Origin of the sequence: Peribacillus phoenicis (assembly GCF_047238085.1) — a bacterium.
GTDB lineage: Bacteria > Bacillota > Bacilli > Bacillales > DSM-1321 > Peribacillus.
Window position 1 is genome coordinate 57,672 of record NZ_JBDFMF010000004.1, and the last position, 57,671, is coordinate 115,342.

Below are 57,671 nucleotides of genomic sequence, written 5' to 3' on the forward strand. Positions count from 1 at the left end.
TTCTGCTATTGCTTCTATCTTTTCAATGACCCTTTCGTCTTGGAGGGAAACCATTAATGACTCAATAAAACCATCATCCAATTCTCTATTCATCTCTTCACTCCTTTCAAAGTGTTAACCAAACCTACTCGCTCTGTATATGTATGAAAAGGTTTTTTTGCCCATAGAAAAATCTCCTCCCAGATAGACTGTTAGGAGAATACAACCATAACTTATATTCCAAGAAAGCAGTAGTGAGATTACTTATTTTCAAAAATGCGTATATACCGTATTAATGAAGTATTGATAATATGATGCTTACTATCACTTTTCACAATAAAATACTCACAGTGCTCCATCCTTTTCAAGACGTCTTGTAAAACATCCTCTTTTTTACTGCTCAATCCTTTTTTTATTTTCTCCCACTTAACATCAGCGTCAAGAGTATAACAAACGTTGAATTCCTTTAACAGGTTAATCTTCCCCTTAAATGCTTTAGTTTCTTTATCTGTTTTATTGTTAATATCTAATCCGAATTCATATTTTTCCTCAATCCGATATACTACCTTATGAGTACCACTTAATAATATTCGGTATGATCATATTGTTTAAGTGGGTTGAATAACTAGGGAAACCGCCTGCTTACTGGATAAGAAAAGGCCTCCCATCAATAAACTGTGGGAGGCCTTCACCTTTAAAGACATTTTATGAATCCTTGTTAAACCCTTATATTAACGGATTTAAGCGATGGTTACATCCTTCGCCCATTCATCTAAAAAGGACTATATATCATTATTCCGCAAGAGTTCGACTAGATAATTTTAAATCGATATGATTAAGAAGAGGACAAACGCGAACAAAAAAAGCCCTTCTCGTTTGAGATGGCCTCTAGTTATGCTGTTTCAGCGCAATCACTTAACTTTGTTGCTAGTGGGTTCTTGATTGTTCGCATACATGTTTGTATGGGAGCTTAAACAAATTATCCATAACAGCAGTAACACAATCCTCGCAATAATAATTGACGAAATCTCTACCTTCTTCAAAAAGTGGTGTCATCGTATCTATGTCAGCCCATTTAAAACAGTAAATACACATTTGCCTCATGATATATCACTCCTTTTTCATGCAGAACTAATTGGTAATAAATCAAAAGAAGAATATGTGCTACCTGTCGACATCATTCATGAAACGATACTCTTTCTTCGTAAAGAACTCCGACCATTAATAAAGGCACAGCAGGGGAATAAAACGCTATCATTTATATACCACTTCACCTGAGTATTAAACCTCCCCCAGAAACATTATTCGTTGCCGTCAATCTTTTCACCTAGATTTTTTCACTTTTGGTAGAATTTCTCCCAGGATTCAAATTTGCGTTTACTCCGTTTGCTGATTGGAAATAACATAATAAATCATGGCTGTTTTCGCATACTTTGTTGCTATTTACCAAGTAGTGCGGTGTGGTTGATTTCCCCTCCAGATGCTCGCTTTCCGCGGGGCGGGCGGTGAGCCTCCTCGGCGTAAACGCCTGTGGGGTCTCACCTGTCCCGCTGCTCCCGCAGGAGTCTCGCACTTCCGCTCCAATCAACCTTAAATAGTTTCGTTTTAAAAACAACAATCTTTATGAAAAGAGCCTAAATCATTTAACTATAACAGAGTAGGAGTGATATTTTTGAAAAGACATTCCAAAAAAATCAAACATAAAGCAAAAACTACTTTGAATAAAATAAAGACTAATATTAAGGAAATATTATTTGATACCGCAGACATTCCAGCAACATCTGTACAGCAATTGGCTGATTTTATACAACATCACCCTGATACAAAAGTCACCAAGAAACAAATGCTTGGAATTTCCTATGCCTTCTATAGTTTAGAAACAGAAGGGTATTATTATTATTTAGAAACCAACAAATCCAAAATTTTGCAAATGGATGGGTATTATGAGAATAAAAAAATGGTATCTTATCGATCATATAGGGATTATTATCAATTAAATACACCAATTAAAATTCCATAACTTCCAGCCTCTTAAATTAGAGGCCCCAGACTGTACAATTGGAACATTGATTTACTCTCAAGAAACTCGCTTTCCGCGGGCGGTCCTCCCTCGGCGCCTTTGCGCCTTTGTTGTCTCCCCTTAACATGCTTTTCCCGCAGGAGTCTCTCACACCAATTTCAATCAACTTTGTTTTAGATGGACCCCCTTTTGTTACATAAGAAAAAGAGCTGCCAAAGCAGCTCTCTTTTTGAAGCAAGGTACCTTCTCCAATTCATGAACGGTCATTGAAAAATGACTGTCCCTTTTGTTACTTTCCATCACTGCCAGTTTGTGTGAAAGATCCCTGCTAAATCACGTCGCTCATAGGTATGTGCCCCAAAATAATCACGTTGTGCTTGCAGGAGGTTAGCATTTGAGATGCCTGTACGGTAACTATCGTAATAAGTAAGTGAAGAGCCTAAACATGGAAACGAGATGCCAGAATTTATTCCCTCACAGACTACCTTTCGCAATCCCACCTGGTATTTTGCAACCTTTTCAGCGAAATATGGTGAAATCAATAAATTGGCCAGATTCGGCTGGTCTTGATAGGCTTCGCTAATGACGTTTAAAAATTCAGCCCGAATGATGCAGCCACCGCGGAAAATAAGCGCAATATCCTTTAAAGGCAAATCCCAGCCGTTAAGTTCAGAACTCATTTTATATTGAGTGAAACCTTGCGCGTATGCACAAACCTTGCCCATATATAATGCCTGCCTAATATAGTCAATCCACTCATTTTTATCTAATTGTTGCTGAACGTTATCAGGCCCTTTTAGAATGTTTTCTGCATGAACCCGTTCTTCTTTTAAAGCGGAAATGTAGCGAGCAAACAAAGACTCTGTAATAATCGATGCTGGTATTCCGTTATCAATTGCTTGCATGCTGGTCCATTTTCCTGTGCCTTTTTGTCCTGCTTTATCAAGAATCACATCGATCAAGGGTAAGCCCGTCACTTCATCTTTCTTCTTTAAAATTTCCGCTGTAATTTCGATTAAATAACTTTTCAGTTCGCCTTGATTCCATGTTTCAAAGATGTCAGCAATTTCATTAACTTCTAAATGCAATTTTTCTCTTAAAAACGTATAAGCTTCGGCGATTAATTGCATATCCGCATACTCAATCCCGTTATGCACCATTTTCACAAAATGACCTGCTCCTTTTGGACCGATATAGGTACAGCAAGGAGCATCATTTACTTTGGCTGCGATTTTTGTCAGGATTGGAGCTACTTTTTCATAGGCGTCCTTATCTCCGCCTGGCATGATTGAAGGTCCTTTTAACGCCCCGACTTCTCCACCGGAAATACCAATTCCTACATAACTGAATCCTTTAGATTTCAATTCATCATATCTGCGTTCAGTATCTTCGTAATGGGAGTTACCGCCGTCCATGATAATATCGCCTGATTCAAGATGAGGAAGTAATGAAGTGATCACCGAGTCGATCGGTTTACCCGCAGTCACCATTAGAAAAATCTTTCTTGGAGTTTCCAGTGACTTAACAAATTCTTGGATTTCGTAATACGGATAGATCGACTGACCGTCCAATTCAGCAACAAGCTGATCCGTTAAATCTCTTGTGTAGTTATAGACAGCCACTTGTTCACCTTTGCTAGCCATATTTAAAGCGATATTACTGCCCATTACCCCTAAACCAATGACACCAATTGTATTGTACATTTTATTTCTGCTCCTTCTATGTAAGAATAATAGGCAGTAAATCCCTGCCATAAGTGGGGGATTTACTGCCGGGAAAGGCCTATACAAATAAGCTTAGTAATAGAATAAATCCTAATCCAGCTACTGAAATGATCGTCTCAAGCAAAGTCCACGTTGCAAATGTTTCTTTCATGCTTAAACCAAAATACTCTTTAAACATCCAGAAACCAGCATCGTTAACGTGTGAAGCGATTAAACTTCCCGCTCCGGTAGCAAGTACAACTAGAGCAAGGTTAACGTCCGTCTGACCTAACATCGGAATAACTAAACCAGCTGTCGTTAAGGCTGCAACGGTAGCAGATCCCAATGAAATACGCAGGATTGCCGCGATGATCCAGGCAAGCAAGATCGGTGATAATGATGTTCCTTTGAATAATTCAGCTACATAGTCACCTACACCGCCGTCGATTAATACTTGTTTGAAGGCGCCGCCGCCACCAATGATCAAGAGCATCATTCCGATATGCAGAATCGCTGATGTACATGATTCCATAATATCTTTCATTGGAATCTTTCTTGCTAATCCCATTGAATAGACCGCAAATAATAAGGAAAGCAACATGGAAGTACCTGCTTCGCCAATGAAACGGATAGCTGCCAGTAAACCATTATCTTCAAATCCCATTGTTTTTTGCATCAAAGTGATAATCGTAGCAATTGACATTAATATAACCGGAAGTAGGGCGGTAAATACACTGATCCCAAATCCAGGTGTATCTTCAAGTTTAAATGATTTTTGTTCTCCTAAAGAGGCAATGCTGCCTGTTTTCGTAAATGATTCAGGTACTAATCTTTTGGCTATCTTCGTAAATACTGGTCCAGCCAAAATAACGGTTGGAACCGCAATGATGAAGCCGTAAAGTAAAACCTGGCCAATGTCTGCACCATATTCACCAGCGATGACGGTTGGCCCTGGGTGCGGCGGTAAGAAACCGTGTGTTACGGATAATGCCGCTACCATTGGAATACCAAGATACAATATTGAAACTTTTAATTCTCTTGAAATCGCAAAAACGATTGGAATCAATAATACTAAGCCCACTTCAAAAAATAATGCGACACCGATAATAAATGACGCTGCCACGACTGCCCATTGAATATTCTTTTCACCGAATTTTTTAACAAGGGTCATGGCAATGCGTTGCGCTCCGCCTGAATCTGCGATCAACTTACCCAACATCGCCCCAAGTCCAAAGATTAACGCTAAGTGGCCAAGTGTCCCGCCTAATCCAGCTTCAATGGTTTTGACAATTCCGTCAAGCGGCATCCCAAGTGCTAAAGCCACTCCAAACGATACAATGATCAAGGAAATAAAGGTGTTTAATTTGAAGCCCATTATTAAAATTAATAAAGCGACAATTCCTAAAGCGACAATAACTAATGGCATTGTAATCCCCCCATGTCTTTACTTTGCAGCATTTATTAAGTTTCTTTGATAATCCGCAATCTGTGTATATTCGTTTTCCAATACCCTTGATAGGTTAATGAAAATCGGCAGCAGCTGCCTATATTCTTTTACAGAATCAGCTTTCGGTGTATGCTTGTGGGTATTGCCTATCATTTCAGAAACTACTTCGAAGGAATCAATTTCCCCAGTGGCATATAACCCTAATATACAAGCACCAAGGCACGAACTTTCGTAGCTTTCTGGAACCACGACTTCCGATTCGAAGATATCGGACATCATTTGCCGCCAAACAGCCGACCTTGCGAAGCCTCCCGTAGCTTGAATTCGGGTCACGGGACCGTCCATGCATTCGGTTAAGGCCAAAAATACGGTGTATAAATTGTAAATGACTCCCTCTAGAGCCGCTCGAATCATATGTTCTTTCTTATGCGACAATGTTAATCCGAAAAATGAACCCCGTACGTCCGGATTCCATAATGGTGCACGCTCACCTGCAAGATATGGATGGAATAACAATCCATCAGCGCCTGGTCTTACGCGTTCGGCAATCTTGGTCAAGACTTCATAAGCGTCGATTCCGAGTCTTTTAGCCGTTTCCACCTCGGAAGAAGCAAATTCATCGCGAATCCAGCGAAGGACCATTCCGCCATTGTTTACCGGCCCGCCAATCACCCAATGCTTTTCCGTTAAGGCATAGCAAAAGATTCTTCCTTTTTCGTCTGTTTTCGGCTCGTCAATAATCGTCCGAATCGCACCGCTCGTCCCAATCGTGACAGCGATTTCACCTTTCCGGATAGCGTTTACACCTAGATTTGAAAGGACACCATCACTTGCCCCAATGACAAAAGTAGTTTCTGGGTCAATCCCGATCTGTTTGGCTAAATCCGGGTCACAGTTGTTAAAGATTTTTGTTGTTGGTACGAGTTCAGATAATTGATCACGCCTTATTCCAGCAATTCTTAAGGCTTCCTCATCCCAATCCAAATTTTTGAGATTCAACATCCCCATCGATGAAGCAAGGGAATAATCGACAACATATTGATCAAAGAACTTTTTAAAGATATATTCTTTAATCCCGATATACTTTTTAACATTGGTTGCGATCTCCGGGCGATCATTCACGATCCAGGTGATCTTGGATAATGGTGACATCGGGTGAATCGGTGTTCCGGTTCGCTTGTAAACTTCATGCCCATCTAATACATCCTTTATTTTATGGGCCCAAGCTTCACTGCGATTATCTGCCCAAGTGATGCAAGCGGTTAGCGGCTGGTCATTTTCATCCATAGCTATAACACTATGCATCGCACTGCTAAATGAAATAAATGATGGTTTTTTATCTGGATGCTGCTTCGTTATATTTGAAAAGGCTTTCAGAACAGCCTGGAAAATCTCCTCAGGGTCTTGTTCCGCCGTTGTCATATCCGGTGTGTAAAGAGGATAGCCAATATTCTCTTGCTGGATGACATCGCCTTTTTTCGTGAATAATACAGCTTTTGTACTTGTTGTACCGATGTCTACTCCTAACATATAGCTAGTCATTTTCTTGTTCGACTCCTTTTGAAAGCATCTGTTGGGCCATCCATAAGTCTTCAACTTTTCCTTGAACATCATCAAAGTTTTCATGTAACGACTTAATCATGATGTCTCGATCTTTTGTTTTGATCGCATCAATATAAAGTTGATGATTATTTATGATCCGTGTAAAGTCTTCATACTTTTCTTTAAAACGACTGCGCATGGATAGAAGAATCAAACTTTCCATTACAGGTTTTAAATTATCCCAGATCATCAGGATGTAGGAATGATCGATGGAGCGAATGATCGTTTCGTGGAATAGGACATCCTGATAGGAAAACTCATCCGCATCCAGGTATTTTATGGACACTTTCATCATTTCCAATATTTTACTAAGTTCCATTACTAATTCATTCGTGTTCATCCTCACTAGACGTTCAAATACAAACGTTTCGATGAGTATACGTACATCATAAATTTCTGCATACTTTTTTTCTGTTAAACCAATGACAACCGCACCCATTCTTTCTAATCGGATGATATTTTCAGAGGCCAGTATTTTTAACGCTTCACGAACTGGTGAGCGGCTTACACCAAAATCAGCAGCTAATTTATTTTCAGATAGGATGGCACCGCTTTCAATCATCCCCGAAATAATACGCATTCTAAGCTCGGATGTAACACGATCACCAGCTGAAGCTTTTGAAAGCCATTTTACAGGATAAAGAAATTCCTTTGATTCAGCCATATATTCACCTCTATTAGAGTTCAAGTACACTTGTATACAAGTATTATAATCTTAAAATAATTAGTAATGCAAGTTTTTTGAATTCAACTAGATTCTCGTTAATATAGTCAAAGTTTATTGGGAGTTTAGAAGGTTCTGGGGCAAAAATAATGATGAACCACAGGGTGGTAATATCTGTTAATAAAGGGATTAAGCAGCTGCTCCGAACAACTTATGAATGGATCCAACGTCATTTTGGGCAGACTTTGCCCGTTGTTGAGGTTAGTTACCCTATTAGAGATTGCACGTTACTGGTCGGCTAGTATAGGTTGCTACTCGCGGGGATCTAGCTGCCTTCCAGATATCCCTCATTTACCTATAAAAAAAGCTATCACTGATAAACCTGCTTGTTTGTCTTCGGCCTTGCCTTGTTCTCTTTGACTTGCTTCTAGGTCTTGTTGTGATGTTCGAGCGAGCACAGGTCGCTACTCGCGGCGATTTAGCTGCCTTCAGTACTATCGTAGGTTGTCCCTCATTCACCCTGTATATTTCTTTAGTCCTGAAAGGTGTGTTCTTCTCAAGCACATACGCTTTCATTATCGCCTTGTTTGGAAACGGTTTCGCTTCAATCACCTGGGTGTTTGTTTCATTGCTTGCCCCAAAACGGCTGATTGGAATTGCTGGAGGTACATTCAATTTCATTGGTGGTACAGCATCAATTATTATACCGATTGTGATTGGCTTCCTGGCCAAGGGCGGTGATTTTGCTCCTGCACTTACCCTTATTGCTTGTATAACCTTCGCAGGAGCACTTCCTACATTTTCTTGGTTGGTATAATCGAAAGGGTTCAGGATTTTGCTGATTTTGATTTACGGAATGGTAAGAAGTTATCGAGCTAATTATGAATGCGTAGAATATCTACAAACAAAAAAGCAGTGCATCCCGAAAATTGGAATCACTGCTTTTTTGTTTGTAATTCATAGGAGCAGGAAAGAAAACTTCTTACTCTAGAGGCCTGTCTCTTGGTAAGGCTAAATAATATAGAAGCTAAATGCAGTAATTATTGCTAAAGAAAGCTTTTTGCAAAAGTCCGATAAGGAGTATTATTTTGTCGATATCTACTCAGAATTTGTAGATATTTCTCGGGAAATTGTTGAAATTTGAAAATAGTGACTCCGAATAGTTGGAACAAAGGAATTTCTACTTTTGATTTAATTGCCTTAGGTTTAAATAGTTATTAACGGAAATTAACACCTGAATATCGTAAAGGAGACTAAAATACAGGTAATGAATCCTTTTTCTTATTGAAGTAATGCTTCGGAATGGTTTTTTTGTTGTTCAGTTTTAAGCTGTGACATATCGTTTGTCAGTTAGATGTTCATTTCACGTGTAGCTGTGAATTCATTGGTTAAAAAATTAAGCTCTCTTTTAATTGAATGAGAACATGGGTTAAATTGTCATATGTATCGGGTATCGCTATCTCTGTTTCATTGGTACCTTCTAATCTTACTTTTTCTTGATACAAGGGTCTTTAGCTATATCGTTTAGGGGGCTGCCCGTATCGCGTAACACTTTAAGCGTTTCGATATCGGATTGAACGAAGGTGTGTGAATTTACATATTTTAACAATCACTATCCGTTTCGCTCTAAGTTTTAAACATACTTTCGAATAATGATTTTGCATCTCCACTTCTTTGCCACTTCCTTGGAAGAGGATGCTCATTCAATCGGATGTATATCCTGTCGCATATCGGACCTTCCTTTCTATTAAAGATGAAGGTTCTGTGGATTTATTTTCACGTTATATCGCCCGCCGATACGATACAAAAAAAAGAACCGATAAGGCCCTTTCTTGAGGAACACTATTGAGGACATAGATCTTGCTGGAGCTGGGAAACCGTTGTTTTAAGCTGAGACATATCGTTTGTCAGTGGATTGTTCATTACAAGCGTAGCTGCAAGTTATTGGTTAAAACAATTAAAATCTCATTATTTGTTTGGAATTATTGGTTAAGTTGTCATTATACCGGGTATCGCTATCTCTGTTTCATCGGTTCCTTCTAATCTATCTTTTTGTAGATACACAAGGTCTTTAGCTTTACCCTCTAGGGACTTCCCCGTATCGCGTAACGCTATGTGCGCTTCGATGTCAGATTGAATAAAGATAGGCAACCACCATCTAAAAAACTCATATCCGTTTCGTTCTAAGTTTTGACCATACTTTTGAACAGTGGGTGTGCATCCGACTTCTTCTTCCACTTCCTAAGAAAAGAATACTCGTTCATTCGGATGTATATCATGTTTGCATCAACGCCGCTTTTCTATTAAACCTAAAGGGTCGAATTTTTATGCAAGTTATATCGCCCAGCGATACGAACACACAAAAAAAGAGCCGGTCAATCCCTGTCTGGAGCACCTCTAGTAAGGATGACTCTTGTTTTTGAATGCAAGTTTTCAACCTCCTCAACTCCCATTTTATCAAACATGCCTTTTTTGCTTGTTTTTGTTTTAGATACATATCGCTTAATCAAATCTCCAATGAATTTCAATTGAGCCTTTGGTAGAACGTCCGATACATCGGTATCGCCGAGCATTTACATAACAGGAGCCAAATCCTGTAAAGTTGAAATAATCTTTCTTAATTCTGTGTTTCAGTTACGCGAATCATATATGGCACTATGATTTTTTAAAAGTTTTATGGATTCGCATCTCAATGCTTTTATCCATCATTATTTATTTAAAAAATATTTATCAAATGTTTCTTCATCAATAATTTGCTTCCACAAATCAATACACAGCTAGGCAAAAAACCTTAACAGTCACCTTATTTTCTGAATATGGAGAAAAGCGCCCGCCATTTTTCGGAACGTTTTTGTATAGCCTCTTCTAAACGTTTATTAAATTCATTTTGTGAATTCCATTCTTTTTTCTGTTCGTCCCGCATATTTTGTATTTCTTTTTGTAAGAGTTCACTTTTTTGTTTTTCTTGTTCCAGCAATGTTTCGTAATGGGTATTTTGTTGTTCAGTTAATTGTTCAATTTTAGAATTAGTTCTTTGCGCTGAATTTCCAATACTAGAACTTATAACATGATGATCTTGCTGGAGCCGGGAAACCTTTGTTTTAAGCTGTGACATATCGTTTGTCAGTTGGACATTCATTTCACGTGTGGCTGCGAGTTCATTGACTAAAAACATTAAGACCTCGTTTAATTGATTGGGGTCGTGGGGTGAATTTTCATATGTATCGGGTATCGCTATCTGTGTTTCATTGGATCCTTCTAATCTTTCTTTTTGTTGATATACAAGGTCTTTAGCTGTATCATCTAGGGGCTTGTCCGTATCGCGTAGCGCTATAAGTGCTGCGATGTCAGATTTAACAAAGATACGTCGATCTCCATCTTTCAAAAACTCATATCCATTCCGCTCTAAGATTTGTCCATACTTTCGAACAGTGGGAGTTGCAATCCCCACTTCTTCTGCCACTTCCTTGGAAGAGAAAGCTCGTTCATTCAGTTGTATATCGCGTCGCATATCGGACCTCTTTTCTATAACTAGTTGTATCTGTAGTCTACCTGACCTTAAATTTTCTGTCTAGATAAGTATAGCCTATCCAGAAGTCGTTAGGGATAGCGATAAGATTTCCTTTCTTCTGTTTCCATATAGGATTAGATCATCTATTCGCTTACCTTCCTTCTCTTTCATAGCCTCTATCTATCCTTACCCATTGTGGAAGTTACATCTGGTTGGGCCTGACGTTTGGTAAAACTTCAGAGAATCGTTCTTTTCTGGTTTGGGTCGCTGTGGAGACTCCTCCAGTTTGGACCGATTCTATTATTTTTTTACAATAAAAAAAGCTCGACCCAAACGGCACATTATATGCCTTTTGGGTCAGCTCCTTTTCTCATTATTTCATAAGCTTTGCTACTGGCTTCGAAAGAAACAACAATACAATACCTAAACCAATTGTTACAAAACCAATTACACTGAAGATTTCCAGGTAACCTAAAGACTGCGTATATGCAGCTAATTGGCCGGCTACCATATTAGCTACCGCGGAACTTGCCAGCCATACTCCCATTAGAAGAGAGGCAAGCTTGATTGGAGCAATTTTACTTACCATTGATAAACCAACTGGTGAAATCATTAATTCGGCTAATGTATGAAGGAAATACGTTACAATCATGAACAGGATGTTTACTTTCAGCGCTGTATCGTTTCCTGTATACATAACGGCAGGAAGCAGTACTAAGAAACCTAAACCAACAGTGACTAAACCAAGTGCCATCTTCGTTGGAGTTTTTAAATCACCGCGTTTTGAGCTACCAAGCTTGTACCATAAAGCAGACATAATTGGCGCTAAAATCACGATAAATAATGGGTTCAATGATTGGAACCAGGCAGTTGGAACCTCAAAACCAAATACATTCCGATCAATTTGGTCATTAGCATACAATGTCAATGAACTTCCTGCCTGCTCGAAAGCGGCCCAGAAAGCAATAACGAAGACTGCCAAAATCACGATAGCCGTTGTACGTTTTTGTTCTCTTTTCGTTAACGGTGCAGCTGATTTTTTACCAGCTGTAACTTCCGGTTTGCCAGTAGGTTCTTTACCTATATCACCTAAATAGCGATTGCCTAGTAAGTTGAAAACTAACTGTCCTACAATCATGCCAACTGCTGCTGTCAAGAACCCATATTTATAGCTCATAAGCCCGACTACTAATGGTGCGAAGAAAGCCCCAACGTTAATACCCATATAGAAGATGGTGAAAGCCCCATCACGACGCGGATCGTTGTCCTCATAAAGATCACCAACAATTGTCGAGATGTTTGGCTTGAAGAAACCATTACCGATAATCAATAAACCAAGACCAATGTAAAGCGCTGTCAAACTCTGACTTGCGAATAGCGAAAAGTTACCAAGCGCCATTAAGATACCGCCAATCGTGATCGCCAATCTCCTGCCTATGAATCGGTCAGTCAGGTATCCGCCAATCATTGGCGTAATATAAACGGCACCAGTAAAGAATCCGTATATGCCCATAGCCGTAGATTTGTCGACTCCAAGCCCTCCGTTTACAACAGTTGCTGTTAAGTAAAGAACAAGAATTGCCCTCATTCCGTAATAGCTGAAGCGCTCCCATGCCTCAGTAGCGAACAGCATATACAGTCCTGGAGGATGCTTTTTCCTGGACTGGTTTGGCTGCTGAACATCATCTTTTAATAGTGCTTGCATAATAAAGTCCCCCTAAATATGGTTAAATATTGAACCATCCACCAATCGTTACATTCACAAATAATTGCATGGTTTTTATTTACAAATGATTGATCTTGTTCCACCTACGCCTTTACGATGATGGCGACGCATGCCATCCAACCCACCATCAGTAAGCGTTTACATTTTTTTATTTTGATTCTGGTGCAAAAAGAATCAAATAGCAAAAATCTAAATGAGCTTTAACTTATAAATTCATTCATTTTATTCGAAGATGTTTAATGAAGGCATTTAAATTTTAAAGAATATTTAGTGTTGTAAAATAATTTTATATTATCAGAAAATATAAAAACACAGAAAAAAAAGAAAAAAAGTCCTATTGCATTAGCGGCCTGTGCAGCAACGGAGACCCCCATTATAATAAAAAAAACTGCCTTGTTTTAAGGCAGTTTCTTAGTCAACAATCCATTGATATAAATTTTTCGGTCTTCCTATTTTTTGATAACTCACAATAGTTTCCACTTTTCCTTCATCAAGTAAATGCATAATATAGCGATAGACGGTCGGATAAGCCAAACCAACTTCTTTAGAAATTGTATCAACAGAAAAAGGTTCACGATTAGAATGCAGAAAATCACTAACGTGACAAAGTGTTCTCTTACTAATTCCCTTTGTTACAAATACATCCTTTTCTTCACTGGATTTTTGCTGCGGAGCTGATTGAGTTAATTTTGCAAGGCGAGCATGCAGTTGAATTCTTGAAATCAAATCAGGCGCTTTTACAGGCTTTAACGCAAAATCCGTTGCGCCTGCTTCAAGAAAGCGATCAGCAATTTCCTGTCGTTCATCAACTGTTAATACAAGAATCGGAACATCGGCATTAAGTTTACGAAGCTCACCCACTGTTTTTATTCCGTCCATTTCCGGCATATGATAATCAACTAAAACAACATCTGCTCCTTTTTCTGCAAACACATTTAACCCTTCTTTTCCGTTGTTAGCCGTATCTACATTCCAGCCGGCAAATTCACAAATTTCACTTAGCATATATTGAATTGATGCATCATCATCAATGACTAAAATGTTCATCTTGACACACTCCCCTCAGCTAGTTTAATCCAAATTGTTGTCCCATGCCCAAGCTTGCTGTCAATTTCTAAAGATGCACCATGTCCTTCAGCAACTTGTCGTACGAAGGCTAATCCCATCCCTGGATGCGATTTCGTACTGAACCCAGCTTTCCATATTTTCACCTGCTCTTTAGGTGAAATCCCTTTCCCATTATCTGATACGCCCAACCAAAGTTCATTTTCATAGGTTTTTACCTTAAACAAAATCTTGCCATCTTCTATTCCATTCACTGCATCGTAAGCATTGTCAATTAAATTCACTAATGCCCTTGTCATTCGGATTTTATTTATTAAAATTTTAATTTCAGGATCTGTTTGAAAGTCTACCTTCAGATTAAGATTTGTCCCGCTCGGTCTGCTTGCTTCGACGTATTCAACCAAATCTTTTATACGGCACCAATGTTTTTTATCATCATATAAAATCTCGGAAATCATGTCGCTAACGGAATGAATCGATGATGAAATCCTTTGACAATATTCTTTAATTTTAGAATCGTCCACTTTCAAACTAATTAAAGAATTTAGCCCCTCAATTGCTGTGAGAGGAGTTTTTAAATCATGGACCAGATATAGTGCTTCTCGTCCTGATCTTGACTGCATTGCTTCTAACTGCGCATAATGAAGCTCTTGCTTTATCCGCCACCTTTGTTCAGCTAATGAAAAATACACAGCTAAAATAACAGCATTAATAACAAAAATTAAACACAAAGTTAAACTGTACAATGTTAAAGATTGCTCAAATCCAATTTGAACCGCTATATCTTTTAATTCCTTTGAAATCGACCCTTGGCCAAATCCATATTGGGATAAATAAGGAATCTCATTCAGCCATTCAATCCCAAAGATTAATTGCGAACAAATAATCGTTTTAATAATTGGCTTTAGCCTATCCTTTTCAAAGGCTTGCAATAATAAGATGGCTAACAACAATAACAACGCATATGCGCTAAATGAGTATGTTAAAGAATAATAAGCATTTATCACGATATAGTCGAGAGGAATAACAATAAGAGGAATGATGATTTTTAACCATGGACGGTTTAAACGATCACCGATTTCGTCTCCCAACAGCAGTGCGCCAATATAATGAAACAAAGCTAAAACTGTATTTAAAGAAATTAACAAAAAAACGGCAAGCATTAACTTATTGCCTGTTTCTTCACCTTCTCTTAATGAAATAAGCAAATCCGTAAGACCGATTTCGTCAGGACCCAGCCACGATAGTAAGAATACCCCGAATAAAATTACTCCAATTTTCATCCATATTGTCCAAGACTTCATAAGACCAGCTATCATAATCATTTCACCTTTTATAGATTAATTGCTTATAGAATAGAATGATAACCATTCTTTCATTTCGTATTTATTAAAATTTATGTATACCCTTGCATAATCTCATTATACGCAATTCATCATAATTATGAAAATTATAAAAAAATGGGTTCTAATGCTCGAACAACTTGCAAGTAATCTCTTTAGAAGCATTATGTACTTGAAATTATTATTCTCACAGTAAGGTGGAGCCTACAACTTGAGTTTTCGTGATTTTATGGGAATAATTGCTTTAGTTACAACTTTATATAAAAGGCTTTACCTTTTAAAACACTTCTGAACCTTTGCAATATGGGCATCCTGTTCCATTAGATCTAGATGCTAATTTATCCTAATAACTTGGATGCTCTTCTTTGCATCTTTACCTACATGCTGTCTTCCTTTTGGTGGAACATCACTAGGCTTTATATCCCCGTTTAATTCATAGTCCCATTCATTGGCTGATTCCGGATATTCACTTGCTAAACCTATCTTCATTTATACAACTCCCAAAAAACAGGCATAAAAAAAAGAAGCAGTTTAGCTGCTTCTACATCAATTCTTATCAATCATTTATCTACCTTAATCACCAAATGTTGCCCAACCATCAGTATATCCCCCATATGGCTTACTTAATTCATCAAGGCGTTTTTGCACTTCTATTATTTCATCATACTTTAAAAACATTTCTTTCGAGCAAAAGCATGTCCATTCTTTTGTTTCTTCATCTTGTTCTAGTTCACAATCAAACTCTTTTCCTTTTAATTGTATCAGAAGTTCTTCTCCGAGTTTTTGATTTGGTACAGCAACAAAAAAATCCACAACATGCTTTTGATTAAAATCAACCCCACTTTTATAAAGCAACTCCAACACTTCACCGTCTTCATCTTTTGGAAAATTCACTCGTCACAACTCCTTATACCTTTTTTATACTGTAAATAAATCAATCATACATGAAATCTTTTCTACTATGGGAATAATGTTTCTTATCTGTAAAATTAACATATTCAATTCCAATGCATGGACTTAAATCACCATCTAATACGGTTGTCCCATCAAAGGAAAAGTGATTTAAATTTTTTAATCCTCCTACGAAATTAATCGATGGAACCTCACCACAATCAGAAAATATTAAATACTCAAGATTAATTAAATGTTCAATTTCATGTATGTTATTAATATTTTTACATTGATTAATCTCTAGCTTTTTTAAGGAATTTTTAAGTTCTTTAATGGTCTCTATATTGTATAGAGTTCTTGAGTTATTAACCTCCACATGTTCCAAATTATTTAATTTCTGAATTCCATTCAGTGAATCAATTTTAGGTTGAGTAAGGTTTAAGAATTTTAATTTTGTTAAATCAAATAAAACACTCAGATCCCTTTCTTTTGGGGCGTATTTCCAAATTACTAGCTCTTGCAGGTTTACCAGAAAATTAAGTCCAGTTATTTTTGGTGTCCAATAACAATATAAACTTTCAAGAAAAGGTAATTCATTTAACATCAAAATATTACTTTTCTCGGTTTCTCCAATATCAAGGATTTTCAAGTTTTTTAAATTATATAAACCTGAATAGTCCTTAAGGTAAAAGTGATTTATAGTTATTTGTTCAATCCCAGGACACTCACTGAGAAAGTTAATTTCAATTAAATCATAATAATAATCGTTGATTTCCACCTTAGTGATTTGATTTTCGTTTATAAAACTAATTTCTTTAGGTAAATTTGGGGAAGATACTAAAACAGTATCTCCACCAGGACTTTTTCTTAGTAAAATATTATTTAATTTAGTTATAGTCATTTTCCCTCCAATTACCAAATTATCATCTGTTGTAGTAATACTTTCTACCAGGACTATTAATTTTGTTATATAAATTATGCCCTCGTCTTGAACCAAAACCGTGCTTTCTCATTAGTTTATACTCTCTTATAAATGCCTGTCTATGACTTCTAGCTGGGCGCCAGCCTGTATATTGTACCCGGTCATTATATTTCCTTGCTTTAGCTCGTGCAGAAGCACGTGCTCTATTCATGTTACCTTTTCCAATATACTTTTTCCCACTTTTAAATTTTATAACATATGTTCCAGGTCCTTTTTGTATTTTCTTTATTTTCTTGTATCCACCATAAACCTTCCTTGCCTTTTTGTAACCTTTATATAGCTTATAACCACGGTATGCAACTATCCCGGCTCCGATTATTAAATGAGCATATTGGCCATCTGGATCAGTAAACATTACTGGATTATTATCTGCATAATTGTACCCATTTTGAGTAATTGGGTTATCCTTATCACCTAAGATTGGATCTAAGGTTAAAAATCTCCCATTCTCTGCATTGTAATAACGTTGCTGTAAATAATAATACTTCGTTTCAGGATCATATCGATATCCTGCATAACGAAATGGTACCTGCGAGGCAAAAGTACCAGATTCCTTTAGGTGATTACCCCATGCGTCGTACTCAAAGCTAGCTACTACAGTTCCTGCCTCATCTGTTACGGAAGTAATATCACCATGTGCATTTGCATGGAATGTATAGGTTTTTCCTGCCTTCGTCATCGTTAGTGGGCGGTTCCCGTTGTCGTAAACATAAGATGCAAGAACTGCTCCACTTTGATCCGTTTCGAGTACAACATTGGCATTCTCATCATACGTATAATTAACAGTTGTAGATCCTGTTGTTTTGCTAATGCGTAGTCCTTCTGAATTATACTGATATTGGGCAACCGTAGTCGTTCCTTCTTTGACCTCTACTAACCGGTCTTCCGCATCATACACAAATGTTCGCTTACCATCATTGGTTAAATTCCCATTTTTATCATGTGTAATGGTCGTCCCATTTATAGTGGAAAGCTGATTAGCTACATCATACGTATAAGAATTTGTATCAATAGCTGTTCCTTTTGTTGTTTTCTTTGTCAGGCGATTTCCAACAGCGTCGTACGTATATTCATAGATATCTCCATTAGGACGTACTTCTTTGATAAGTTGTTCACTTTTGTCATAAGTAAATTTAGTCGTTCCACTTTTCGCTTTTTCTGTTAAGCGATTTCCTTTGGCATCATACGTATAATCAAAAGATTCAATCAAACTACCACTAGAATTGTTAGTTAACAAACGAGTAAGCTGCCCAGCACCGTCATAATCGTATAAGCTAAAGGTTCCATTTTTATTCTTTAATCCAGCAAGTTGATCATTTTCCGTAAAAGTGAATGATACTATTGTATTTCCACTTGAAATACTTGTAATTTGATCATTCTTATCAACACTTTGATTGATGGCAATCACTGATGTACCAGATGCAAATGTACTGGTGAGAAGATTTCCATTTTTATCATAAGCGTACGTGTTCTTTTTACCAGTCGAGTCGTTCTTTTCTTTTAATTTGTCATCCGCATCATACACAAAATTTGAAATTACCCCTGTTAAGAGATCCTTTTCACTTAACTTATTTCCATTGGCATCATACGTAAATTCATAACGTTTTGTCCCATTATAGGATGTAGATGTTTTACGATCGACGTTATTATACGTATTGTCAATTACACTTCCATTCGGGGAGGAGACTTTCGTTTCATTTCCTATTAAATCATAGGTATAAACGATACTTCTACCTAGCGCATCAATTAAAGTTGTAATGTCATTTCTTTCGTTATATGTTGATGTTGTTTTATTTCCTTTAGCATTCGTTGTTGTGGTGTGATTTCCTGCTTTGTCATATTCGTAAGTTGTAGTTATTCCATTCTCATCTATTACTTTCGTAAGATTATCATTCGAATTGTATTCATACTTTCTGGTATCTGCACCAACTGTTTCACCTGTTACATTTCCGATAGAATCATACGATTTCCATACAGTATTTCCATTCGGATCTGTTTCATTAAGAACATAATTACCTTGTGAGTCATATGCATACTTCGTACGTATGGATCCTACTTGAGCTTTGGCAGCATCAAACCAAGCTGTACCTGTTTGATCTTTGTATTGATAAAACACAGTTAACGATTTAAAGTCTTTTGTAGTAGCAAAACGCAAGGAAACATGTTGCCAGTCATTTGATTTGCCCTTATCAAAATTACCATTTACCCACTGGGTCGTACCATCAGTATGGTTAATAGCCACATTCATTTGGTAAGGACCAGCAGCTGATGTCGGTGAATCCACTTTCGAAAATCCGGAAACGGTAACTTCTTGTGTCGCTTTACCATTTACAGGGATTTCCTGACGGGCAAACTTGTCTACTCCACGTTGTCCTGTTAACTTAATTGATTTTTTGCCTGTATAGGTCGTAGTAGTATCAACACCATCAGCAGAAGTAAGTGTGCCAGGAAAATACCAACCATCTGGTGTACCATTACTATCTGCATCAAGCTCAAAATTTCCATTTTCGATTAAGTTAAATGCACCATAATACTCTTCTTCAATCTGTAGACCATCAAAATAGTAATCACCATTTCCTGGACTTCCGTATGCTTTTAGGGTAATCGTAGTCGTATCACTCGGAAGTTCCCCAGGATTAACAACTACATGCATCCGTTCCACACCACTCGTCCCAGAAAGAGTTGGACTATTTATTGTCTTTGTAACGGCACCACTTGAATTCTTTCCTGTAATCACCAATTTGGCTGTAGAAGTAGCATTAGTAGTTTTTATAAAGCCACTTGCAACGTATTTCTTTTGTGCATTATAAGAAATTGCATTACTTTCTGCTGCCACATTAGTCGATGGATTTGAAATTTTAATTTGTTTAGATCCAAGTTTTGCATTTTGGATTGCTCCACCGCTTGTATCATAGGTAAAAGTAGCTGTTCCAATCTTTTTCCAATTATCTGGCCAGTTATCATTATTCGTATCCGATTCAAAACTTCCGTTCAAAATCAGATTATCTCCGATACTTACAGAATTAGTTTCTTCTATTGTATTACCATTACTATCATATTTAACTGCAGAAGATTTCGTCGCTGCGTCTGTAGAAGCTACATTATTATTTTTATCATCATATTGTTCAGTTGAAACGTTTCCTTTTGGATCAGTAAATACAACCGGATTATTACTTTCATCATATTCAATTTTCTCTTGTTCATTTAATGTATTTTCGAAGCTTGTTAAATTCCCATCTTCATCATAAGTATAGTCGTAAGTTGCTGTACTACCGCTTTTATTAGCATTTTCATCCTTTTCTTGAATGATATTATTTTGATCATCATAGTTATATGTTCGAGTATAATTCAGTCCTCCAACATCTGAAACAACTTTAATAACATTTCCATACGCATTGTGTGTATATTCAGTCTTAACTCCTCTAACATCAGTTAAATTTGTAATACCTGTTGTCGTATTATACGACATGGTATAGTAATCTTTTTGTACCGTTCCTTCTATGGTTACAGGTTGTTCAAACTTAACGATTTGTTTATCGGCATTATAGGTCATATACATTTTTTTGCCTTTTTCATCTGTATATGAATTCATTTGATGCTGTGTATCGTAACCATAAGCTGTATTTTGAGTGACAACTCTATTTTGATCAGTCTCAGAAAATCCAGTGAGATTCTCATTAGCATCATAGATATACTTATATTCTCGGTTTGCTGGATCTACAATTGAACTTACCTTACCGTTCGAACCATAACCGATCGTCATTTTTCTTCCAGAAGGATCGTTAACTGATACTAGTTGATTACCTGTATAAGTATAAGTCGTTTTATTATTATTCGTATCAGTATCGTTAACAATTTTCCCTGAAGCATCAAATGTTGTATAGGATTCATCCTTATCTATGAGCTTAAAAGTACCATCAGCGTTTTTCTCAAGTTGCAAATAGACTCCTCCAGGTGAATCATACACACCAGATGCATTCTTTGAAAAGAAATGTTCCGTTCCATCTTCATCGCGATAAAGTACAAGGTCTTCAGTTGCAAAAACTAACTTTTGGTCAAGATTTGAACTCCATCCAACTCCAAACATACCTGTTTCAACAGACCGGCTATTATAAGTACGATTTACTGTTAAAGGTAAACCACGTCCATCAATCGTAAAGTCTGTTTCTTGCGTGTAAAAATTACCATTATACGTATTAATGTTAGAACCAGCCGATGTCCAGAAACTCTCTACCCCTATAGGTTCAATGGTATAAACCACCGTTAATTTAGGCTTTTTTAATGGATCTGTTGAATAATCACTAGAACGGAACATTTTACGATTTACGGTTTCATCTGTATTTTTCAGCATGATGCCATAGTTCGCTTTTTTTCCGCTATACCATTCTTTTACTAGATTAGTCATAAAGAATGTATACTCGTTGTCTGTCGTCACATTCAAATTTGATCCTTGCGATTCAATGGATGGCTGGTTACTCCAGGTTGCTGAATCAGAAGCCCAGGACTTTGATATCGGATAGACCCCAACATTAGCTGAATGATCGTATCCATTTATATTGGAATGTGAATTTAGTTTAAAGTTTGCTGAGGTAATTTTTGCACCACTTAATAGATTTTCGAGATTAAATTTAACTAAAGAACGAGTTATACCGTAATAAATTTGTTTCCCAGTTATAAGGGATGGGTCCAGCCAGTAATTATCGTTTGGATAAGTTGATGAAATAAATGTATCCGCAGTTGTGTCATCTTGAATTACGACTGTTGGATCAATGACAATTGGAAATTTTCGTTCAGTTGAGTTTAGCCATCCTTCATCAGCTTCTACATCTACATATGTCTTTCCTTTCTCTTGACGAAGCTTCATCGAAACATCGTGTGAAACATTTTCAGCCGCATCATACATAAAAGGCTTCGTTAATACGAAAAATTCATTTTTATCTTTATCTTCAAAAATGATATTTCCATTATCGGCTTCTTTTGCTTGTAGATTTTTCATATTAAATTCATAGGAGAACTGATTTTTCTCAGGTCTACTATCAAAAACCAATTCTTCTTTTACGGCATTATTATCGACATGAAATATTAAATCAGCGTTTGAAAAAACACCAGGATACGTCATTCTATTTTTTTCAGCTACACCTTTTACTTTCTTTGAACCAACTAAACCAAATTCAAGCTGTTTATCTTTCTTTTTTAATCGTATTGTTCGATTTTCTTTACTTTTCTTAGAAAACTTAACCTTGTATTTATTCGCTTTATTTCCAACAGATAAATCAGCATCATCTGATTCTGCCTTTTCACTGACAATCTCATTGTTAATATTTTCCCATTCTTTGTCTTTTTTAAAGTGGATGGGTTCTGTATATTCCTCTAGTACATATTCTCTTGTCTTAGTGTCAAGGTACGTCTTAGAATTTTCAGTTCTTAATTCATCTAACTCTTTTAATTCTTTTACATTTTTGATAGATTCTTTATTTTTCTCTGCAACAGCAATGCTTCCTTTTCCTTGCAAAGGTGGAATAATAGATACAAGCAGTGCAAAAATAATTGACCATAATACAAATTTATATCGATTCTGCTTTCTTTTACCAACCGTCATCTTATTTCCCCCGAATTAATTTAATGTAGTACTACTTACTTTTCCTGCCTCAATAGTTATACTGAAATCTGTGTCATTTATTTGAATACTATAAGTTCCAGGAGTTAAATCAATGATTTGAAAGTCACCACTTCCATCCGTATACGTCTGTCGGATTTCGGGTCCTGTAAGCTTTACCAATTGATAATTTGCATAATTAGTAGAGGCAGATAAATGACCTTTATTTGGTGTAACTTTCCATGGCAAATCAGGCACTGAAAGATAAGTGGCGAACGCTGGGTCCGAACTGTATGTAGATACACTGCTTAATGCTTTATAAAATTCACTGTTCGTTACATTATCTTTATTGGTAACAGCATAGCTATAAAGGCTTAAACCACCTAATTTCTTACCTGTTTCAGATAGCGCTTGAGCTTTTTTGATTTGTGATAAGCCATCTTGAATCGAGTTTAAATATAGACCCATTCCAGATAAGGTCATCCGTTTACCTTGATTATCTTTCTCCCACTCTGACCAGTTTTCAAAATGTTTTTTTTGAGTTGTATCGTATTCTCTAAAGTAATTCATTGGGATAGCTAAATCGATGGATCCCTCCTCCAACCAACTTCGCCAGTCTTGAAGTGCACTATTCATTGTTGAAGAGCTATTCCATTCTTCCACCGTCTTAGGACCATCTCCCCATGCAATCGTAGCTGCCGAAACGGTAACAGAAGGTTTTACACTCTGTACGGAGGTATAAATTTTCCTAACCATGTTGCTTACTTGATCTCTTCTCCATTGTTTCCATGTAGGATCATCTGGTTGTGGTATGCCTGTCTTTCCGTGAGCTTGATTATACCTTTGTACGCTAACATCGTTATAACCCCATTCTTCGCCCATATAACGTACAAGGTCCATTTGGATTCCATCAACATCATAATTATTTACAACATGTTGAATGACATCTCTTGTGTAATTAACTGCATCAGGATGACCTGGGTCTATAACATAGTCGGATCCACTGACGTAACTTCCTGTGTTGGTTTTACTTAACCAGTTATTATCGCTAGGTTGAGACAAACCATGGGCATTGAAAATATGATTAGAATCTTTCGGTGCCGTTGTTTTATTCCAAATCGGCATCATGGCAAACCATGCATGAACTTGGATCTTCGGATTAGCCGAATGTGCTTTTTGGATCAAGTCCGCAAGAGGGTCATAGTCACTTTGCAAAAATGAATCTTCTGTTTTTGGTTCAAGTGATTTTGAATAATAAGCATCCCCCCGCCGCCTAACCTGTAGAAAAATTGTATTTGTGTTACTTGCTTGAACATCTTTAATTAATTGATCAACTTGTGCTGGGGTTTTTGCCCCATCATGGAACATATCTACCCAAAACGCTCGATATTCTTTTTGGGGTTCCGGGAGAGAATACGAAATCGTTAATTTTGGCTTTAGATTGCTATAAGTTGAGTGATTGTTTGAATAAAAAATCTTTGTAAACTGGGTTTCATCACGAAATTGAACAGTAACACCCTGATTAGTTGATCCACTATACCAACTTTTCACCAAGTCTGTGATAAAAAAATCTTTCCATGAAGGTGTATCGACAACAGCATTTGATATGCTGCTACCTACTGAAGGCTTATTGTTCCAATTAATTGTCGTAGCACTCCATGAACTGTTTACAGGTTTAATGTCTATGGTAACTTGATTCGTTGAGTTGTAATATTGATAAAGACTAATTTTAGCTGAGGTAATGACTGCACCTTTTGGAAGGGTTGGTAACTTAAATTTCAAATAGGAGCGTGTTATTGCAAAGGTTTGATGTTTCCCAACAACTAAATATTGACTCGTTGAGTAATTAGTAGTAGGAGATTGACTACTAACAAAAGCATCCTCTACCTCTGATGGCGTGCTTACCCATACTTCTGAAGATATGGCTGCTTCTACCTTCATAACTTTGTAATTTTCAACATAATATAAGAAGAATAATAAAATAATAACTAAAAATATTCCTTTTTTCACAATTCCCTCCTTCTTTTCTACAATTTTCCTAATCAGAATAAGAAAATTATAGTTTGATACTAGTAAAAGGAGAATAGGTATAAATAACCTCTTTTTTCTTTAATAAGTCTAAGAAATTAAACATATATCATTCTTTTGATTTCTTATTAATACTAGATTTGAAAGCTCCTAGATTTATTTTGTACTTAGGGAATATCACCAACATGGGAGTTTATCCATACATAAACCCACGTTACAGATAATCCACCAATTTTTTGAAAGGTATTTTTGCAGATAGGGAAGACCTATACGAAAAGACTTTTCTCACTCATTTAAAGATTTTTTAAAAAAACATATGAATATAACGCGAATGCCGTCTTTTCATCTCTTACTGGTAGTACTGGTAATGGCGATTAGGTGGGACCTCTACAATAGTAAAATATCTTCTAGTGTATATTTATGGATGTTATACTATTATTTAGATATTTCTCTAAATTCAGAGGAGGTTATTCAATGCAAAAGGTACAGAATGGAATATGGCTGTTTGTTACACTCGTTCTCATGCTATTTTTGCTTCCAGAAATACCCGTTAAGGCGGCAGCCGATCCGATCATTAAGATTAAATTAAAAGGCTATCTTGGTAACAAATCTGAGATTACCGTCGAACCGGATGTCACGTACACTACGAATCTAGCAAATGTAAAACTAGAATCGAACAAGAAGTATACGTTGAGGGTCAGCGGTACGGACATTGTTGTTCTGACAGATTCAAAAGAAATAGGCAAAGCTTCTGAGATTGAAGTGAAACCTGAAACAGGGAACGGTCCACTTTCTATTAATGGCCGTACATACTTAGGTAGTTTCCGTTTTATTATGGAAGATGGGAAATTCATCCGTCCGTATAACTCAATTGGTCTTGAAGATTATATAAAAGGGGTTGTTCCAGCTGAAATGCCGGCTTTATGGAATCAGGAAGCCCTAAAGGCACAGGCTGTTGCGGCAAGAACCTATGCGATGAGCTACATCAACAGAACGCCCGATGACACAATGAGTTACCAGGTATACGGTGGCTACACTTGGCACGAAAACTCAACAAAAGCTGTCAAAGCAACAGAAGGTCAGGTCATTGGTTATGGTGATAAACTACATATAGGTTCAGATGCACTTTTTTCCTCTAGCAATGGAGGGAAAACCGAGTCCAACAAAAATGTTTGGGTTGGTACAGAGCTACCATATTTAATGGTCAAAGACGATCCATATGATCCGCAAACCGTTTGGAGTTTTAGTGTAAAAAAGCAACAAATAGACCTTACAAACTTAGATCTTACAAAAGCAGATACATGGTGGGCTAATACGAAGGAAGCTGAACAAACACCAGTAATTTCTAATATAAGAGCATGGCTACAGAAAAATGGATATACCGGCAAAGACATTAAAATTACGGCTGTCCCTTTCCTATCCCTTCACGCACCAACAAGTGGCGGCAGGGTGAGTAAAGGAAGTATTACGATTGAATTTATGGTGAAGGAAAAGGGGAAAGCGCTACAGCAAAGTGTAATATTAGAAGATGTAACGGCTTCGAAAATTAGAGACATTATCGGTTTGAGCTTCATGAAAAGCTTTTTAGTAGACAAAGTGGATACTGCAAGGGATACGATTAACGTTTCAGGCAAGGGCTTTGGCCATGGAGTCGGACTAAGTCAATATGGTGCGAAAAAGGCTGGCGAACAGGGAAAAACGTATCGTGAGATTCTTGCTTTCTATTATGAAGGGACAAGCTTAAAACAAGCTTATGAGCCAGAACCTGAAAATGTAGAACCAGTAAAGCCGGAACCGGCACCTGTCATTCCAACGCCAATCCCAACACCAGTTCCGGACCCTGCACCTAAAGATGAAACAGCACCAACAATTAATGATATAAAAACGTATTACGATACTAAAACAAAACAAGTCAAATTAACCTTTGATACGAATGAAAAAGCGAATGTGACAGTGGAAGTTAAGGATGCAAAAGAGCAAATCATCGCTTCTCTTGTTAAAGGGGACGAAAAGCCATCAGGATCGCAATTACTTGTTTGGGATGCTTCAGTGGTAAGCAACGGTTCATACACCTTTGAAATTAGAACGATTGATAGTAGTAATAATACAAGTTCAGCATCTGTTCCATTTTCATTAACAAAGCCTGACACAATGGCTCCAGTTATTAATAATACAAATACCTCATATGACTCAAAAACGAATAAGGTTTTCCTGAAGTATGAGATCAATGAAAAATCAAAGGTTACCGTACAAGTAAAAGACGCAAAAGACAAAATCCTAGCTGCTCCAATCCATAATGTAGAGAAAAATGCCGGTATCCAATGGACATCGTGGAATGTATCGAAGGTCTCGAACGGTAAGTACTCATTTGAAATTACAACGATTGACAGCAGTAAAAATAAAAGCTCAACAACGATTCCATTTACATTAACAAAACCCGATACAACGGCACCTTCCATTAAGAATATAAAAACCTCATATGATCCAAAAACGAGTAAAGTTGATTTGAAGTATGAGATTAACGATAAGGCGAAGGTAACCGTTCAAGTAAAAGATGCAAAAGGCAAAACCGTGGCGACACTGACCAATAATATTAATAAAAATTCCGGTGTCCAAAGTGCATCATGGAATGTATCAAAGGCATCGAACGGAAAGTATACGTTTACCATTACAGCGATAGATCCAAGCAAGAACAAACGGTCAACGACTGCTTCCTACAAATTAAACAAACCGGCAGCGAAGAATATGACTGGTAAGGTCAATGCTACGAAGTTGAATGTCCGTTCAAAGCCATCCACATCAGGGAAAGTTCTTGGCTCTTTGAAGAAAAACCAAATCGTTACCGTAATTAATAAGAGCAACTCTTGGTACAAAATTCAGTACGGTAAGGGAACAGGTTATGTGCACGAAAAATACCTAACGAACGTCCGATAACGAATTCAATCAGTGAAACGGGCATCAAAATTTAGAGCATTGAAAAGACCATGATTTTCTATAAAGTCATGGTCTACTTTTATAAATTTATTTCCGATACTGTACTGTGGTAATAAAGATCGATCAAAATGGGAATTTTCTGGTGATTCATTATACCATTGGGCCTTTGCTCTTGCACGTCCTTTAGCCGTTCTTTTATCATCAGTTCCCGTTCTCAGCGATTCCCCTAACATGGTAAACATTAGTTTCCCAGCTAGTGAAAAGAAATCGTGCACCTGAAAAAATATGGGAATTATTTTAAAGGTGGATAAAAATTGCGGTTGTTTTATGAGGAGATACATCCCTTCACATTGAAGCTGGGGCAGGCTTAAATGAGATTCAAGAAGATTAGGGCATTCTGTTAAACACTACTATGAACAATTACGCTCATATGACAAAAAATATTGAAGAAAAGGCCTCCCACAGTAAACTGTGGGAGGCCTTCAACTTTAAAGATATTCACATGTTTGGTGAGCACTCATTATGAATCCTCGTTAAACCCCTATATTAAGGGATTTAAGCGATGATTACATCATGCCGCCCATTCATTTTTATATTTAATAGCAAGAAACTGGTTGAAAATACCCTTATTTAATATGGTTTCAGTAATCTGCCTAATAATAATATTAAACAGAAACAAAATAAGACGAGGACAAACAGGAGGACATAGAAGGAGTTACAATTTTTATTTTCGAACACAACGGCACTCATTCATTGGGTGTTTTTTTATTTTTACCTTTATAAGTAAGATACGTACGCAAATTCCCATTTTCAAAAACGACTTTTCTGTCATAGTCTTTTAAGGGATCCTCCTTCTCCTCTTCTTCCACTTCTGTTCCTGGAACTTCATATACCCATGCTCCCGCATTGTTAAGTAGTTCAGATAATCCAGGAGGAACTGGTATTTCATAACCATCTAAGGAAATGCCTGTTACGATAAGATCAAAATTAACTTTTTTCTTCAACTACAATCACCACTCACGAGGAAACTTTTCCTCATTAATTGTCACATTTCCTGCTGTTAAATCCTTGAACTTGATTTCCTTCCCATATTTTCTAGAAAGGATACTTTCGATAATCGGCTTTAATGCAAGAAGCTTTTCTTCAGTCATTTTAAAATTCAATCCCATAACAAACCTCCTTTTATAGACTTTTGTAAACTTCACCCTAACAACTAGGCTGCTCCTTTATCCACATAAGTAAGAATTCTTCACATTCTTTTGCTGGGAATAACCACTTACCTCCGACTTTTCTTTTCGGAAAACGCTCGTCGTAAAAAAACTTTTCCTTAATGTTATTTTCGCTCATGCAAGTTTGTCGGCATAATTCCTTCATGTCCCAGAAAGTAAGGCGTCCTCCTTCCATCTGATTTAGGAGCTTTTTTAATTCCTCCAATAAAAGTTTTTCTGCCATTTTCTCATCGACTTTAACAGTTATCATTATTTACACATCCCAAAAATCCTCATAACTCACTTTGTATCCAGCCTCATTAAGAACCTTAATAAGTCTAATACCATTCTTCATATTTGGTGCATATTCTTCCTGCTGGCAAAGTCTACTGATCGTACTATTGCTAACTCCACTCTGATCAGCCAGCGCCTTTTGCGATATCGAATTAACATCCATGAATTTACCGAACCTCGAACGTGGTTTTCCTAAACCTTTTTCTATCATGCCTTCCCCTCCATGACGAAGTACTTCTATAAGCCCGTCTAAAATTCCTACATATAATATTTTTTTTATTTATGGGAAACATGGACAACCAGTCCCACATAGGCTTTATCAAGGTAACTAACTTTGTAGTTAGCAGCTGCCTGCCAAAGTAATTACCAAGTTATCTATCAAAGTAAGCTTACCAAGGTAATGAAAGGATATAGGTTGATCTAATAAGAAAACAAAGAAGTGTTTAGAAGGAGCCGGAAGGAGAGTGGATAGGGGGGAGAGGCGAGAGGGGGAAAATAACTTTTTCAGCACAAAAAAACATATAAAGAAGGAGAAAACAACATGACATACTTAATGCCTGGTCGATGGTCTAAGACCGAAGTGATACCCTTTAAAGCCTTTATGAATAGGGAGAAAATCGAAAAGAAAGTGATTCATAAAAAGAACCTTCCTGCCTTCGCATTCATTCCCCTTAATCCAACCGCCATGATTGACCCAGTATTTATCGGTATAGCTGCAGGAATTCTCTTAATTGCCTTAATTGAAAAAGCATTAGCTGACACAGGTAATGTATCAATAGCCTCCTTTCTATCTGCTTTCCTTCGTATCTTGTTTCCTGTAGCCGGTGCTGCTGCCCTTTGGTTTCTGGTGAATGATTTAAAATTCCTATTTTGATACGCAAAAAATCAAATTGATTTTATAACTGTTGCTCAAAAAAAGAGCGACAGCACATGGACGTGAACACGACATGACAGAGGGTAGTTCATCCTGAACCTCTGACTTTATGCTCTGGTACATCGTGCACCAGACCTAAAAAAATATTATGAGGTGAAAATATGAAGATGTGGTTAGCAAAGCAACAAGCAAAAGCATCCTTACTAAAAGCCTTTCGAAACGGTGAGGTAGGAAATCATTATTCATACAGTACTAACTCTGGACTTGTCTATCCAAAAATCCACGCTGTAGATATTCAGAAAACGAAACTTACTTATGTATTCACAATCCCCACTGGTATGGATCCCAAGGAAATCAAGAAAAAAGAATTTTGTTTTAAGCAGGTATTTGGGGAACGTATTGAACTGAAAGGTGATAATAAAAAATTCACTCTTACGGTGTTTGCGGCTGTTCTTCAACCTAAGTTGGAATACAACTATAAGGAGATAGAAGCCGTTATTAAAGAAGCAGAGTATCACATGCCTATTGTGGCCGGTAAAGATGCCAGTGGAACCATTCAAATTTATGATGCGACAAATAACCCCAATCTACTGATTTATGGCGAACCAGGGAGCGGTAAGAGCTCTATCCTGCACGTTATCTTAACAACCCTGATACAGTTTTACTCAGCTTCTGAGATACACTTCCACCTGGCCGACTTTAAACAAAATGAACTATGTGTATACGAGGGAGTTGATCACGTTAAAAGTGTCAGTTATCAAGTGAGGAATTTTGCTCCTATTCTTGGCACACTGAAAGCTGAACTAATCAAACGAGGGGAATTACTAAAAAACAATCGTGTAAGGCACGTTAACAAGCTTCCTAAAGACAAAAAACCACCCTATATCGTCCTTTGTGTAGATGAATTTGTAATGATTACCGATAATGACATAATGGCTGATTTGCTTCAAATAGCATCACTGGGCAGAGCTTATGGAATTTATCTTATATTATCAATGCAACGGCCTTCACACAAAATACTAAGCACCGATGTTCGCGGTCTGTTATCAGTTAGAATGGGATTCCGAACTGTGGATCTCCGAAATGCTATGATCGGGGAAACTCCAGGTAGTGAAAAAATAAAAAAAGAACAACCTGGTAAGTTTTTATTAAAACTTGATGAGCTAACAGAGATTCAAGCTCCTTATTTAGATGAAAACAATGTTGAGAAGATTTTGGGGGCTTATCAGTCCACAGATGATTTGTCCTCTTTTGAACCTATAGAAGAACAGCTTGAACCGAAAAAAGATGATGTATTCGGGGTGTTAGACTAATGAGAAAACGAGATATAGCCATTATAAGCGATTTACAACGGTTTAGATGTATGACCAGGGATGACATTATGAATTTACATTTCAAGGGATTAAAGAACCCCGTCACATGCTGTAATACTGTTTTGAAAAGGTTAAGAAGAGATGGACATATAGAAGTGAATGTTGCCCAACAGCCTTACATCTATTTCCCTTCACCAGCTCCTATAAAAAAAGACTCTGCTAAGATTCCCCACTTTTTAAAAATCGTTAAGTTTTACAAATCAATTTTAAGCTTTGAGCATCCACAAGATTTCATTGTGGAACCTAAGTATGGCAAAGGATACATGGAACCGGATGCCTTCATGATTTGGAAGCGTGCCCCGTTCTTTGTAGAGATTCAACGTTCTATCTATTCCGAAAAGGTTATGAATGAAAAATTCAATCGTTATGTCTCTTATTACATGAGTAATGAATGGCAGCATGAACCTTGGCAACCAGAAAACAAAAAGATTTTCCCTAAGATCATACTGATAACTGACAACCTGTACAATTTACCGATTCATTCAGGCGTCCAATTTTTTCAAGTCCAGAACATCAGACAGGTTTTAATCTTTGCTTCAAAAACTCGAGAAATAAAAAAACCACCCAAAAAGGGGGGCGTCAAAATAATCATTGGATAGATACTATAAAATTTATTTTATTTTTTTTCAAACAACTCAGGGTAAAGAGCTTTAAAGTCCTTTAACGCTTCGTCCTTTGCTTCCATGAACTCTTTTGAGTTAATAATTCCTTTTTTATTCAGAAGATTAAGCATTGCATTTGTATTTAATATGTTATTGACTTGTTCCTCCAGGGAATCAAAATCACCGTACTTCATTCCCAATTAAATCACCTCTTTTAAGGCTATTTTTAAACTTATTTCTCAAACGGGGACCTATTCATTATACTTTTTAACTCGTCCCCGTCGCTTTTTTCTCCATTACTAACTTTCTCCTCGGTTTGTTCATTTTCATTTACATTGGGATTATAATTTCTATTAAGGAGTTCCCTTTTTAATCCTAGGTCTACCGCTGACAATCTTATAAAATCGTTAATATCAGTATTTCGTTTAATAGCATCGGTATCCCTTCTCACATCCTCCAATGTAGAGAGCATTTTTTTATAAGTTCCTTCTCCTTGCCATAATGTTATTAATGACATTACAAATGAAGCAATTCCAAGTATGAATCCAACCCAGCTGTTGGCATCTTCTATACCTAACTTATTGTTGTCATCCAAAACACTTACTAAGTAAAGGCCAAATAATGCAACAATCGGGAAAATATAAATAAATAACCTTACAAAAATAGCTACACTTTGTTCAGAAACCTCCGCTTCTTCATCGCTATCCAGAACCTTATTATTATTTTTTTGGTAAAATTGAGTTAAAACAAATAAAGCTCCTATGTTTAATAAAAAAATAATGAAATAAATATAGGAGTGATCTGAAAAAAACTTAACCAATGAAATATTGATTACTGTTAAAGTTGCTATTGTTGTTAAGATAACCAATACAAATCGAATCATTGCCTCACCTTAACTCCCCGACAATGCCCGCTGTCTTATTTGATCTAAAATATTTACCGTATTTTCCTCATTAATTAATCCAGGCTCTTGTATATATTTTTGTGTAATGTTTTCAAGAAGCTCATAAAAGAATTTGACTAGTTCAAGTGTATGATGATCCCTTTTAATACCAATTTTTGTTCTATTATCGCGAATGCCAATTTCTATGTTTACCAAGTGCTCAATTTCTTCATTTAATTTAAATTTAAGGGCTAACTTTACCCCCACTAAGTCTCGTGATTTCATAAATAAATAATCACAAATTGATTTATCCTCTAGTAGGTCATTTCCTTGGACTCTAACCTTTTGGGGATTCTTACTTTTTGATGAAGTTTCTAATTCAATATTCTTAATTTCACCCAATGCACCTAATTTATCCAATCCATGATAGATAAAATCTATGACCTTTACGGTATGAAAAGAAAAACTTCCTACAACATCGTTAGCTATTCCTGTTTTATTAATGTTCAATGGAGTTATTGCTCTTCCGAAAATATGAGTTAATGCTGTAAGTACATTATTAAATAAGTCTCTGTCTCCAGTAAATGCTGAAATATGACCTTCACTTGGCTTAATAATCACCCTAATTTTCCGAGAGTAAATCACTGGTCTTGATTCCAAGGAATCAAAGTCGTAAGAAGGTTTTTTTTCAGTATAAGTATAATGAAAAAGAAGTTCCTTCTCATCATAATCAATTAATTCCATGTTTTCTCTTTGAGTTGTTTGATAAGGGATTGACGATCCAGAAAACTCGTGAGTTCTGTTAAATTCTATGCAGTTAGCGTTAATTTCATCCTCCGATATTAGAGATCCATTATAAACACCCAAATGAGCATTATATCTAGTTTTAGGGGTATTGAAGGTACTATCTATTATTTTTTCTTTATCAGCTGATGGAATTACTGGTATTAAATTCTGAATGAGCCTTGGCTTCCCTGCATTGGGGTCAATTTGTTCATCGTTATTATATTTTTCGGTTAATTTTTTAAGCTCTGGTATGCTATTTTTTGATAAGGCATGTGCCAAAGTGAAATTATCTTCCATAAGCTCCTCCTGAGATTACAGGTTTTTTACTTCCACTAGACATTCTAAAAATATTATATTATTATTTTTAGAGAACAGTTGTCTGGCGTGTAGGTATTACTCCTGCATGTCTTTTTTTATAGTACAATATTATCATACAGTTCCTAATTTTGGTTAATAAATAAATTTTTAAAATGACCCTCTCGACTATAAGAGGTGCTTAATAAAACCAGTATTGGATAAATATTAAGTGACATTTTTAAAAATCAGTAAATCTTATTTTTTTATATAATTTTACGTATATCACCAAACGGTTACATCATACAATATGATAACAGCTATGACGCTTGATGCGACTACATTGAACAAGATATTTAGAATATTCCTCGGACCGTAAGAGCATAAAATAACTGAAGCGTTGCCGCGCCTCAGCCACTGCTTACACGAAAACAAATTAGTGATGTTATGTCCTCAGTCTTTTACGAGGGCATTTTCTTTATTAGAATAAAAAGAGTACATAACGAAATTATAAAACTAGTCGACTGAAAAAACATGTTGAACCCAAATTGAATTATGTCCATTGGCCATCACCTCCTTTTCAGGATACTTGCCTATTGGTGTTTTCATGTAAGTACTTTATAGTTTATTAGGCAATAAAAAATTTATATCTTGCGAATCAAAGTAAACATTAAATTGTATTAGAAAATATTGATGATTTCAGAATAGATGAAGTACTTTATAACGAGGATATTGATATTACGGAGTTAATTAAGAAAGTTCGACCACCACCATTTTGATTACTTTTTATGAAACAAAAAAAAGCCCTCACATTTGAGAAGGGCTTTTTTTCATCTAAACTTTAAAAAGCTGAGAGTTTATATTGTTTAGAAATGTTGAATGATTAACATCAGGTAAATTTTCAAATAAGCATTTTGAATAATCTAACGGTAAACCCATTTGCTTTATTACTCTATCACCATACTTTTTATACTCTTTACTATACTTTTCTATATAAAAATTAATGCCTACTGCAAAATTTAAATACGCAGTAGCGTCACTTTTGAAAAAGAATGCTATTCCTATAAACAAAGCAAAAATATCATTTCTTCCCTGACCTTTATTATACGCAGTTTTAACTATCTCAAATCTATCATATGCCTGAGAATAATATGGCAATTGTTCTCTTACTTTGTGACTATACATCCTTCCCCCATGGGCAGCCCAATTCCTATATCTCCAAAAAATCTCTAACATTTTAATGAAAAATTCCTTTAAATCTTCATCAATTTCACTCTTGGATATGCCTAAACAACGACAAATCAGATAATCTTTTTCCTCTTTTCTAAAGAGTTTATAAATATATAATAAGTTCCCAAAAGTGGCACCCTTCACTAAAATCCATGGAGGGATATTGTAATGATTTTCTCTATAATGTTTCATTGGGTGATTATTACTTGTACATATTTTTTTCAACTCTTCAATCAGTATATCTCTTTGACTCTTACCTTTTGCTGTTATAGAACCTGGTTTAAAGTTCTTGGGATTTAAGTATTGTTCCTGATTCTCACCAAACCTTTCAGCAAAAATATAGTTAATATTTGTTGCCAATGTGCTCTCTATGTTCTCCAAAGCAGACAAAATTTCTATTCTGATTTTTTTATCAAAATCATGCAAGTTAATTATATCTGTAAGGGTTGTATCATCCTCATAGCAATCTTCTTCAAATTTACTTTGTTTCTTTTTAAGAAAGATATCTTTATAGCCATTTATGACAGAATAGTAACTATGTTTAGTTAATAAATATTTTGCTTGTTCCTTATTTTTAACAATTAAATTTCTTTTAACTAAGATATCTATTTGTTCGTCTAAGGTTTTAAAAGGTTTACCCAAACCATCACCCATATTCATTCTTTTTCTTCAATTATACATATTTAAACAGAAAAAAACCTCCTAATTTAATCATTAGAAGGTTTTTTCTAGCTAAAACTAGCCCGATTCATTTATTAATGATTATTATATACACAACTCATAAAAATTTCAAGAATTAAACACAAGAAAAAAAACGCAATTTCCTACAAAAAACGATCTTATTTCCTGTTGCTTTATCATGTAATTCTATTGCTCCAAATTATTCTTTTTAATCCAGCAAAAAAACTCCTTATTAAAAGGAGGTTATAAAGAGTGAGTTTTCGGGATTATTAATAGTGTATTCCTTCATTAACTTTATGTTCAGAATTTTAAATTAGGATTACTCAATATTGTATCCATTCAATTATTTAGCTTATTAGATAAGTATTTAATGTTAAAAATTAATATCGTTTTCTTTCATTAATCTCCCGATTTCAAAAATTGCTGCAAAATCAACATTTTTAACCTCAGATATAACTTCATCATTCTTAAATGAATAATAATATTCGCCATCACTATAAATGTAATCATATAACTTACTAATATCTATAGCCTTTGAAGTATTAATTTGTCCTTGGCCTTGAATTATACCGGTGCTAATTGAGTGGTTTCCAGAGTTAACCCAAGCAACCCCCATCGGTAACCATAGCTCGACCCAATGATTATAATCTTGCTTCCAAGGACCATTTTTTCTCTCCTCTCCTATTTGTGTAATGCAGTTTATTAGTCTTCTTCTTTTCCATGGCCACGGTAGTACTAAGTCTCTACCCAGTTGAAGCTTTTTGGTTAAATTTACTTCAACTAACAAACTCTCGATTGTTATGTCATCAGATATCATTGTCCTCGGGTCCATAAAAATCACTTCAGGGTATAGACTCGGTAATTCAGTTTCATTTTTAGAAATTAATAAACTGGTTAAATAATTCGTTTGTAGATTTCTTCCCAGAAGCCTTATGACATCAAAAATGGGATGATTACCATTTTCAAATCCTCCATCCTTACTTACCTGCGTTTCACTTATTACTGATTTAGCGAAATCTATAATCAAATTAAAACGAGCAGTTTTATCATTTGTTGTTTTTTGTTTAGAAAACAGTTTTTTAAACATCTGTTCACCCCTTCTTTTAAATACATATGACTGGTGAACCAATTCATTTCCTAACTTTTTTAATCAGCAAATAAACAATAAAAAAACCTTCTCGATTATTAGAGAAGGATCTTAATTAAAAGAATTTACTAGTACAGTAATAGATATTTCAACATTCGTGAAGCTTCCGACTCGGTAATAATTCCATTATCTCGATTTGGTACAATATCCGTAATAGCCTTAAAATAGGGTTTTCTTCAACCTCGGTAATTTCTTCTGTCAACTCTTCAGGATCCACAATATATTCTACAAAAGAATGGTAAAAAGGCCAGGAACCAAGCCCCCCAATGACTGCTAAAACAGACTCTGGTTTAACAATTGTTTTGTAAATACGTTTAGTTTTGATTCCTTGTTCCTCACGCAAACGAAAAAACAGTGCCGTAATTGGATCTGCTGACCAAGACATACTGCGTTTAAATTTAGGGTGACTTCCACGGTATAATGTAATTTCATTTGAAGGTTTCTGACCATTACCATCTGTAAAGAAACCTACTTCTTTGAATAAAGAAATCCACTTAACTCCATCCACAGCTTGAGGGTATACTGAGTTTTCCCACGCCTCGATTAATAATGTTGGCTTCTCGTCATCAATAATATTTGGCCACCATTTCTTTAAGAAATAAAGTTGATCCATAAAATGTGCAGCATTAAGTGCTTCACTTGCTGTTTTTGCTTTCTTTGCTATGGCACGCCTTCGCTTTCTTTCCTTCAACCTCAAAGTCTCATTTTTACCTGTTACATGAACTCCAGAGTTACCAAATTTCATGTTTTTGAATAACTCCTACCTTAATTAAAAGTTGGCGAAAAGAAAGAGGAGTATTCCCCCCTCCCCCTCTGTCTATTTATACACCTGCAGGCTCTTCAGTAAGAGCAAGATCTAAATCGTAAACCTGTACTGCTTTATTATCTTTTGGTTTTCCAGTTGCGAATTGCTTAGCAATGTATAATGTTGCGTCGTCCATTGCTAATGTTTGGTCGAATTTTTTAATTTCCATTCCTCCACCAATAGCTGCTAGATATTCCCCTTTTACAAAGAATAATACCTTACCTTGAGGAACAAACATTGATTCTGTAAAGATTGGGCTGAATGGAAGACTAGATACATAGGATCCTGCAGCATTTTGAACTGTTGAATTTGCCTTAATACCAAAGCTGTCAAATGGATTAGTGACCATTACAACTTTTCCGGCAATATTTCTCACCCGTTCCTCGCTTCCCACAGTGTGAATAGATAGTTTTTCTACTACGCCTTTTAACTCATTGATTGTAGTGCGTCCAGGTTTGAAGGTTAAAGTACCTGCAGAAGTTTTATCCGGGTATACCATTACCCCATTTACTACTGATCCATTTAAATCCTTCAGCAAACCAATAGGTTGATTATCTCCAGTTCCTGCAACAAAGCCTCGCTCTAATCCAACTGACATTGCTTCCACAATCATTGTACGAACATAACGTTCAACCCATACTGGTCCTAGCTTCAACATATCATTAGAGATTGGAATAAATGCAGTCAATTTAAGCTGACTGATAGACTCTTTTCGGAAAGTAGCATTTAGTTGTCCTTTAATATCACCAAAGATCGGACCCCAGACAGCTGCACCTTCTGGATTACCGTAAATGAATTCAGTAACAGCTCCAAGGTTTTGAATCCCAATTTGCTGCAGTAATGGATGACTTTGTTGTAAATCTTCAAAAATACGTTCCTGTGTTTCTACAGGGAGAGTTTCAGTGTCTTTAAATCCACCTTCTTCAATTACTGCATTGAAAAATCTTACTTCCTGTCCAGATAATTGATTAATACCACGCGATCCACTAAGCATATCCTGTTGAACTTCTGTACGTATGTTCTTGGTAACCTCTCTTTGTAGCTCATCGAAGTAATTTGTAAAAGCTTCTGTTTGTTGCGATTGGGTACTTTCTGTATTTGATAATACAGCTGTTAATTTTTCCTTTGCATCGTTCATTCCATTTTTATTATTAAATCTCATTACCATAGTTAACACACTCCTGAATTTTTATAGTTTATTAGAGTAACTGTTTAAAAACGCTTTTGCGATAGAACTTAAACCTTCTTTTTCTTTGCTTTTTTTCTCATTCATAATTTTATTTCTAACACCGTCAATTACTTGTTGTGGAATCATACTTGGCCCTGCAGAAGATGCTGCAATCTTTACTGTATTATCCATAAACATGATTTCATCAACTAAATTGTTTTCTAAGGCTTGTTGTGCCTCCATCCACGTTTCTTCTGCCATCATGGCTAACAATTCTTCTGCGGACTTTCCACTCTTAAGCGTATAAGCATTTACAATGGCTCTGTCTGTACTTTTTAACATTTCTGCTGCCTTTGTCATATCTCTATGATCACCAAATCCCCACATTGATGCGTTGTGAATCATCATTTGTGCTGTTGGCGAAATACGAACCTTGTCTGCTGCCATAGCAATAAAGGAAGCAGCACTTGCAGCCAACCCAACAATTTGAACTTCTACATGGCCAGGATAATTTTTTAAGGCCGTATATATCTCTGAACCATCATGAACATAACCACCCGGGCTATTAATTGAAACAATTACATCTTGCCCATTTGCTTCAGCCAAGGCTTTTGATACTTTGCTAGGACTTGTTGCGTCCATTTCAAACCAATCATAAATCCATGCATCATCATTCGAAATAATTGGTCCTTTAACCTCGATATTGTGCTTCATTTGCTTTTTTCACCTCCTTTTATTGCATTATTTACATCGATTTTTTACCTAAAAGCTTCTTCATGATTGACTTTTCTTGCCTAACCCCCCCTATACACGCGAGAAAATAGACAAAAATTTGGAGAGTCGAGCCCCCTCCCCGGTCCCCGGGTTGCAAAAAAAGGGTGAAACTTTTTAGGGGGGGCAGTGTATTTCACTCTCCACATCGGCCTTGCCGGTCCCCATAGACCATATGATCAACTCCTTTTATTCCAATGTTTATTTTCAAATACATTGCTAACTTAAATATGGCCCTATCCCTATACAGTCCGTATGTCCTTGCACTAATGGATGGGTTCATACGACAGGTATACATATCTATATCTGTTATGTAATCACTCTCGTTGTTTAGATATCGTTCCATTATCAAATGCTTTTCTCGAGCAGGCAGCCGACTAACAGCTTGGTCTATCCCTTCACAGAAAGCCTTCATATATGGTTGCTGATCTATATATCCCTCGGAGCCAATCAGTAATTGATAAAGCCTATAGCTTTCAAACTCTTGTTCAAGAACTTTACGGATCCTCTTCCTTTCATCAGCAGATAACTCCACTGTCTTCATATCATCCCAAGAGCATAAGCAATGGAGATAACAGCTGATTTCTTTTTCTGGTAGTAGATTGTTTTTTCTAAGTACATATTCATGTACACCTGAACATCTGTAGGAATAGATGACTGGAGATACTTAAGCTCTATGATCTCGCGTTCCACAGCATCTAATCCCTCTGCCAACGCCCTGTCAATCTGTTTAACTTTTAAATCATCCTTAATGTAATTCTCACGAATAGAAGGAAATAACCGGCCCACTCCAACTGCTTCACATTCTCGCTTGTTCTGCAGCCTTACCTTCAATGCACGGTAAAGTTTTAGTTGCTCCTTCACCATCCTTTGCAAGGCCTTATACTCGGCACCATCCAGGATCTTCATTTCAGCAAAAGATAAAGTTTCCTGTTTCATACAATCCCACCTTCGTGATATAATTCAGGTGGATAAAAAAACTTATTTATGCATTTAATTTTTCAGTGCCTTCACTATTCTCAGTAGTGGAGGTATTTTTCATCATATCAACGATTTTATCCATTCCTTCGTATGTGATCATCCCGGCACCTTTCGCCTTCCCAGCCAAATAAACGAGCATGATTGCCCACGATATTTCGCCATTTTCTTGTGACAGTTCCTCATCGAAAATTCGTTTATAAATTTCCCTTTCAGCCAAATTCGGCACTCTCAAACTCCCCACAAGTTCACGAAACTGCTCATAATTTCCAATTTGTTTTTTTGGTTTTTTCATATTAATGTTTCCTCCCTTGTTTAAGTTGGTTATTTTCAATAATGATTTTCTTCCCTTTATATTTGACCTTTTTTAAGTAATAACCGGTTTTATTAAATGGACTTTTTTCATTTGTGCAATGAGCAACCACATGTCCTTCTTCTCGACCGTGACGATGAAAATCAACACAATATGGACACCAAACAGCGAAAAATCCATCTTCGCTTCTTTCAATTGCTAACAGAACAGGAGCATCATAATTTCTTTTCATATCCTCAGACCTCTCTTTTGTGGTAACCTGCCGTAACCAGGTGTAACACAATATTTTCATTTTGGTAACCTTCAAAAATGTTGATATATCAATGTTTTTTCGGTTATTTTTTTCAAGGTAACCAAGTAACCACCTTTTTTATAAATATACATATATAACAGTTATCATTTTTTGTTTTTACATTCATGTTGTTAATTACATGTGTATATAATATTTATTTGGTTACTTAGGTTACTAGGTTACTTATTAATAGATATCCCTTATAAACTAGGGTTTTTTACGGTAACCAACCATGTATATTTAAGGTTACCCAAGGTTCCTTCTAGGAAGCTCTTCGAAGTCCAACCCCATTTCCTCAATTATGTTTTTTTTGATTTGTACAACCCTAAAGGAACTCCCCTGATGCTTTACTAATTGATAATCTACTTTTCTGTCATTACGAATACTTGTATTAGTAAACCCTCTTTCCATCCACTCCTTTCTAATCATCTTTTCTTCAGGGCCGAGAAATTCTTTAAGAAAGGCAGGAGTAATCCAAATTGTTTCATTCTTGTATAATGCCTTTATGTTGCTTGGTGGATAACTATAATAAATATCTTTGCGAGAACTATCCAATTTGATTAACAATTCCTCCATTAACTCCCTAGGCTTGTCGATCGCTTTATTTTCTTTGGCAATTACATCAAAAAGGACATCTAATGGTTTTAAGTCAACATTTATTCCGATAAGCTGTTTTAAAAGTTGGCCAGCGAAATGAACTGCAGCGTAATATAATGACAACCTGGTTAAGACTTCATTCCCTTTCGACTTGCTAAGATAATGATCTTTTGTCTTATAAAATTGCGAAATGTATTCACCTTTGTGCTCTTGATACGCTTTTATAAATTCTAGCCCTATTGTTCCATGGTACTTATCTAATGACTCGTGAATATGGGCAAAAAACTTATGGTCAACATTTTTAAAAGGGCTATCCGTCAAGCTTATTATCCTTGCAGCTGCTCCCCCTGCTTTAGCTGCATATTCATTCAAGGAAATCTCCCCTGTTGTAAGCATAATATTTTTCCAAGATTGCTCACGTTGTGATCCACTAAGGGATCCCCTTCCCTTCGACTTCCCACCACTAAATGTATAAACAAAAGATTGAAGGAGTTTTTCATCAGCCTTCCTACTATCATCCATTAATAATGGGAAACTATTTAAAAACGATGCCTTTCGTTCAATACTCACTTTTGTAGCATTGAATTCGTTTACCAATTCACTTGTACCCCAAACACTGGCCGCGATTTTTAGAGCAGTTGTTTTCCCTCTGGATGTGCTGCTTGTCAGATCGACTATAAATGGATCAATCTTCAGGTCATGAAGCAAGATGCTAGCAAATGAAGCAAGAACAAAGAATAAAGCATTTGGGTGTTTCTTGATTTTTTCAAATACATTTTCTACCCATTCTTCAACACTTCCCGAAGCTTGAAATGCCTCAACTAATTGATGTTCACCTTGATCACTTGGGATAATGTCATAACTTATTGCAAGCAAAGGATGAGCTATTCCTTTTTTGATATGCCCTATTCGATCTACCATATAGCCTCTTTCGATTTCATTGTTGGCCAAGACTTTATCGAAAAAGTCGATAAGTTGCTTTGAATTGTTGTCGTTGCAGGCAAAGCCCTTATCAGCAAGCTGTATAAGTTCTTTCTTTATTGCGATAGTTCCAGCTGGTACCAATTCCTTTATCGATTTTCCTCTGTCATTCCAAGTCAATTCATAATAAACCTGATGTCTTTCCACATTATGTAACTCTCTTTGGATAAAGGGAGCTTGTCTAGCAACCATAATGTCACGGAACTCGACTTCTCCACCTCTTATAGCTTTTGATTCTGTTCTAAATAGTGCATTGCCTATAACTTTATAAGGTAAGGGAATAACATGTGCTCCTTGAACAGTTGTCATTTCTTTCTTGCTTTTACTGACTTTTAGTTTAAGCACTGACTCAAGTAACGGTTTCAAATCATTTAAAGGAAAGTCAGTTTTGTCATAAATGAAGTGTTCATAGATCAAATGCACCCCATTTTTTATAATTTCCAAAGGAACATCACAGGATCTAAGTCTTCGAGCAAATTCATATAGAGAAGTGTTGCGTGCCCCTTGATCAGTAAATGGAATTGGAAAATCATAATCCTTTGTTTTTTCGCCGTTCCATACTGGGTGAAGATATTTTGGAAGCTCGTCCAATCCCTCCATGCTCTGTGTAAGGATGTAGCGATCTTCAGTATTTCTGGTTGGCCAAACAATATAACCTGATCCAGGAGGTTTCGTGTCAACCTTTATTCCTATTGCTGTAAAGTGTTTTGAAACTTGTCTAATTTTCGGCTCTATCGATTTGGCAAAAATGAATTGATATCCATTTGGTGTCTTTATTGCATGATGTTGGATACACTCTCCCTCCAGAAGGTCTCGAAGTAATAGGCCTTTGGCTTCTTCATCTACATCTATAACAATCCTTCCAGCCGGTATAGTGGTCCCTATCCAGTGCTGTTTATTTAGAAAAGCTTCTACTTGGTCAGGGGTTAAATCAGCTGCATCTTTCCATTTACCTACCGGATGCTTGGCTTTGCTGTACTCCTGATTTTTTCCACTATAGCCTTTCAGCTTGATTAATTTTGTCCCTGGTAAAAGTCTCTTTGCTACTTCAATAATTTCTATTGTTGAATTGGCAGCTTCAATCATTGAATGTCTTCACCCCCTTATTTATAGATGATTACTTTATGACTAATAATTTTCGTATTTTTTCAGCAAAAGAAAAGACACCGGAAAATGTTAGATATTCACTTTTTTCTCATTTCTAATGACCACTTGTTAATATATGATTGAACTTCATTTCTATTAAAAAGCCATTTGCTTCCGATTTTTATAGAAGGAAAATCTGGATTACTTAAAAATACTTTCTCGACTGTTGGCCACGATAAGGAAAGCATTTTACATAATTGCTTAGAATTCATAAGGAGAGATTCAAATTCAATTTGGTCTAACTTTTTTTGAATTTCTGCTTGGTATAAAGATTTGAGTTGATCCTCATCAACCTTGATTTCAAACATCTTTCCCCCTCCTAGTGTTTTTTTCTTTTTCAATCATGAATATTTCGTCAAACTCTACTTGCAAGGCATCCACAATTTTTTTTGCAATCGGAGGGCTGGGGTAACGATTACCATTACATATTTGAATTGCTGTAGCAGACCCTATATTGGCAACACCAGCCAACCCTCTCTTTGTAAGCCCTTTGCGAATGAGTAATTCATTAATAACCTCAATTCTAGGCCGAATCCTCATTTTAATTTTCACCACCCCAGTGAGTTCTTTTGTACTCGATTACTATAGTACTCATCTTAAATCAAAAAAAATCATTTGTAAATACTTTTGTTTATTTTTGTACTCACTTTGAATATAATAAAACTCAGAGGGGGAGAGACGATGAATGTAAAAGAATTTGGAGCTTATCTAAAGGAGTTGCGTAAAAGTAAATCTTTAAGTACTCATAAATTAGCTGAATTGTCAGGTGTATCACAATCTTATATTTCACATGTTGAAAATGGCCGGAAATCAAATGTACCTTCAACTGAAATATTAAAGAAGTTAGCAAGAGCTTTAGGAGTTAGCACTTTTGATTTAATTGAAAAAGCTGGTCATTTGCCCGACATCTCACCTATGGAAAGAGAAAGGCTTAATGTAAACTATGACGTTCAGGCTCAACTGGAGCCGCAATTAGAAAGAGCCTTGCAAATAATAGCAAAAGATAATGAATTTATAGCTGAGGTTCAAGAAGATATTAGAGAATTAGAGAAATTTTATGATAACCATTTAGAAATTGACGAAAAGATTACACCTTTATTCCTTAGAGACTTAGTTGAAAACTTTGATTGGGATGAGGAATGGATTCTTATACTTGTTTCAGATATAAATAAAGTGTCGAGAAAATATGACCCTAATGATTTAAAGAATATATTAGCGAGATATACTGATTTAACTACTTTTCTAAATCAACCAAATGTAACTTATAACAATAAATTGATATCGAGTGAACACAAAAAAATAATTCTCACAATGGTAGAGGCCTTGTTCGCAGCACAAGAAAAGGAGGGGCAAGAAGATGGCTAAGTTTAAACAACGTGGCAAAACATGGAGTTATCACATATACATTGGCACCGATCCAATCACTAAAAAGCGTATTGAGACATCAAAAGGCGGTTTTAAGACAAAAAAAGAGGCACAAGCAGCAGCTCGCCTCGTTGAATTAGAAAAACAAAATGGAACACTAATTAAAGAATCAGATGTTCCGTTCCAGGACATCGCCCAAAAGTGGATTAAAGATTATAGTCGCAGTGGTGTTAAGGTAAGCAGCGTTAGAGCTAGAGATAAAGAGATGAAGCACTTCATAAATGTATGGGGACTATATCCGATTAGCAAAATTACAAGTGAAATGTACCAAGACAGGATGTATGAGTTGAATGAAAAATATAGCTACAACTATTTGTCCGGCATTCATGCTTGCGGAAGAATGATTTTCCGTTTTGCTGTAAAAAGAGGACTAATAAAAATCAATCCTACAGAAGATTTTCAAATGCCTAAGCAACAAAAGACTGTAGAAGAATTAGAAAAAACCGAAGAGGAATATGTATTTCTTGAAAAAGAAGAATTGGCTCAATTTTTAAAACTGACTCAGTCAGAGGGTTTACCAATGGATCGCCTTGTTTTTACTGTACTTGCTTATACGGGTCTAAGAATTGGAGAATTGCTTTCTTTAAAATGGACTGATTTCAATGAAAGTGTAGGGACATTGCGAGTTACTAAAACCTTGTATAATCCAACTAACCATATTGAAAAGTATCAACTGCTTTCTCCAAAAACTCCTGGGTCAGTAAGGACAATAAGAATCGATGATATGATTATAAATATTCTCAAGAGCCAACGCATAAGACAAAATGAAACTAAGCTCAAAAATAGAATGATTTATAAGGACTCTGGATTTATATTTGCCCGTGAAGATGGTCACCCACAGTTACGAAAAGTGGTGGAGACCAGGTTAAAAAGGCTTCTAAAAATATCCAATATTCATAAGAACATCACTCCTCACTCATTTCGACATACTCACACCTCATTGTTAATTGAAGCAGGTGTAGGAATCAAAGAGATCCAGCAGCGTCTTGGACATTCTGATATAAATACAACCATGAACATTTATGCTCATATGACGGCAAACATGGAAGAAAAGGCCTCCCAACAGTTCAGCAAACTGATGAAAGACCTTCTCCTATAGATAAATATTTATTGTCATGAATTGTCGTCTTTTATCAAAGCGAGGACAAAGACGAGGACATTTCAGCATCAAACCTCCGCAAACCCTTGATACACAAAGGTTTATTCAGTTCAATTACATCATGCCGCCCATTCCGCCCATGCCGCCCATATCAGGCATGCCCATGCCGCCAGCGCCAGCAGGTTCTGGTTTGTCAGCAACGACAGCTTCTGTAGTTAAGAACATAGCTGCTACAGAGCCAGCGTTTTGTAGAGCTGAACGAGTTACTTTGGTAGGATCGACGATACCGGATTCGATCATGTTCACCCATTGTCCAGTAGCTGCGTTGAAGCCAGTGCCTACTGCTTCGCCTTTAAGGCGCTCTACGATTACAGAGCCTTCAAGTCCAGCATTGTGAGCGATTTGACGAACAGGCTCTTCGATGGCACGAAGAACGATTTTCACGCCTGTTGCTACGTCGCCTTCCGCTTGAATTTCAGCGATTTTATTGTATACGTTAAGAAGTGCTGTACCACCACCGGCTACGATACCTTCTTCAACAGCGGCACGAGTGGAGTTCAATGCATCTTCAATACGAAGTTTACGTTCTTTCAATTCTGTTTCAGTAGCTGCACCGACTTTGATTACCGCTACGCCACCAGCTAATTTAGCAAGGCGTTCTTGTAATTTTTCACGGTCGAATTCAGAAGTTGTTTCTTCTAATTGAACACGGATTTGGTTTACACGAGCTTGAATTTGAGCTGTATCTCCAGCTCCTTCAACGATCGTTGTATTTTCTTTTGTAACAACCACTTTAGACGCACGGCCTAATGAATCGATTGTTGCAGATTTAAGGTCAAGACCGATTTCTTCAGTGATTACTTCGCCGCCTGTAAGAGCTGCGATGTCTTCAAGCATTGCTTTACGACGGTCACCGAATCCAGGAGCTTTAACCGCAACAGCGTTGAATGTTCCACGAAGTTTGTTCACAACAAGAGTTGCAAGCGCTTCGCCTTCTACATCTTCAGCAATTAATAATAGCGGTTTACCTTGTTGTACAACTTGCTCAAGTACAGGAAGGATTTCTTGGATATTCGTGATTTTTTTATCTGTGATCAAGATATATGGATTTTCTAGTACAGCTTCCATTTTATCTGAGTCAGTAACCATGTATGGAGATGCATATCCGCGATCGAATTGCATACCTTCTACTACGTCCAATTCAGTTGTGAAACCTTTAGACTCTTCGATTGTGATGACGCCGTCGTTACCAACGCGCTCCATTGCTTCCGCAATCAGTTGGCCCACTTCTTCATCAGCTGAAGAGATGGCAGCAACTTGTGCGATAGATTCTTTGTTTTCAACAGGTTGGGAAATGGCTTTCAATTCTGCGATTGCAGTATTGACCGCTTTCTCGATTCCTTTACGGATACCCATTGGGTTAGCACCAGCTGTTACGTTTTTAAGACCTTCGCGGATCATCGCTTGTGCAAGAACCGTTGCAGTCGTTGTACCGTCACCAGCTACGTCGTTTGTTTTGCTTGCTACTTCAGCAACCAATTTCGCACCCATGTTTTCGAATGCATCTTCCAATTCGATTTCTTTAGCAATCGTTACACCGTCATTAGTGATAAGTGGTGAACCGAATTTTTTCTCAAGAACCACGTTACGACCTTTTGGTCCAAGCGTTACTTTAACTGCATCTGCAAGTGCGTCCACACCACGAAGCATGGAGCGGCGAGCTTCTTCACTAAATTTAATTTCTTTAGCCATTTATAAGTACCTCCCTAAAATTTTAAGAAAATTTTCGTTCAGTTAAGTATGATGTATAATTAGCCGATAACAGCTAGAATGTCGCTTTCACGTAAAATTAAGTATTCAGTGTTTTCGTATTTAACTTCAGTACCTGCATATTTTGAGAAGATAATTAGATCGCCTTGGGCAACCTCTAAAGCAACACGTTCGCCATTTTCAAGGACACGGCCAGTACCAACTGCTACTACCTTACCTTCTTGCGGCTTTTCTTTAGCAGTATCAGGAAGAACAATACCGCTTGCAGTTTTTTCTTCAGTTTGAACTAGTTCAATAATAACGCGATCACCTAATGGTTTTAACAAGTGAAACAACCTCCTCATATTCTCTTGATAATTTGTTACATGATTATTAGCACTCTTCATCATCGAGTGCTAACACATTTATAATATTAAATAAACCGAGCCTTTTTTGCAAGTATCTTATTGAAAATTTTTTATTAATTTCTGATAAATTACGGGTAAACTACTTTAGCATAATGATTTCCTTAACAAAGTTATTTAAATGTTTCGTTAGGGGTACCTTTAAGTGGTGTTCTGCCTCAATTTTTGATACCATTTTGGAGTATGCGTTTATAGCTTGTCCCCATATCAGGAACGTTCCGAGCGGAATGGGTGACTATAAAAGGAGTTTTCATTTTTGAAAAAAGAATATTGGTTCGTCATCATCACCTATATTGCCATGCAATTATCCAGTATTGTTGGGGTACCCATTTTCATGCTGATCGGGTCTTATACCGGAATGCCGGCTGATGAACTCCAAGTGAAATCTGCAGCATACTGGATAGTTTTCAGTTTTCTCGCTGCTTTATTCTTGATTCTTTTTTTAATGAGAAAAGATATGAGGGAAAAGTTGGACACGAGAAATCAAACTTCCGTTTCCATGTCCATATTATGGGCAATTGCAGGAGTGTTCATGGCTCTTTTTGCGCAAAGCATTGCCGGCAGCATTGAACAGATGCTTGGGGTGGAGTCTGAATCTGAAAATACGCAGCAACTCATTTCACTCATTTACAAAGTCCCCATGGTCATTTTCGTCACTTCAGTAATTGGACCTATATTGGAAGAATTAATTTTCCGGAAAATCATTTTCGGATCACTTCATAAACGCTTTAACTTCTTTATTTCAGCTTTAATCAGCTCAGTTATTTTCGGCTTGGCGCATGGTGAATTTGAACATCTTCTTTTATATACGGCAATGGGCTTCACTTTTGCTTTCCTTTATGCAAAAACAGGCCGCATTCTCGTATCAATGAGCGCTCATATTGCGATGAATACGCTTGTTATCATCCTTCAAGTGGTATATCGGGAGGATATAGAGAAGATGATAGATACTGCACAGGCCTTCATCGGAGGTTTATTATGAAACGTCAATCACCCTTATTCATGGGCATCATCTATGCAGGCTTAGGAGCTCTTTTTACCGCTATCGCGATTCAAACCGTCAATTCTTCTGGATGGGGGCTCTTCGCCTACATACTTGTCCTTATTGCGACTCTTGACTTTGGATCGGGCTTACGCATGATCATGCTGCACTTTAAGATTAAAGCCGCACAAAAAAATAAGAAAAAATAAAAAAACGCTGCAAAGATGCAGCGTTTTTTTCATTCCTCCAAAGCGGCTTCTTCCACAACAGGATAATGTTTCAGGAAGTAGATGAGCGACTGAAGCTCCACGGCCAGGTCAATGTGGTGAACCCTTATTGATGGAGGCACGGTCAGCCTTGCAGGTGTAAAATTCAATATTCCTTTTATATCAGCTTTGACTAAACGATCGGTTATCGTCTGGGCTACCTGTGCAGGCACTGTCAATATAGCGGCAGTGATATTATTTTCCTGCAATAGTGTATCGATTTGATCCATATGATAGATGGGCACATCAGCTATTCGCTTGCCGACTTTTTCTTCAGAAACTTCGAAAGCCATTTCAATTTTTGTATTATTATTTTTCATGAAATTGTAATTTAAAAAAGCGGTTCCTAAATTTCCTACCCCGATTAAAGCGACTTTGGTCAATTCATCTTGATCTAGTGTTTTTCTAAAGAAGGATAATAAATAATTGACATTGTAGCCGTAGCCTTTTTTCCCAAGCGCGCCAAAGTAGGAAAAATCACGGCGTATGGTGGCAGAATCCACTTTTACAGCTTCGCTTAGCTCTGCCGAGGAAACTCTTTGTTTGCCTGAGGAATGTAAGTTCTTTAAAAATCGATAATACAATGGCAACCTTTTGGCTGTTGCCTGCGGTATCTTTGGGTCATGGTTCATTGTTCTTCCCCGCCTTCACACATGCTTTTCAACTTAATCTCTATCTGTTTGTTTTACTTGTCTTTTATAATCGTTACTGGAAACTCCGCCTGTTTTCTCCACTAAGAATGTAGGCCCGATCACCATTCCCTTATCAATGGCCTTACACATGTCATAAACTGTCAAGGCAGTCACGGATGCAGCTGTTAACGCTTCCATTTCCACACCTGTACTTCCTTTTGTCTTAGCTTCCGTTTCAATCCTAAGCCTGTATCCTTGTTCTTCTTTTTCCCACTCAAAGGCTATATTGACCCCTTGCAGAGCAATGGGATGGCACATCGGAATGATATTGGATGTATTTTTGCTGGCCATTATTCCTGCAACCTGTGCAACAGCCAGTACATCACCTTTTTTCATTTTCTGGTTCGTGACCAATTCATATATTTCATCATTCAATAAAATGCTCGATTGAGCCACTGCCGTCCGGGTTGTTTCAGGCTTAGCACTCACATCGACCATTTTGGCCCTGCCCTGTTCATTAAAATGCGTTAAGTCTCCCATTTAAGTAACCCCTCCTAAATCATACACTATTATTCCACTTTATGTAACAGCTTTTGTTTACCATGGAACCAAGCTGTTGCCGATAATAACTAAAATACGTTACACTAACTATAATCAATTGAGGTGAAATCTATGATTTTATTACAAATCAATCAACTATCGAAATATTATGGAGCTGAACTTATTTTATCAAATATGAAGCTCGAAGTTCAAAATAAAGATCGAATTGCACTTGTCGGCCGAAATGGCGCCGGAAAATCCACTCTGCTAAAAATCATAGCCGGGCAGCTTTCCCATGATGGCGGTGAAATTATCAAACCAAAAGGCGTCACAATCGGCTATATGGCCCAGGATACGGGATTGGAATCCGAACTGACCATTTGGGATGAGATGCTGACCGTATTTACGGACCTGATAGAGCAGGAAAAGGAACTGCGTCGCCTTGAGGCTGATATGGCCAGACCTGACATCTTTGAAAACGAAACGATTTACCAAAAAGTGCTGAATGAATACGATACTTTGATGGTGGCATTCAAAGAGAAGGGCGGTTATCAATATGAAGCGGATATCCGTTCCGTATTGCATGGGCTTCAGTTTGCTGACTTTGACTATTCTACCCCAATTTCCACTTTAAGCGGCGGGCAAAAAACAAGGCTTGCATTAGGAAAGCTGCTTTTAAGGAAACCGGATATATTGATTCTGGATGAGCCGACGAACCATTTGGATATCGAAACTCTATCTTGGCTTGAACAATATTTACAAGGCTACCAGGGAGCTGTGCTCATTGTTTCCCATGACCGCTATTTTTTAGATAAAGTAGTAAACCTGGTATATGAGATTTCCCGGAATAACATGAAAAAATACCATGGTAATTATAGTTCTTACCTAGAGGGAAAAGCGGAAGATTATGAGCGGGACATGAAACTGTTCGAGAAGCAGCAAGGGGAAATCGAAAAGCTTCGCGACTTTGTCCAACGTAATATCACAAGGGCTTCCACCACGAAAAGAGCACAAAGCAGACGCAAACAGCTCGAAAAGATGGATGTATTGGACAAGCCGCAAGGTGATGAAAAATCCGCGAATTTTTCTTTCCAGATTGAAAGGCAAAGCGGAAATGAAGTACTCCGCCTCCAGGACTTGGCTATCGGATACGAAGGGGAAACGGTATCAAGGAATATAAATTCCCGGATGACAAAAGGAGAGAGCATAGCTCTTGTTGGCCCAAATGGAGTTGGAAAATCAACGTTATTGAAAACGATCATTTCTAAGCTGCCTGCGCTTTCTGGGGAGTTCCGTTTTGGAACGAACGTAGAAGTCAGCTACTACGATCAAGAACAGGCTAACCTTGTTTCCAATAAACGCGTACTCAATGAATTATGGGACGACTATCCCCTTAAACCGGAAAAGGACATCCGCACCGTACTCGGTAATTTCCTATTTAGCGGGGACGATGTTTTGAAAACCGTTTCCACATTAAGCGGGGGCGAAAAGGCTCGGCTTGCTCTAGCCAAAATGATGATGCAAAAAGGTAATTTTTTAATTCTTGATGAACCAACGAACCATTTGGACCTCGATAGTAAATTGGTGCTTGAAAACGCATTGATCGATTATCCGGGTACTATTCTTTTCGTCTCACATGACCGTTATTTCATAAATCGGATAGCAACGAAAGTGATAGAGCTCTCCAAAGACGGCAACGAAGAATTCCTCGGTGATTATGATTACTATTTAGAGAAGAAACAGGAGCAAGCGGAAATCCAAGCACTTGAACAGCAGGATCAGGCTAAAACTTTAGATGCAGCTGTAGAAAAAATAAATTACAAAATTGATAAAGAAGCAAAAAAAGCAGAACGCCAGCGAAAACGGCGCATTGAGGAAATCGAGGCAGCCATGGAGCGTCTTGAAACCGAAATAAGCGAATATAATGACCTCCTTTGTGATCCAAATGTTTTTCAGGACCACGAAAAAGTGATGGAAGTCCAAACAAAGCTTGATAATGCACAGGAAAAATTGGACCAACTGCTCGAAGAATGGGCTGAACTGGAAGAATGACAAAAGACCGGGTCAATCGACTCGGTCTTTTTCACTTCAAATTAAAAAGTTATCCACAAACTTGTTAACAAACTACTTACCGTTCATTAGCCAATAATTTGAGTTATACACATTATCCACAGAAACATATCCACTTATCCACAAAAACACCACTTTATACACATGCAGTATGATAATCAAAAAAACTTTATCCACAGAATATTCTATTATTTTATTAACACGATAAAAAGACAGGATGCCGAAATGCGGGATCCTGTCTTCTCTCAATTAAAATGCTTCTATATCCAATCCAGGATTTCCGTTCAAATCCAAACCAGATCGTTTTCCTTTTTCAAACATGACACTGCCAGCAGCACCGATCATGGCGGCATTGTCCGTACAAAGATAGAGGGGCGGAATGGATATATCCATAGGTAAATCCTTAAAAGCTTCCGTTAATGCTTCCCTAAGGCCTTTATTTGCCGCAACTCCTCCAGCAAGCAATACCTGCTTCACATTATATTCCTTTGCAGCTTTTACAGCTTTCATTACAAGCACTTCTATCACGCTTGCTTGGAAACTTGCCGCTAAATCTTTAGGTTCGATTTTTTCCCCGCGCTGTTCTGCATTATGCAAAGTGTTGATCACCGCCGATTTCAATCCGCTGAAAGAAAAATCATAGCTGCCATCCAACCATGCCCTAGGCAGTTTCAAAGTTGGTGAGCCTTCTTGCGCAAGCCTATCGATATGAGGACCGCCAGGATAAGGGAGCCCCAATGTTCGAGCCACTTTATCATATGCCTCTCCTGCTGCATCATCCCGCGTCTCCCCTATCACCTTGAAAGAACCTGGCTCTTCTAAAAGCACCAATTCCGTATGACCTCCCGAAACGACTAAGGAAAGCGCAGGATATTCGATCTCCTGAATAAGCCGATTTGCATAGATATGACCAGCGATATGATGCGTACCGACAATCGGTATTCCATGTGCGAAAGCTACAGCCTTCGCCGCATTCACGCCTATTAATAGTGCCCCAACAAGACCCGGGCCTTCTGTAACGGCAATGGCATCCAAGTCTTCATATGTCACACCAGCTTGCAGCAGTGCTTCTTCAAGAACAATCGTAATTTGTTCTACATGATGACGGGAAGCTATTTCTGGGACGACACCGCCAAATCGTTTATGGCTTTCGATTTGTGAAGCCACGACATTACTCAGTATCTCCGTACCATTTTTTATGACAGCTGCCGCAGTTTCATCGCAGCTCGTTTCAATACCTAATATAAATTGATCTTTTTTCATGAAAAATTCACCCACATAACATAAGCATCTTCTTGATTGTCTGTATAATAATTTTTTCGGATTCCGCCCTTTTGGAAACCTAGTTTTTCATATAGCGAAATGGCTACTGCATTACTGACACGGACCTCAAGCGTCATCCTCACCACACCCATCGAAATGGAGATTTCGATCATCTTCCTGAGCAAAGCTTCTCCTAGCTTTTGCCCTCGGTATTCTGGCAATATCGCTATATTGGTAATGTGCGATTCATCAATGACGATCCAGGCACCGCAATAACCGGCGATTTTACCTTCATCCTCTATCACCATGTATACAGCATATTGATTATGATTCAATTCATTAAAAAAAGCTTCCCGGCTCCAAGGCAAAGTAAAGGACTGCTTTTCCACGTTTAGCACTTGGTCGATATCTTCCGTATTCATCTTTCGGAACGTCAATGTTTTACTCATAATAATCGGTCGCTTTCCTTTTTTATTTCCCCTGCTGTTCAAGCCACTTAGCTTCTGCTTCAGCCATGCGGATATAATTCGGTACAAACTGGTGAACATCCACTTCAGCCTTATCAAGACCAATGAAGGCCAGTTCGCTTGGCCTTGAATTATATGACTGTACCGGAGCAAATACAGCCAATTCCCCTAATGCATCCGTAATTGCATCCCGATGGATGTCCACATCTTGACCAACAAATAAAACAGGACGATTTAATTCCTTCAATTGATTCGCCCACTCAGAGGATAGAATATTACAATCTTCAATGACTGTCTTTAAAGAATCCTTTTCCAATTCATATAATCCAGTATAAATCTGCCCTCTTCTTGCATCGAACAAGGGAGAGATCACCCCGTTAAAATAACGTCCATTAGCTGCTAAAACCTCTAAGCTGGAAACACCTGATAAGGGAATTTGAAGCGTCCATGCCAAGCTTTTCGCTATCGTCACTCCAATCCTGACCCCTGTATATGAGCCTGGACCTTGAGCGACCACAATCTTAGTCAATTCCTTCGGTTTAGTATCACAATCCCTCAGCAGTGTCTCAATTGCCGGCATTACCCGCACCGAATGATTTTTCTTTAGGTTCGTCGTATACTCACCAATTACTTGATTCTCGTTTACCAGTGCAATCCCTAATGTGAAATTCGATGTATCTATAGCTAAAACCTTCATCAAATAATCTCCTTACATAACTTTACATATCTTTCGCCTTTGGCTTCCAAAACAATACGCCGGCTGGTATCGCCCAGGCGATAGATATAAATGGTCAAGATTTCCTCTGGAAGGTGATCCTTTATTAAATGGGCCCATTCAACGACAGTCACACCATCACCATCAAAATATTCATCAAAGCCTAGATCTTCTTCCGATTCACTTACCCGATAAACATCCATATGATATAAAGGCAAGCGACCCATGTATTCCTTTATTATCGTGAAGGTAGGGCTATTCACCATTCTGGTAACACCTAATCCTTTAGCCAGGCCTTTTGTGAATGCCGTCTTCCCTGCACCCAAGTCACCTTCTAAAGCCAGCACATCTCCACTGGAAAGCTTTTGTGCCAATCTATGCGCAAATTGCGCTGTTTCTTCCTCACTCTGAGAAATCCATTCAACATGTTGCATATATCAATCACCTTTATCATTATTAGGAAACGTCCTATATAAACGCAATATTATGGAACGAAAACCATTCTATATGTAGTTTACCTTGTTTCAAAAGAAGAAACAAATAAGTTAGGGACATAATTATTCGAATTTCAGATAAAACAAAAAAACGAAACCTAAGTTTCGTTTTTTTTATGATTGCGGGGACAGGATTTGAACCTGCGACCTTCGGGTTATGAGCCCGACGAGCTACCGGACTGCTCCACCCCGCGACGGTATAAATGTTGCTTTTATAAATATAGTATTCCCATTTATCCAAAAAGAATACAATGATTATAGCTTGGCGGCGTCCTACTCTCACAGGGGGAAACCCCCAACTACCATTGGCGCTGAAGAGCTTAACTGCCGTGTTCGGAATGGGAACGGGTGTGACCTCTTCGCTATCGCCACCAAACATTTAATCATTTTAGAACATTTATTATCATACCATGTATGAAATCAAAATGCAAGAAGAAATTTTCATTCCTTCAAAACTAGATAATAATAAGAAGGTATTTCATTTTTTTAAAGCGTTGGTTAAGTCCTCGATCTATTAGTATCAGTCAGCTCCACATGTCACCATGCTTCCACCTCTGACCTATCAACCTGATCATCTTTCAGGGATCTTACTAGCTTGCGCCATGGGAAATCTCATCTTGAGGGGGGCTTCATGCTTAGATGCTTTCAGCACTTATCCCGTCCGCACGTAGCTACCCAGCTATGCCTTTGGCAAGACAACTGGTACACCAGCGGTGCGTCCATCCCGGTCCTCTCGTACTAAGGACAGCTCCTCTCAAATTTCCTGCGCCCGCGACGGATAGGGACCGAACTGTCTCACGACGTTCTGAACCCAGCTCGCGTACCGCTTTAATGGGCGAACAGCCCAACCCTTGGGACCGACTACAGCCCCAGGATGCGATGAGCCGACATCGAGGTGCCAAACCTCCCCGTCGATGTGGACTCTTGGGGGAGATAAGCCTGTTATCCCCGGGGTAGCTTTTATCCGTTGAGCGATGGCCCTTCCATGCGGAACCACCGGATCACTAAGCCCGACTTTCGTCCCTGCTCGACTTGTAGGTCTCGCAGTCAAGCTCCCTTGTGCCTTTACACTCTACGAATGATTTCCAACCATTCTGAGGGAACCTTTGGGCGCCTCCGTTACTCTTTAGGAGGCGACCGCCCCAGTCAAACTGCCCACCTGACACTGTCTCCCACCCCGATAAGGGGCGCGGGTTAGAATTTCAATACAGCCAGGGTAGTATCCCACCAACGCCTCCACCGAAGCTGGCGCTCCGGCTTCTCAGGCTCCTACCTATCCTGTACAAGCTGTACCAAAATTCAATATCAGGCTGCAGTAAAGCTCCACGGGGTCTTTCCGTCCTGTCGCGGGTAACCTGCATCTTCACAGGTACTATAATTTCACCGAGTCTCTCGTTGAGACAGTGCCCAGATCGTTACACCTTTCGTGCGGGTCGGAACTTACCCGACAAGGAATTTCGCTACCTTAGGACCGTTATAGTTACGGCCGCCGTTTACTGGGGCTTCGGTTCAAAGCTTCGCTTGCGCTAACCTCTCCCCTTAACCTTCCAGCACCGGGCAGGTGTCAGCCCCTATACTTCGCCTTGCGGCTTCGCAGAGACCTGTGTTTTTGCTAAACAGTCGCCTGGGC

At 37.6% G+C, this 57,671-nt stretch carries 52 protein-coding genes, 1 tRNA gene, 2 rRNA genes and 1 pseudogene (2 of these 56 cut by a window edge); 11 read left to right on the top strand and 45 right to left on the bottom strand.

Annotation, left to right across the window (positions count from 1 at the left end; genetic code table 11):
- Nucleotides 1-93: the 5' portion of a coiled-coil domain-containing protein gene (locus ABC374_RS27400; RefSeq protein WP_413020522.1), read on the bottom strand. The gene continues 600 nt to the left of window position 1, outside the view; the window shows 93 of its 693 coding nt (coding positions 1-93); it begins with the start codon at nucleotides 91-93; its stop codon lies off the left edge, out of view.
- Nucleotides 94-1,651: 1,558 nt separating this feature from the next.
- On the opposite strand from ABC374_RS27400, the gene ABC374_RS27405 reads away from it, so the two are divergent.
- The gene (locus ABC374_RS27405; RefSeq protein ID WP_413020523.1) at nucleotides 1,652-1,999 is read left to right on the top strand and encodes a hypothetical protein; all 348 of its coding nucleotides are present in this window, start codon (nucleotides 1,652-1,654) and stop codon (nucleotides 1,997-1,999) included.
- A 299-nt stretch (nucleotides 2,000-2,298) separates the two neighbouring features.
- Here ABC374_RS27405 and gnd read toward each other — a convergent pair whose 3' ends face one another.
- From gnd to ABC374_RS27425, 4 genes are all read right to left on the bottom strand, one after another.
- Complete coding sequence (gnd, locus tag ABC374_RS27410) at nucleotides 2,299-3,702, bottom strand: decarboxylating NADP(+)-dependent phosphogluconate dehydrogenase (protein WP_413020524.1); 1,404 nt, start codon at nucleotides 3,700-3,702, stop codon at nucleotides 2,299-2,301.
- A 79-nt stretch (nucleotides 3,703-3,781) separates the two neighbouring features.
- Nucleotides 3,782-5,128, bottom strand: a complete 1,347-nt coding sequence (locus ABC374_RS27415) for a GntP family permease (RefSeq protein ID WP_413020525.1) — start codon at nucleotides 5,126-5,128, stop codon at nucleotides 3,782-3,784.
- Between the two features lie 18 nt (nucleotides 5,129-5,146).
- Nucleotides 5,147-6,691 carry a gluconokinase gene (gene gntK, locus ABC374_RS27420; RefSeq protein WP_413020526.1) on the bottom strand — a complete coding sequence of 515 codons (1,545 nt, stop codon included), beginning with the start codon at nucleotides 6,689-6,691 and terminating at the stop codon, nucleotides 5,147-5,149.
- Entirely contained in the window at nucleotides 6,684-7,415 is a 732-nt protein-coding gene (locus tag ABC374_RS27425) for a GntR family transcriptional regulator (RefSeq protein WP_048687535.1), read from the bottom strand. Before ABC374_RS27425 ends, gntK begins: the two co-directional genes overlap by 8 nt.
- Nucleotides 7,416-7,857: 442 nt before the next feature.
- On the opposite strand from ABC374_RS27425, the gene ABC374_RS27430 reads away from it, so the two are divergent.
- Nucleotides 7,858-8,232 (top strand): hypothetical protein, encoded by a 375-nt coding sequence (locus ABC374_RS27430; protein ID WP_413020527.1) that lies wholly within the window; start codon nucleotides 7,858-7,860, stop codon nucleotides 8,230-8,232.
- Nucleotides 8,233-10,218: 1,986 nt separating this feature from the next.
- Here the strand turns inward: ABC374_RS27430 and ABC374_RS27435 are convergent.
- From ABC374_RS27435 to ABC374_RS27475, 9 genes are all read right to left on the bottom strand, one after another.
- A complete protein-coding gene (locus ABC374_RS27435) occupies nucleotides 10,219-10,926 on the bottom strand; it encodes an SH3 domain-containing protein (RefSeq protein WP_413020528.1) in 708 nt (235 codons plus the stop codon).
- 373 nt (nucleotides 10,927-11,299) lie between these two features.
- The gene (locus ABC374_RS27440; RefSeq protein WP_413020530.1) at nucleotides 11,300-12,631 is read right to left on the bottom strand and encodes a peptide MFS transporter; all 1,332 of its coding nucleotides are present in this window, start codon (nucleotides 12,629-12,631) and stop codon (nucleotides 11,300-11,302) included.
- Nucleotides 12,632-13,063: 432 nt separating this feature from the next.
- Nucleotides 13,064-13,699, bottom strand: coding sequence for a response regulator (locus tag ABC374_RS27445; protein ID WP_350300971.1), 636 nt, complete (start codon nucleotides 13,697-13,699; stop codon nucleotides 13,064-13,066).
- A complete protein-coding gene (locus ABC374_RS27450) occupies nucleotides 13,696-15,042 on the bottom strand; it encodes a sensor histidine kinase (RefSeq protein WP_413020531.1) in 1,347 nt (448 codons plus the stop codon). Before ABC374_RS27450 ends, ABC374_RS27445 begins: the two co-directional genes overlap by 4 nt.
- A 351-nt stretch (nucleotides 15,043-15,393) precedes the next feature.
- Nucleotides 15,394-15,549, bottom strand: coding sequence for a zinc-ribbon domain-containing protein (locus ABC374_RS27455; protein WP_413020532.1), 156 nt, complete (start codon nucleotides 15,547-15,549; stop codon nucleotides 15,394-15,396).
- An 84-nt stretch (nucleotides 15,550-15,633) separates the two neighbouring features.
- Complete coding sequence (locus ABC374_RS27460) at nucleotides 15,634-15,954, bottom strand: ribonuclease E inhibitor RraB (RefSeq protein ID WP_413020533.1); 321 nt, start codon at nucleotides 15,952-15,954, stop codon at nucleotides 15,634-15,636.
- A gap of 40 nt (nucleotides 15,955-15,994) precedes the next feature.
- Complete coding sequence (locus tag ABC374_RS27465) at nucleotides 15,995-16,852, bottom strand: leucine-rich repeat domain-containing protein (RefSeq protein ID WP_413020535.1); 858 nt, start codon at nucleotides 16,850-16,852, stop codon at nucleotides 15,995-15,997.
- 22 nt (nucleotides 16,853-16,874) lie between these two features.
- Nucleotides 16,875-22,532, bottom strand: a complete 5,658-nt coding sequence (locus ABC374_RS27470) for a DNRLRE domain-containing protein (protein WP_413020536.1) — start codon at nucleotides 22,530-22,532, stop codon at nucleotides 16,875-16,877.
- Between the two features lie 15 nt (nucleotides 22,533-22,547).
- Nucleotides 22,548-24,539: a family 10 glycosylhydrolase gene (locus ABC374_RS27475; RefSeq protein ID WP_413020537.1), complete on the bottom strand. Its 1,992-nt coding sequence runs from the start codon at nucleotides 24,537-24,539 to the stop codon at nucleotides 22,548-22,550.
- 492 nt (nucleotides 24,540-25,031) lie between these two features.
- On the opposite strand from ABC374_RS27475, the gene ABC374_RS27480 reads away from it, so the two are divergent.
- Nucleotides 25,032-27,491 (top strand): SpoIID/LytB domain-containing protein, encoded by a 2,460-nt coding sequence (locus tag ABC374_RS27480; protein WP_413020538.1) that lies wholly within the window; start codon nucleotides 25,032-25,034, stop codon nucleotides 27,489-27,491.
- A gap of 5 nt (nucleotides 27,492-27,496) precedes the next feature.
- Here the strand turns inward: ABC374_RS27480 and ABC374_RS27485 are convergent, their stop codons facing one another.
- From ABC374_RS27485 to ABC374_RS27505, 5 genes are all read right to left on the bottom strand, one after another.
- Entirely contained in the window at nucleotides 27,497-27,733 is a 237-nt protein-coding gene (locus ABC374_RS27485; protein WP_413020539.1) for a hypothetical protein, read from the bottom strand.
- Between the two features lie 504 nt (nucleotides 27,734-28,237).
- The gene (locus ABC374_RS27490) at nucleotides 28,238-28,495 is read right to left on the bottom strand and encodes a hypothetical protein (RefSeq protein ID WP_413020540.1); all 258 of its coding nucleotides are present in this window, start codon (nucleotides 28,493-28,495) and stop codon (nucleotides 28,238-28,240) included.
- A gap of 6 nt (nucleotides 28,496-28,501) precedes the next feature.
- Complete coding sequence (locus ABC374_RS27495; protein WP_413020541.1) at nucleotides 28,502-28,660, bottom strand: hypothetical protein; 159 nt, start codon at nucleotides 28,658-28,660, stop codon at nucleotides 28,502-28,504.
- Nucleotides 28,661-28,697: 37 nt separating this feature from the next.
- Entirely contained in the window at nucleotides 28,698-28,970 is a 273-nt protein-coding gene (locus ABC374_RS27500; protein ID WP_413020542.1) for a hypothetical protein, read from the bottom strand.
- Nucleotides 28,971-28,973: 3 nt separating this feature from the next.
- Entirely contained in the window at nucleotides 28,974-29,204 is a 231-nt protein-coding gene (locus ABC374_RS27505) for a helix-turn-helix domain-containing protein (RefSeq protein WP_413020543.1), read from the bottom strand.
- Nucleotides 29,205-29,534: 330 nt separating this feature from the next.
- Here ABC374_RS27505 and ABC374_RS27510 point away from each other — a divergent pair, with 330 nt between their 5' ends.
- The 3 genes from ABC374_RS27510 (at nucleotide 29,535) to ABC374_RS27520 (ending at nucleotide 31,839) form a co-directional block, all read left to right on the top strand.
- Nucleotides 29,535-29,867, top strand: a complete 333-nt coding sequence (locus ABC374_RS27510) for a hypothetical protein (RefSeq protein WP_413020544.1) — start codon at nucleotides 29,535-29,537, stop codon at nucleotides 29,865-29,867.
- Between the two features lie 161 nt (nucleotides 29,868-30,028).
- Entirely contained in the window at nucleotides 30,029-31,180 is a 1,152-nt protein-coding gene (locus tag ABC374_RS27515) for an FtsK/SpoIIIE domain-containing protein (RefSeq protein WP_413020545.1), read from the top strand.
- Nucleotides 31,180-31,839: a replication-relaxation family protein gene (locus tag ABC374_RS27520; protein WP_413020547.1), complete on the top strand. Its 660-nt coding sequence runs from the start codon at nucleotides 31,180-31,182 to the stop codon at nucleotides 31,837-31,839. Before ABC374_RS27515 ends, ABC374_RS27520 begins: the two co-directional genes overlap by 1 nt.
- A gap of 17 nt (nucleotides 31,840-31,856) precedes the next feature.
- Here ABC374_RS27520 and ABC374_RS27525 read toward each other — a convergent pair whose 3' ends face one another.
- The 15 genes and pseudogenes from ABC374_RS27525 to ABC374_RS27595 all read right to left on the bottom strand — a co-directional run bounded on the left by ABC374_RS27525 (nucleotide 31,857) and on the right by ABC374_RS27595 (nucleotide 44,466).
- Nucleotides 31,857-32,042 carry a hypothetical protein gene (locus ABC374_RS27525; RefSeq protein ID WP_413020548.1) on the bottom strand — a complete coding sequence of 62 codons (186 nt, stop codon included), beginning with the start codon at nucleotides 32,040-32,042 and terminating at the stop codon, nucleotides 31,857-31,859.
- A gap of 32 nt (nucleotides 32,043-32,074) precedes the next feature.
- A complete protein-coding gene (locus tag ABC374_RS27530) occupies nucleotides 32,075-32,725 on the bottom strand; it encodes a hypothetical protein (RefSeq protein ID WP_413020549.1) in 651 nt (216 codons plus the stop codon).
- Nucleotides 32,726-32,734: 9 nt separating this feature from the next.
- Complete coding sequence (locus ABC374_RS27535; protein WP_413020550.1) at nucleotides 32,735-33,808, bottom strand: hypothetical protein; 1,074 nt, start codon at nucleotides 33,806-33,808, stop codon at nucleotides 32,735-32,737.
- 831 nt (nucleotides 33,809-34,639) lie between these two features.
- The gene (locus ABC374_RS27540; protein WP_413020552.1) at nucleotides 34,640-35,695 is read right to left on the bottom strand and encodes an Abi family protein; all 1,056 of its coding nucleotides are present in this window, start codon (nucleotides 35,693-35,695) and stop codon (nucleotides 34,640-34,642) included.
- Between the two features lie 394 nt (nucleotides 35,696-36,089).
- Nucleotides 36,090-36,803 carry a DUF6710 family protein gene (locus tag ABC374_RS27545; protein ID WP_413020553.1) on the bottom strand — a complete coding sequence of 238 codons (714 nt, stop codon included), beginning with the start codon at nucleotides 36,801-36,803 and terminating at the stop codon, nucleotides 36,090-36,092.
- A gap of 148 nt (nucleotides 36,804-36,951) precedes the next feature.
- Nucleotides 36,952-37,608, bottom strand: a complete 657-nt coding sequence (locus ABC374_RS27550) for a hypothetical protein (protein ID WP_413020554.1) — start codon at nucleotides 37,606-37,608, stop codon at nucleotides 36,952-36,954.
- Nucleotides 37,609-37,684: 76 nt separating this feature from the next.
- On the bottom strand, nucleotides 37,685-38,836 hold the full coding sequence (locus ABC374_RS27555) for a phage major capsid protein (protein ID WP_413020556.1): 1,152 nt from the start codon (nucleotides 38,834-38,836) through the stop codon (nucleotides 37,685-37,687).
- Nucleotides 38,837-38,937: 101 nt separating this feature from the next.
- Nucleotides 38,938-39,550: pseudogene (locus ABC374_RS27560) on the bottom strand (head maturation protease, ClpP-related); the annotation flags it as partial.
- A 193-nt stretch (nucleotides 39,551-39,743) separates the two neighbouring features.
- Nucleotides 39,744-40,151 (bottom strand): hypothetical protein, encoded by a 408-nt coding sequence (locus tag ABC374_RS27565; protein ID WP_413020557.1) that lies wholly within the window; start codon nucleotides 40,149-40,151, stop codon nucleotides 39,744-39,746.
- Complete coding sequence (locus ABC374_RS27570) at nucleotides 40,148-40,546, bottom strand: ArpU family phage packaging/lysis transcriptional regulator (RefSeq protein ID WP_413020558.1); 399 nt, start codon at nucleotides 40,544-40,546, stop codon at nucleotides 40,148-40,150. Before ABC374_RS27570 ends, ABC374_RS27565 begins: the two co-directional genes overlap by 4 nt.
- A gap of 46 nt (nucleotides 40,547-40,592) precedes the next feature.
- The gene (locus ABC374_RS27575; RefSeq protein WP_413020559.1) at nucleotides 40,593-40,880 is read right to left on the bottom strand and encodes a hypothetical protein; all 288 of its coding nucleotides are present in this window, start codon (nucleotides 40,878-40,880) and stop codon (nucleotides 40,593-40,595) included.
- A 1-nt stretch (nucleotide 40,881) separates the two neighbouring features.
- On the bottom strand, nucleotides 40,882-41,130 hold the full coding sequence (locus ABC374_RS27580) for a hypothetical protein (protein ID WP_413020560.1): 249 nt from the start codon (nucleotides 41,128-41,130) through the stop codon (nucleotides 40,882-40,884).
- Nucleotides 41,131-41,436: 306 nt separating this feature from the next.
- The gene (locus tag ABC374_RS27585; protein ID WP_413020561.1) at nucleotides 41,437-43,854 is read right to left on the bottom strand and encodes a DUF927 domain-containing protein; all 2,418 of its coding nucleotides are present in this window, start codon (nucleotides 43,852-43,854) and stop codon (nucleotides 41,437-41,439) included.
- Nucleotides 43,855-43,952: 98 nt separating this feature from the next.
- Nucleotides 43,953-44,222: a DNA-binding protein gene (locus ABC374_RS27590; RefSeq protein ID WP_413020562.1), complete on the bottom strand. Its 270-nt coding sequence runs from the start codon at nucleotides 44,220-44,222 to the stop codon at nucleotides 43,953-43,955.
- Entirely contained in the window at nucleotides 44,215-44,466 is a 252-nt protein-coding gene (locus ABC374_RS27595) for a helix-turn-helix domain-containing protein (protein ID WP_413020563.1), read from the bottom strand. The genes ABC374_RS27590 and ABC374_RS27595 overlap by 8 nt, the downstream gene beginning before the upstream one ends.
- 129 nt (nucleotides 44,467-44,595) lie before the next feature.
- Here ABC374_RS27595 and ABC374_RS27600 point away from each other — a divergent pair, with 129 nt between their 5' ends.
- Both ABC374_RS27600 and ABC374_RS27605 read left to right on the top strand, forming a co-directional pair.
- On the top strand, nucleotides 44,596-45,279 hold the full coding sequence (locus ABC374_RS27600) for a helix-turn-helix domain-containing protein (RefSeq protein ID WP_413020564.1): 684 nt from the start codon (nucleotides 44,596-44,598) through the stop codon (nucleotides 45,277-45,279).
- Nucleotides 45,272-46,438, top strand: coding sequence for a site-specific integrase (locus ABC374_RS27605; protein ID WP_413020565.1), 1,167 nt, complete (start codon nucleotides 45,272-45,274; stop codon nucleotides 46,436-46,438). Before ABC374_RS27600 ends, ABC374_RS27605 begins: the two co-directional genes overlap by 8 nt.
- Before the next feature lie 114 nt (nucleotides 46,439-46,552).
- Here the strand turns inward: ABC374_RS27605 and groL are convergent, their stop codons facing one another.
- Complete coding sequence (gene groL / locus ABC374_RS27610; protein WP_101225605.1) at nucleotides 46,553-48,190, bottom strand: chaperonin GroEL; 1,638 nt, start codon at nucleotides 48,188-48,190, stop codon at nucleotides 46,553-46,555.
- 59 nt (nucleotides 48,191-48,249) lie between these two features.
- Nucleotides 48,250-48,534 carry a co-chaperone GroES gene (gene groES, locus ABC374_RS27615; protein WP_101225604.1) on the bottom strand — a complete coding sequence of 95 codons (285 nt, stop codon included), beginning with the start codon at nucleotides 48,532-48,534 and terminating at the stop codon, nucleotides 48,250-48,252.
- 334 nt (nucleotides 48,535-48,868) lie between these two features.
- Here groES and ABC374_RS27620 point away from each other — a divergent pair, with 334 nt between their 5' ends.
- Together ABC374_RS27620 and ABC374_RS27625 are read left to right on the top strand one after the other, a co-directional pair.
- A complete protein-coding gene (locus ABC374_RS27620; protein ID WP_350300966.1) occupies nucleotides 48,869-49,594 on the top strand; it encodes a CPBP family intramembrane glutamic endopeptidase in 726 nt (241 codons plus the stop codon).
- Entirely contained in the window at nucleotides 49,591-49,803 is a 213-nt protein-coding gene (locus ABC374_RS27625; RefSeq protein ID WP_034306342.1) for a YdiK family protein, read from the top strand. The genes ABC374_RS27620 and ABC374_RS27625 overlap by 4 nt, the downstream gene beginning before the upstream one ends.
- Nucleotides 49,804-49,832: 29 nt before the next feature.
- Here the strand turns inward: ABC374_RS27625 and ABC374_RS27630 are convergent, their stop codons facing one another.
- Entirely contained in the window at nucleotides 49,833-50,492 is a 660-nt protein-coding gene (locus ABC374_RS27630; RefSeq protein ID WP_034306345.1) for a redox-sensing transcriptional repressor Rex, read from the bottom strand.
- 33 nt (nucleotides 50,493-50,525) lie between these two features.
- On the bottom strand, nucleotides 50,526-51,032 hold the full coding sequence (gene moaC, locus ABC374_RS27635; RefSeq protein WP_350300965.1) for a cyclic pyranopterin monophosphate synthase MoaC: 507 nt from the start codon (nucleotides 51,030-51,032) through the stop codon (nucleotides 50,526-50,528).
- A 132-nt stretch (nucleotides 51,033-51,164) separates the two neighbouring features.
- Here moaC and ABC374_RS27640 point away from each other — a divergent pair, with 132 nt between their 5' ends.
- The gene (locus ABC374_RS27640; RefSeq protein ID WP_413020567.1) at nucleotides 51,165-53,084 is read left to right on the top strand and encodes an ABC transporter ATP-binding protein; all 1,920 of its coding nucleotides are present in this window, start codon (nucleotides 51,165-51,167) and stop codon (nucleotides 53,082-53,084) included.
- Nucleotides 53,085-53,351: 267 nt separating this feature from the next.
- On the opposite strand, the gene tsaD is transcribed toward ABC374_RS27640, so the two are convergent.
- The 7 genes from tsaD to ABC374_RS27675 all read right to left on the bottom strand — a co-directional run.
- Nucleotides 53,352-54,365, bottom strand: a complete 1,014-nt coding sequence (tsaD, locus tag ABC374_RS27645) for a tRNA (adenosine(37)-N6)-threonylcarbamoyltransferase complex transferase subunit TsaD (protein WP_076372381.1) — start codon at nucleotides 54,363-54,365, stop codon at nucleotides 53,352-53,354.
- Complete coding sequence (gene rimI, locus ABC374_RS27650) at nucleotides 54,362-54,814, bottom strand: ribosomal protein S18-alanine N-acetyltransferase (protein WP_101225599.1); 453 nt, start codon at nucleotides 54,812-54,814, stop codon at nucleotides 54,362-54,364. The genes tsaD and rimI overlap by 4 nt, the downstream gene beginning before the upstream one ends.
- A 22-nt stretch (nucleotides 54,815-54,836) precedes the next feature.
- Nucleotides 54,837-55,529, bottom strand: coding sequence for a tRNA (adenosine(37)-N6)-threonylcarbamoyltransferase complex dimerization subunit type 1 TsaB (tsaB, locus tag ABC374_RS27655; RefSeq protein ID WP_413020568.1), 693 nt, complete (start codon nucleotides 55,527-55,529; stop codon nucleotides 54,837-54,839).
- The gene (tsaE, locus tag ABC374_RS27660; RefSeq protein WP_101225597.1) at nucleotides 55,529-55,981 is read right to left on the bottom strand and encodes a tRNA (adenosine(37)-N6)-threonylcarbamoyltransferase complex ATPase subunit type 1 TsaE; all 453 of its coding nucleotides are present in this window, start codon (nucleotides 55,979-55,981) and stop codon (nucleotides 55,529-55,531) included. The genes tsaB and tsaE overlap by 1 nt, the downstream gene beginning before the upstream one ends.
- 180 nt (nucleotides 55,982-56,161) lie before the next feature.
- Nucleotides 56,162-56,235, bottom strand: a tRNA-Met gene (locus ABC374_RS27665).
- A gap of 66 nt (nucleotides 56,236-56,301) precedes the next feature.
- Nucleotides 56,302-56,417 (bottom strand): 5S ribosomal RNA (rrf, locus tag ABC374_RS27670).
- 118 nt (nucleotides 56,418-56,535) lie between these two features.
- Nucleotides 56,536-57,671 (bottom strand): 23S ribosomal RNA (locus tag ABC374_RS27675) (it continues 1,797 nt past the right edge of the window).

Coding starts and splice junctions, on each gene's coding strand:
- ABC374_RS27540 (WP_413020552.1), bottom strand. CDS start 35,695: ATGAATATGGGTGATGGTTTGGGTAAACCTTTTAAAACCTTAGACGAA.
- ABC374_RS27590 (WP_413020562.1), bottom strand. CDS start 44,222: ATGTTTGAAATCAAGGTTGATGAGGATCAACTCAAATCTTTATACCAA.
- ABC374_RS27625 (WP_034306342.1), top strand. CDS start 49,591: ATGAAACGTCAATCACCCTTATTCATGGGCATCATCTATGCAGGCTTA.
- ABC374_RS27500 (WP_413020542.1), bottom strand. CDS start 28,970: ATGATAACTGTTAAAGTCGATGAGAAAATGGCAGAAAAACTTTTATTG.
- ABC374_RS27575 (WP_413020559.1), bottom strand. CDS start 40,880: ATGAAAAAACCAAAAAAACAAATTGGAAATTATGAGCAGTTTCGTGAA.
- ABC374_RS27465 (WP_413020535.1), bottom strand. CDS start 16,852: ATGACTATAACTAAATTAAATAATATTTTACTAAGAAAAAGTCCTGGT.
- ABC374_RS27425 (WP_048687535.1), bottom strand. CDS start 7,415: ATGGCTGAATCAAAGGAATTTCTTTATCCTGTAAAATGGCTTTCAAAA.
- ABC374_RS27430 (WP_413020527.1), top strand. CDS start 7,858: ATGTTCGAGCGAGCACAGGTCGCTACTCGCGGCGATTTAGCTGCCTTC.
- moaC (WP_350300965.1), bottom strand. CDS start 51,032: ATGGGAGACTTAACGCATTTTAATGAACAGGGCAGGGCCAAAATGGTC.
- ABC374_RS27585 (WP_413020561.1), bottom strand. CDS start 43,854: ATGATTGAAGCTGCCAATTCAACAATAGAAATTATTGAAGTAGCAAAG.
- ABC374_RS27450 (WP_413020531.1), bottom strand. CDS start 15,042: ATGATTATGATAGCTGGTCTTATGAAGTCTTGGACAATATGGATGAAA.
- ABC374_RS27630 (WP_034306345.1), bottom strand. CDS start 50,492: ATGAACCATGACCCAAAGATACCGCAGGCAACAGCCAAAAGGTTGCCA.
- ABC374_RS27545 (WP_413020553.1), bottom strand. CDS start 36,803: ATGTTTAAAAAACTGTTTTCTAAACAAAAAACAACAAATGATAAAACT.
- ABC374_RS27445 (WP_350300971.1), bottom strand. CDS start 13,699: ATGAACATTTTAGTCATTGATGATGATGCATCAATTCAATATATGCTA.
- groL (WP_101225605.1), bottom strand. CDS start 48,190: ATGGCTAAAGAAATTAAATTTAGTGAAGAAGCTCGCCGCTCCATGCTT.
- ABC374_RS27470 (WP_413020536.1), bottom strand. CDS start 22,532: ATGACGGTTGGTAAAAGAAAGCAGAATCGATATAAATTTGTATTATGG.
- ABC374_RS27600 (WP_413020564.1), top strand. CDS start 44,596: ATGAATGTAAAAGAATTTGGAGCTTATCTAAAGGAGTTGCGTAAAAGT.
- ABC374_RS27515 (WP_413020545.1), top strand. CDS start 30,029: ATGAAGATGTGGTTAGCAAAGCAACAAGCAAAAGCATCCTTACTAAAA.
- ABC374_RS27550 (WP_413020554.1), bottom strand. CDS start 37,608: ATGAAATTTGGTAACTCTGGAGTTCATGTAACAGGTAAAAATGAGACT.
- ABC374_RS27520 (WP_413020547.1), top strand. CDS start 31,180: ATGAGAAAACGAGATATAGCCATTATAAGCGATTTACAACGGTTTAGA.
- gntK (WP_413020526.1), bottom strand. CDS start 6,691: ATGACTAGCTATATGTTAGGAGTAGACATCGGTACAACAAGTACAAAA.
- ABC374_RS27605 (WP_413020565.1), top strand. CDS start 45,272: ATGGCTAAGTTTAAACAACGTGGCAAAACATGGAGTTATCACATATAC.
- ABC374_RS27555 (WP_413020556.1), bottom strand. CDS start 38,836: ATGGTAATGAGATTTAATAATAAAAATGGAATGAACGATGCAAAGGAA.
- tsaE (WP_101225597.1), bottom strand. CDS start 55,981: ATGCAACATGTTGAATGGATTTCTCAGAGTGAGGAAGAAACAGCGCAA.
- ABC374_RS27505 (WP_413020543.1), bottom strand. CDS start 29,204: ATGATAGAAAAAGGTTTAGGAAAACCACGTTCGAGGTTCGGTAAATTC.
- ABC374_RS27440 (WP_413020530.1), bottom strand. CDS start 12,631: ATGCAAGCACTATTAAAAGATGATGTTCAGCAGCCAAACCAGTCCAGG.
- ABC374_RS27640 (WP_413020567.1), top strand. CDS start 51,165: ATGATTTTATTACAAATCAATCAACTATCGAAATATTATGGAGCTGAA.
- tsaD (WP_076372381.1), bottom strand. CDS start 54,365: ATGAAAAAAGATCAATTTATATTAGGTATTGAAACGAGCTGCGATGAA.
- ABC374_RS27485 (WP_413020539.1), bottom strand. CDS start 27,733: ATGTTTACCATGTTAGGGGAATCGCTGAGAACGGGAACTGATGATAAA.
- ABC374_RS27570 (WP_413020558.1), bottom strand. CDS start 40,546: ATGAAACAGGAAACTTTATCTTTTGCTGAAATGAAGATCCTGGATGGT.
- ABC374_RS27565 (WP_413020557.1), bottom strand. CDS start 40,151: ATGAAGACAGTGGAGTTATCTGCTGATGAAAGGAAGAGGATCCGTAAA.
- ABC374_RS27480 (WP_413020538.1), top strand. CDS start 25,032: ATGCAAAAGGTACAGAATGGAATATGGCTGTTTGTTACACTCGTTCTC.
- gnd (WP_413020524.1), bottom strand. CDS start 3,702: ATGTACAATACAATTGGTGTCATTGGTTTAGGGGTAATGGGCAGTAAT.
- tsaB (WP_413020568.1), bottom strand. CDS start 55,529: ATGAAGGTTTTAGCTATAGATACATCGAATTTCACATTAGGGATTGCA.
- ABC374_RS27530 (WP_413020549.1), bottom strand. CDS start 32,725: ATGATTCGATTTGTATTGGTTATCTTAACAACAATAGCAACTTTAACA.
- ABC374_RS27535 (WP_413020550.1), bottom strand. CDS start 33,808: ATGGAAGATAATTTCACTTTGGCACATGCCTTATCAAAAAATAGCATA.
- ABC374_RS27435 (WP_413020528.1), bottom strand. CDS start 10,926: ATGCGACGCGATATACAACTGAATGAACGAGCTTTCTCTTCCAAGGAA.
- ABC374_RS27510 (WP_413020544.1), top strand. CDS start 29,535: ATGACATACTTAATGCCTGGTCGATGGTCTAAGACCGAAGTGATACCC.
- ABC374_RS27415 (WP_413020525.1), bottom strand. CDS start 5,128: ATGCCATTAGTTATTGTCGCTTTAGGAATTGTCGCTTTATTAATTTTA.
- ABC374_RS27495 (WP_413020541.1), bottom strand. CDS start 28,660: ATGGGATTGAATTTTAAAATGACTGAAGAAAAGCTTCTTGCATTAAAG.
- rimI (WP_101225599.1), bottom strand. CDS start 54,814: ATGAGTAAAACATTGACGTTCCGAAAGATGAATACGGAAGATATCGAC.
- ABC374_RS27580 (WP_413020560.1), bottom strand. CDS start 41,130: ATGAAAAGAAATTATGATGCTCCTGTTCTGTTAGCAATTGAAAGAAGC.
- ABC374_RS27455 (WP_413020532.1), bottom strand. CDS start 15,549: ATGAAGATAGGTTTAGCAAGTGAATATCCGGAATCAGCCAATGAATGG.